Raw genomic sequence first — 57,174 nt, forward strand, 5'->3', positions numbered from 1 at the left:
GCTGCACACCTACAATCACCACCGCGGACACACCGCGCTGAACGGCCAACCACCCGCCAGCCGCGTCCCCAACCTCACGGGTCAACACACCTAGGACACCACGTCCTTGCGGGCGAAACCCCGGAAGGCCAGGGCGAACAGCACGAGGGCGTACGTCACCGACACCGACGCGCCCTGGATCATGTCGGACCACTGCAGCCGTGGCTGGACGGCGTCGAGCCAGGCGTACTGCCAGTGCGAGGGCAGGAAGTCGCGCCAGTCGCCGAGCGCCGTCACCTGGTCGAGCACGTTGCCGACGATGGTCAGGCCGACCGCGCCGCCGACCGCGCCCAGCGGGGCGTCCGTCCGGGTGGACAGCCAGAACGCCAGGGCGGCGGTGACCAGTTGGGACACGAAGATGTACGCCACCGTGATCACCAGGCGCTGGGCGGCCGTGCCGGCGGGCAGCGAGCCGCCGGTCGGCATCTCCAGCGGGCCCCAGCCGTACGCCGCCGTGCCGACGGCGAGGGCGACGAGCGGCAGCAGCACCATCGCCGCGAGGCTGAGGCCCAGCCCGACGACGAGCTTGGACCACAGCAGGCGGGCCCGGGGCACGGGAGCCGCCAGCAGGTAGCGCAGGGAGGACCAGCTGGCCTCCGAGGCGACCGTGTCCCCGCAGAACAGGGCGACGGGGACGACGAGCAGGAAGCCGGCCGAGGCGAACAGGTTCACGGCGGCGAAGTTCGCCCCGGACAGGGTGGCCGTGTCCATGAGGTTGACCCGGTCGTTGCCGCCGCCCGGTCCGCCGCCCACCTGGAAGGCGATGAGCAGGACGAACGGCAGGGCGAACAGGATGCCGCCCATGACGAGCGTGCGGCGCCGCTTGAGCTGGCGGACCAGCTCGACCCGTATGGGCAGCGTGCGGCCCGCGCGGTAGCCGTCGGCCACCTCCGCGCGGTCGGTCAGCGTGCCGCTCATGCGGACTCTCCGATCAGGGTGAGGAAGGCGTCTTCGAGGCGGCGGTGGGGGCCGACCGACTCCACCGGGACTTCCAGCCGGACGAGTTCGGCGATCAGGCGCTGTGCGCTGCCGTCGGCGTCGAGCCGGACCACCAGGCCCTCGTCGGCGCGGACCGCCGAGACCACGCCGGGCAGGGCGGCGACCTTCTCGGCGAGGGGTTCCTCGACGGGCACGGCCGTGCCGACCAGCAGCGTGTCGCCGGAGCCGACGATCTCGGCGACCGGGCCCGCCTGGACCAGCCGGCCGTGGTCCATCACGACCAGGTGGGTGCAGGACTGCTCGACCTCGGACAGGAGGTGGCTGGAGACGATCACCGTGCGGCCGGCCGCCGCGTAGCGGATCATCACCTCGCGCATCTCGCGGATCTGCGGCGGGTCGAGACCGTTCGTCGGCTCGTCGAGGATGAGCAGGTCGGGCATGCCGAGCATGGCCTGGGCGATGGCGAGGCGCTGGCGCATGCCCTGGGAGTACGTGCGGACCGCGCGGGCCAGGGCGTCGCCGAGGCCGGCGATCTCCAGGGCCTCTTCCAGGTGGGCGTCCTCGGGCGGGCGGCCGGTGGCCCGCCAGTACAGCTCCAGGTTCTCCCGGCCGGACAGGTGCGGGAGGAAGCCGGCGCCCTCGACGAAGGCGCCGACGCGGGACAGCACCGGGGCGCCCGGCGCGATGGCGTGACCGAAGACGCGGATCTCGCCGCCGTCCGGCTTGATCAGACCCATCAGCATGCGCAGGGTGGTCGTCTTGCCCGCGCCGTTGGGGCCCAGCAGGCCGAGGACCTGGCCCTTCTCCACGCGGAAGGTCAGGTCCCGGACCGCGTACCGGTCGGCGGACTTGGCGTACCGCTTGCTCAGGTCCGTGATCTGGAGGGGGACGTCGGCCGCCGCCGGGTCGGGGGCCGGGACGGTCGTGCGGCGCCGGGCCGTCAGCAGCAGGAGCAGCGCGGTCACCGCGCCGGCCAGCGGCAGCCACCACACCCATGCGGGCAGCGGTGCCTGCGCGTTCGTGTGGCTGAGGGGCGTCGGCACCTCCAGGTCGCCCTTGAGGGAGACCGTGTACGTGGCCGGGGTGGCCGGGGAGGCGTAGCCGAGGTCCGTGGAGGCGAGGACCAGGCGCAGGCGGTGGCCGTCGTCCACCTCGTGGTCGATCGCCGGGAGCGTGATCGTGACGTCCTGGCCGGCCTTCGTGTTCTCGACCCGCAACGGCTCGACCAGCTGGGAGGGCAGCACCTGCTGACCACCGCCGCCGGGGCCGACGTCGTACACCTTGGCGAAGAGGACGGCGTCCTCGCTCGTCGACTTCACGTGGACCGTGACCGTGGGCGACCCGGTGATCTGGAGGTCGTCCTCGACGGGCGCCGACTCGAAGGCGGCGTACTGGCCGGGGAAGTCGAGGGAGACTCCGACGCCGAGCGTGGAGAGCTGGGCGAGGCCGCCGGAGCCGCCGATGCCGGGCAGCGCCGAGACGGCGGGCGGGTTGGCGCCGGCCGGGTTCTCGAAGCTCTGCTCGCGTCCGGCGAGGGCGACCTCGCGCTGCTCGCCCGCCAGGCCGGGGTAGGTGTCCTCGCTGACGCCGCGCAGCCGGGTCTCGCCGTCACCGGTGCCGGCGCCGAGGGTGCGGGTGACGCGGAAGGCGGGGCCGGGGTCGGCGCTCTTGTCGTCCTTGAGGTAGCGGTCGAACCAGGAGGCGACCCGGGCCTGGACGCGGCTCGTCTCCATGTCGCCGCCGTCGTGCCCGCCCGCGAGCCAGTCGATGCCGACGGGGGCGCCGTTGGCGCGGATCGCCTTCGCCGCCGCGTCGGCCTGGCCGAGCGGGAAGAGGGAGTCGGTCTGGCCCTGGAGGAGGAGCGTGGGCACCTTGATGCGGTCGGCGACGGCCGACGGCGAGCGCTCCTCCAGGAGCTTGACGGCCTGCGCGTCCGGGGTGCCGGACTCGGCGACCCGCTCGTACATCTGGCACAGCCGCGTCTCGAACGTGGCGCAGCCGCCGCCGGAGTTGACGAAGATGCCCGCCCAGAGCTTCTTGAACACGCCGTTGGGGAAGAGGGCGTCGGCGAGGTTCCAGTAGGTGATCGCCGGGGCGACGGCGTCCACCCGGTCGTCGTGTCCGGCGGTCTCCAGCGCGATCGCGCCGCCGTACGAGGCGCCCGCCATGCCGACGCGCGGGTCGCCGGCCTTGTCGAGCTGGACCTGCGGCTGCTTCGCCAGCCAGTCGATGAGCTTCGAGACGTCGGCGACCTCGCCCTTCGGGTCGTTCAGGCCGATCTTGCCGGTCGACTTGCCGAAGCCGCGCGCCGACCAGGTCAGCACCGCGTACCCGTCCCGGGCCAGGTCCTCGGCCTGCTGCCGCAGGTCGGCCTTGCTGCCGCCGAAGCCGTGCGCGAGCAGGACGGCGGGGCGGCGGCCGGTTCCTCCGGAGGTGAAGTAGGAGGTGTCGATGCGCACGCCGTCCATCGGCATCACCCGGTCGGTGCGGTGTACCGGCGGAGCGTCGTCGCCGACGGCCGTCCATGTCCCGGCGCCGGCGAGCACGACGACGGCGGCCGCGGCGGCGCCGAGCCGTCGCGGCCCCCTGAGGAGGCCTTGCAGCCGGGGCAGTCGAAGATCCATGCGTCAACGGTACGGGGTGAAACTGTCGGCGAGTTGTCGACCGGAGGGTGAACCACCCCCCATCCCGTGGGGGTACGGAGGCGCTTTCGTGTACCGCGTCCGTGGTACGGCGGGCGCGGGGAGATTCACCGCCCCGGCCCCGCCCCTGCTCAGCACTCCTGGCCCTGCTTCTCCCTGACGCTGGAGAACTCCACCCGCAAGCTGTCGCTTTTCTCGATCACCCAGAGAGTCCCTGCTCTCGGGGTCCAGTCCGGCCCCACCAGGAACACACGGTCGCCGGACACATGGAAAAGTCTCAGGTCCGCGTAACGGAAGCCGTAGGCGCTGTTCTTTCCCTCGACGCTGTTGAAACAGCTGCCGTCACCACGAATCATCAGGTCCTTTTCACTGAAGACCACGACTGCGGGAAATTCCGTATTGACCGACTGTGCGGCTTCCGCGGCCCTGGAGCGGCCCACGATCCCGGCGTACGCCGACGTGGCCCAGAACAGCGACAACACGCTGATCAGGACCGTCAGTGCCCATAGGCGCAGCTGTCTGCGGCGGTCGGCTTGCGAGCGCGGTGACGCGTCCCCGACAGGGCGCACCGTGCGCGCGTAGGCCGTCAGGTGAGACCGGCACAGATATGCCCATACCTTGCCCTCCAAATCCGCCGAACGGCCACCGAAGCGAGTCGGTGAAGGAGCCCTTACCGCTCCGAACGCTATGGAAGAACAGGCAGAGGGCACCCCAGTAGTCGCCCCAGGGATGCCCCTGGGTCTGCGCTGGGAGACTCCTGGCCTCATCGAGACCTCTCACGGCGGACGGCCCGGAACGACCCTGCGATGCCTACGCCTAGGGGGACACGTAGGGGGTTGGTGTCTCCCTCAGCCGTAGGCAGCCGTCTCTAGGGTGTGCATCACGGAAGTCCACTGATCGTCCCGGAGGCGTCATGCCCTTGCAGATGAAGTTGAGCGCGATAACCCTCGACTGCCCGGATCCGCTGGCTCTGGCGGCGTTCTACCAGCAGGCCACCGGTCTCGAACTTCATCCCAAGTCGAACACTGACTTCGCCGGTCTCGACTGCGAGGACGAAGTCTTCATCGGTTTTCAACGGGTCGATGACTACCGGGCTCCGCGCTGGCCTGCACAGACTGTTCCTCAGCAGCTTCACATGTGCTTCAAGGTCGAGCAGGACTTGGAAGAGGTCGAAGCCCGGTTGCTGGAGCTGGGTGCGGGCAGACCGGAGCATCAACCTCACGGGGCCAGGGCGCGCGTTCTCACCGATCCGGTCGGGCACCCCTTTTGCATCGTTGAGGAGGTTGATGCAAGCAAGGCTCGCTAGTGCAGGAGTTCGAATCCCGCGCGGCCGAGCATCTGCCCAGGGTGACAGCGCGGGCATGCGTGCGGCCTCATGCGTGCGGCCTTCCCGCCGCCGCTGGCCGAGGTCAGTGATGGTCGGGCGACCCCGACCGCGGAAGGCCGCGAACGCGGGCAAGTCAGCCTGGGCGGCGCCCAAGTGGGCTGCGGCCCTGGGAACCTGGCCTCCAGGACGTCCCTCACGTGCCGCGTCCGGGCCCGGATCACCTTCTGCTGCACCCTGATCCGGACCGGCACCGAGTCCTCCCGCTTCGGCATCACCGAGGCGGAACGGCGCAACCCCTGACAGCTGCCACAGCCAGTCCGTTCAGTCCCGGAGGGAGAGGGGGGCCCGCAGTTCCACGCGGAGCCGGACGGATGTGTCAATGGGCAGCCCGAACTTGGCGTGACGCAGGTCCGCCGAACGCTCGGCGATGAGGTCGAGGTCCCGCAGCTGGCGCTGAAGCTCACCGATCAGCGCCTCATCCGGGTCAGGAAGGTCGTCCTCCTCCTGCTCAGCGAGATACTCAAGGCGCTGGTCGACGGCATCCACGGCCCGGCCGCTCGCCCAGACTGCGAAATCGGTACACCCATAGAGGTAGGCATGCGCCGCATACAGCACCGCGGCTGCGGCCGGCTCGTCAGCGTCGTCGGGTCCGTCCTGGCCGTCGTTGTGGCAGTAGTCGCTGAGCATGTACGTCGCCACGGCGCGGTTGATCGCGGTGAACGCCGTGGAATCGCCGAGGACGCCTTCCCAGACCGAGTCGAGGAGCGGGCGCATGCTCAAGGTGAAGGGCGCCTGTTCGTCCTCGGGCAGAGCCTCGTGCCAGCTCAGCAGCCGCTCAGCGACCCCGGCGGCGAACACCGCCCGTTCGCTGGATGAGGCGGCCTCCAGACGGTCTTTCACCAGCGTGGAGAAGTCCTGCCAAGTGTCCATCCAAGCCCCCCCGTCGGGATTCCGGCGTGCTCACGCCCGCCTGGTGGGAGATCATCGCATCACCCGCTGACAGCGCTTGAAGCGGTCTCCCAGCAGCCTGGCCTGGTGTCAGAGAGGCGGGCCCGTCCGCACCGCGCCTGTCAGGGACACGGACCGGCAAAGCCCGGACGACCGAACCACTGGCCCACTTGGTCAGACCTCATACGCGAGCGCACTGCGGCCCAGCCCTGCCGGCACCACGTCCGCGGTGTCCGGCCCGTCCGGCATCAGCTGTGCGACGACCCCGTACGGCAGTTGCATCGGACAAGGACATATACCCCTGCCGGGGAGGACGGAGGGCAGGTCCTCGGCTTTGGTCACACTCCGCAGGCGCAGTCTGATAGAGGAGGCGCGGCGCGCGAGGTGCCTTGCCCATCGGTGATCTGGTGGCCTCGGGGAGGGGCCCGGGAGGTGACCTGGGCCATGAGAGGGAGCAGACCGCCGCCGGCGGGGCGGCCCCGGTGTGCGACGGCCGTCCTCGGAGTGAAGCCGTCCGTGGCGCGGACGACTTCACTCACTGGGTGGGACCGTCAGTGGTTGCGCGGGAAGCCCAGGTCGACGCCCGAGGGGGCGTCGGCCGGGTCGGGCCAGCGGGTGGTGACGACCTTGCCGCGGGTGTAGAAGTGCGTGCCGTCGTTGCCGTAGATGTGGTGGTCGCCGAAGAGGGAGTCCTTCCAGCCGCCGAAGCTGTGGTAGCCGACGGGGACCGGGATCGGGACGTTCACGCCGACCATGCCGGCCTCGATCTCCAGCTGGAAGCGGCGGGCGGCGCCGCCGTCCCGGGTGAAGATCGCGGTGCCGTTGCCGAACGGCGAGCTGTTGATGAGGGCCACGCCCTCGTCGTACGTGTCGACACGCAGCACGCACAGCACCGGGCCGAAGATCTCGTCCTGGTAGGCCTTGGCCGTGGTCGGGACCTTGTCGAGCAGGGAGATGCCGATCCAGTGGCCGTCCTCGAAGCCCTCGACGGTGTGGCCGGTGCCGTCCAGGACGACCTCGGCGCCCTCGGCCGCCGCGCCCTCCACGTAGGAGGCCACCTTGTCGCGGTGGACGGCGGTGATCAGCGGGCCCATCTCGGAGGCCGGGTCGTTGCCGGGGCCGATCTTGATCTTCTCGGCGCGCTCGCGGATCTTGGCGACCAGTTCGTCGCCGATCGCGCCGACCGCGACCACGGCCGAGATGGCCATGCAGCGCTCGCCCGCGGAGCCGTAGGCCGCGGAGACGGCCGCGTCGGCCGCCGCGTCCAGGTCGGCGTCCGGCAGGACCAGCATGTGGTTCTTGGCGCCGCCCAGGGCCTGGACGCGCTTGCCGTTCGCCGAGGCGGTGGTGTGGATGTAGCGGGCGATCGGGGTGGAGCCGACGAAGGAGATCGCCTTGACGTCCGGGTGCTCCAGGAGGCGGTCCACGGCCACCTTGTCGCCGTGGACGACGTTGAACACGCCGTCCGGCAGACCGGCTTCCGCCAGCAGCTCGGCGATCTTCAGGGACGCCGACGGGTCCTTCTCGGACGGCTTCAGCACGAACGTGTTGCCGCACGCGATGGCCATCGGGAACATCCACATCGGCACCATCGCCGGGAAGTTGAACGGCGTGATGCCGGCGACGACCCCCAGCGGCTGGCGGATCGAGGCGACGTCCACCCGGCTGGCGACCTGGGTCGACAGCTCGCCCTTCAGCTGCACGTTGATGCCGCAGGCCAGGTCCACGATCTCCAGGCCGCGCGCGACCTCACCGAGCGCGTCGCTGTGCACCTTGCCGTGCTCGGCGGTGATCAGCTCCGCGATGGCGTCCCGGTTGGCGTCCAGCAGGGCGCGGAAGCGGAACAGGATCTCCGTGCGCTTGGCCAGCGAGGACTGGCCCCAGGCGGCGTAGGCGTCCCGGGCGGCGGCAACGGCCGCGTCGACCTCGTCGACGGTGGCGAAGGCGACCTTCGTGGTGACCGCGCCGGTCGCGGGGTCGGTGACCGGCCCGTACGTACCCGACGCGCCTTCGACGGGCTTGCCGCCGATCCAGTGGTTGACGATCTTCGTCATGACTGAGTCACTCCCGTAATCCTTCACAGATGGCGGCGTCGGGTGGAGACGTGCCGTTCGTACAGCTCACGTGCCTTGACCGCGGACGGCCGCGTCGCGGTCTCGGCCACAGGTACATCCCACCAGGCCTGCGCCGGAGGCGCGCCCGACACTGTGTCTGCGGTTTCGGTCTCCACGTAGACACATGTGGGAGTGTCCGCGGCGCGCGCCTCGGCGAGGGCGGCGCGGAGGTCTCGTACGGTCTTCGCGCGCAGCACCCGCATGCCGAGGCTGGCCGCGTTCGCGGCGAGGTCCACCGGGAGCGGCGCCCCCGTGTACGTGCCGTCGTCGGACCGGTAGCGGTAGGCGGTACCGAACCGCTCGCCGCCCACCGACTCCGACAGGCCGCCGATGGACGCGTACCCGTGGTTCTGCAGGAGCAGGACCTTGATCGCGATGCCCTCCTGCACGGCTGTCACGATCTCCGTCGGCATCATCAGGTACGTGCCGTCGCCGACCAGCGCCCAGACGTTGCGCTCGGGCGCGGCCAGCTTCACGCCGATCGCCGCCGGGATCTCGTAGCCCATGCAGGAGTAGCCGTACTCCAGGTGGTACTGGTCCCGGGAGCGCGCCCGCCACAGCTTGTGCAGGTCGCCGGGGAGGGAGCCGGCCGCATTGATGATCACGTCCGACTCGTCGACGAGGGCGTCCAGGGCGCCGAGCACCTGCGGCTGCGTGGGGCGTACGTCGAGCTCGTCGGCCTCGTAGCAGGCGTCGACGCGCTGTTCCCAGCGCTCCTTGTCGAGGAGGTACTCGCTGACGTAGAGGTCCGCGACCCGGTGTTCGTGCATGCCCAGGGACTGGGTCAGCTCCGTCAGGCCGCTGCGGGCGTCCGCGACCAGCGGCAGACCGCCGAGCTTGTGGCCGTCGTACGGCGCGATGTTGAGGTTGAGGAAGCGGACGCCCTCAGCCGTGAACAGGGTGCCGGAGGCGGTGGTGAAGTCGGTGTAGCGCGTGCCGACGCCGATCACCAGGTCGGCCTGGCGGGCGAGTTCGTTGGCGGTGGCCGTGCCGGTGTGGCCGACGGCGCCCACGTCCTGGGGGTGGTCGTGGCGCAGGGAGCCCTTGCCGGCCTGGGTGGAGGCGACCGGTATGCCGGTGGCCGCGGCGAACTCGGCGAGGGCCTCCTCGGCGCGGCTGTGGTGGACGCCGCCGCCGGCGATCAGCAGGGGCTTGGCCGCGGCCCTGATCGCCTGGACGGCCTCGGCCAGCTCGGTCGGGTCGGCGCCCGGACGGCGCACCACCCAGGTGCGCTCGGCGAAGAACTCGTCGGGCCAGTCGTACGCCTCGGCCTGCACGTCCTGCGGGAGCGCGAGGGTGACCGCGCCCGTCTCGACCGGGTCGGTGAGCACCCGCATCGCCTGCAGGGCGGCCGGGATCAGTGCCTCGGGGCGCGTGACGCGGTCGAAGTACCGGGACACCGGGCGCAGACAGTCGTTGACGGACACGTCGCCGGCGTACGGCACTTCGAGCTGCTGGAGGACCGGGTCGGCGACGCGGGTGGCGAACGTGTCGCCGGGCAGGAGCAGCACCGGGAGGTGGTTGACGGTCGCCAGGGCGGCACCGGTGACCAGGTTGGTGGCGCCGGGGCCGATGGAGGTGGTCACCGCGTGCGTGGACAGGCGGTTGGACTGGCGGGCGTACCCGACGGCCGCGTGCACCATCGACTGTTCGTTGCGGCCCTGGTGGTAGGGCATCTCGTCGGCGTACTCGACGAGCGCCTGGCCGATCCCGGCGACGTTCCCGTGGCCGAAGATGCCCCAGGTCGCGCCGATCAGCCGCTGCCGCACGCCGTCGCGCTCCGTGTACTGGGCGGCCAGGAACCGCACCAGCGCCTGTGCGACCGTCAGCCTCGTCGTCGAGGTCATCGATAACCCCCTGTGCTTTCTACGTGGTCCGGGTGGAAGCAGATCCGCCACTCCCGTGTCTCGCCCGGGCCCGCCATGACGTTCAGGTAGTACATGTCGTGGCCGGGCTGGGCGATCGACGGGCCGTGCCATCCGTCGGGGACGAGCACGGTGTCGCCGGAGCGGACCTCCGCGAGGACGTCCGCTCCGCCCTCACGGGAGGGGGACACGCGCTGGTAGCCGAATCCGTTCGGGCCGTCGATCTCGAAGTAGTAGATCTCCTCCAGCTCCGCCTCCTCGCCCGGCCGGTGCTCGTCGTGCTTGTGCGGCGGGTACGAGGACCAGTTGCCGCCGGGCGTGATCACCTCGACGGCGATCAGCTTGTCGCAGTCGAAGGCGTCGGCGGAGGCGAAGTTCCGTACGTGGCGCGCGCAGGTCCCGCTGCCGCGCTGCTCCACAGGGACCTCCGGCGCGGGGCCGTAGCGGGCGGGGAGTTGTCGCTCGCACTTCGCTCCTGCCAAAGCAAAGCGGCCGCCCGCGCCGGAGGCGATCTGTGCCCGGGCGTCACGGGGTACGTACGCGAAGTCGGAGACTCCCGCGAACACGCTTTCCCGGCCCAGGAGTTGGAACTCTTCGGTATCTGTTTGCACGGTACATCCGCCGTGCAGCGGAAGCACGATCCACTCGCTGTCCCCGGTGGTGAAGGTGTGCGTGCCGCCCGGCTCCAGCTCGACGATCCGCAGGCTGCTGTGGCTCCAGCCGGCCCGCTCGGGGTCGATGTCGACGACGTACTGGGCGTTGGCGGCGGTGCCCCTGGGGACGTACAGCCCGTTGCTGGTCATGCGGCCCTCACAGCAGTCCTACGGCGGTGTCCACGGCGGCGGCCACGTCGCCGTCCGCCGGGTACAGCAGCGAGCGGCCGACCACCAGGCCGCGCACGGTGGGGAGTTGCAGGGCGCCACGCCACTTCTCGTACGCCCCGTCCTGGTCCTCCCCGACCTCGCCGCCCAGCAGGACGGCGGGCAGCGTGGAGGTCGCCATGACCTCGGCCATGTCGTCGGGGTTCTCGGTGACCGGGACCTTCAGCCAGGTGTAGGCCGACGTGCCGCCGAGGCCGGAGGCGATGGCGATCGACTTGGTGACGGCCTCGGCGGAGAGGTCGTTGCGCAGCCTGCCCTCCGCCGTGCGCTCGCTGATGAACGGCTCGACGAAGACGGGGAGCCGGCGTGCGGCCATGTCGTCGACGGCGCGGGCCGTGGACTCCAGGGTGGTGAGGGAGCCCGGGTCGGCGTAGTCGATGCGCAGCAGCAGCTTGCCGGCGTCGAACCCGAGGCGCTCGATGTCCTCGGGGCGGTGGCCGGTGAAGCGGTCGTCGAGTTCGAAGCTGGCGCCCTGGAGACCGCCGCGGTTCATCGAGCCCAGCACGACCTTGCCGTCGAGGGCGCCGAGCAGCAGCAGGTCGTCGAGGATGTCGGCGGTGGCGAGCACGCCGTCGACGCCGGGGCGGCTGAGCGCCAGGCAGAGACGTTCGAGGAGGCCGACGCGGTTGGCCATGGCGAACTTGCGGTCGCCGACGCCGAGGGCGCCGCGGGCCGGGTGGTCGGCGGCGACGATCATCAGGCGGCCCGCGTCGTTGAGCAGCGGCCGGCGGGGGCGGCGGGCGGCGGCCTCGGCCACGGCCTCGGGGTGCAGGGTGCGGACGCGGACGAGTTCCGCGATGTCGACGCTCACCTGACGGCTCCCGCCGCGAGCGCCGCCGTCACTTCGTCCGCGGTGGGCATCGCGGAGGAGCACTCCAGCCGGGAGGCGACGATGGCGCCGGCCGCGTTGGCGTGCCGCATGATCTTCTCCAGGTCCCAGCCCGCGAGCAGGCCGTGGCAGAGGGAGCCGCCGAAGGCGTCGCCGGCGCCGAGTCCGTTGAGGACGTCGACCGGCAGCGGCGGCACCTCGGCCGACTCGCCCGCGCTGTTGACGGCGAGGACGCCCTTGGGGCCCTGCTTGACGACGGCGAGTTCCACGCCGGCGTCCAGCAGGGCGCGGGCGGCGGCGTGCGGCTCGCGCACCCCGGTCGCCACCTCGACCTCGTCGAGGTTTCCGACCGCGACGGTGGTGTGCTTCAGGGCCTCGGCGTAGAAGGGGCGGGCCGCGTCCGGATCGGTCCAGAACATCGGGCGCCAGTCGAGGTCGAACACCGTCGTGCCGGCCTTGGCGCGGTGGGCGAGCGCCGCCAGCGTCGCCGTACGGCTGGGCTCCTCGCTCAGGCCGGTGCCGGTGACCCAGAGGATCCGGGTCTCGCGGACGGCGTCCAGGTCGAGTTCGTGGGCGTCGATCTCCAGGTCGGGCGCCTTGGGGCGGCGGTAGAAGTAGAGCGGGAAGTCGTCCGGCGGGAAGACCTCGCAGAAGGTGACCGGGGTGGGCAGTCCGGGGACCGGGGTGACCCAGCGGTCGTCGACGCCGAAGCCCTGGAGCGCCTCGTGCAGGTACGTCCCGAACGGGTCGTCCCCGGTGCGGGTGATCACCGCGGTCCGTCGTCCCAGGCGGGCCGCGGCGACGGCGACGTTCGCGGCCGAACCGCCGAGGAACTTGCCGAAGGACTCCACCTGCGGCAACGGGACGCCCGTCTGCAGCGGATAGAGGTCCACTCCGATCCGCCCCATGGTGATCAGGTCGTACGCCATCGAGTTCCCTTCCGTGCCGCCGTGTCGGCTCGTATCGGCTCACCCCGGTTTCTAGCCCCGCGCACGTGGCCCTGTCAATGTTTTGTCCAGACATTCGGACGAGGCCTTGACACTCCGCGCCCGGGAACCTCACGCTGGCCGCCATGACGCTGTTGTCACCTCACTCCTCACTGTCCCGCATCCGGATCGGATCGGCGCCCGACTCCTGGGGCGTCTGGTTCCCGGACGATCCCCGGCAGGTCCCCTGGCAGCGCTTCCTCGACGAGGTCGCCGCGTCCGGCTACGAGTGGATCGAGCTGGGCCCGTACGGGTACCTGCCGACCGATCCCGCCGTCCTCGCCGAGGAGACGGCCAGGCGCGGCCTGAAGGTGTCCGCCGGCACGGTGTTCACCGGCCTGCACCACGGCGAGTCGGTCTGGGAGAAGACCTGGGCGCACGTCGCGGACAACGCGGTGCTGGCCCAGGCGATGGGCGCGTCCCACCTGGTGGTCATCCCGTCCTTCTGGCGGGACGACAAGACCGGTGAGGTGCTGGAGCCGGACACTCTCACGCCCGCACAATGGCGCGATCTCACCTCCCTGACCGAGCGGCTCGGCAAGGAGGTGCGGGAGCGCTACGGCCTCCAGATCGTCGTCCACCCGCACGCCGACACCCACATCGACAGCGAGGAGAACGTCGTCCGCTTCCTCGACGGCACGGACTCCGACCTGGTGTCGCTGTGCCTGGACACCGGGCACTACGCGTACTGCGGCGGCGACAGCGTCAAGCTCATCGAGACCTACGGCGAGCGGATCGGTTACCTGCACCTCAAGCAGGTGGACCCGGAGATCCTCGCGGACGTGCGGGCGAACGGGGTCCCGTTCGGGCCGGCCGTCGCGCGCGGTGTGATGTGCGAGCCGCCCGCCGGGGTGCCGGCGCTCGGGCCCGTACTGGAGGCCGCGCAGAAACTGGACGTCGACCTGTTCGCGATCGTCGAGCAGGACATGTACCCGTGCGAGCCGGACAAGCCCCTGCCGATCGCCCAGCGGACCCGGGCCTTCCTGAGGTCGTGCGGGGCCTAGGCACACGCCGCCTCGCGTCCCTCCCCGCGTCCTGGCGGGGGAGGGACGCGGGGCCGTCAGCACGACTGCGGACCGTCTCCGCATCGGCGGCCGGCCGCCGTGGGCACGGGCATCGAAGCCCCGAGTCAATACGCCGCGCCCTTGGACCGGCGTACGCCTTTGTGCCACTCCTGTCACAAACGCCCCCTTCGTGTCACACATGTCGCGTGTACGCGGCTCTTCCGTCACGCCCGGTGCACAGCCCCTGCCCTGCCTTCACTCTGCGTCGTTCACCGGGCACAGGCTTTGTGATCGCCAGCGCAGTGCCCGGTACCCCCGACGGCCGCCCCCGGCCGCCGCCGCGGCACGCGCGGGGAGGTGCACCTCATGACCGACCGAAGGCTCTGGTCCTACAAGGAGATCGCGGCACACATCCGGGTACAGCCGGACACCGTGCGCTCCTACCGCAAGCACGGGCTGCTGCCTCCGCCCGACCACGTCGAGGGCGGCAAGCCGTTCTGGTACGCCGACACCGTCCGGGCGTGGGTGGCGTCCCGGCCCGGCAACCGGGGCCGAAGAGAGGCCTGAACCGCGGAACGAGAACCTGGGCCCCGCCGCCGCGCGGGGCACCGCCGGTTCCACGGCCCCGTCAGGCCCACGGTTCGATGACCGTGACGCCCGCCCCCGGGGCCGTGCCCATCGCCGCCAGCGCGGCCGGGGCCGCGTCCAGGGTGATCGTGGACGTGACGAGGAGGCCGGGGCGGAGCACACCGGCCCGGACCAGTTCCAGCATCGGCGGGTAGGCGTGGGCGGCCATGCCGTGACTGCCGAGGAGTTCGAGCTCCAGGGCGATGGCGCGGGCCATGGGGACCGGGGTGGTGCCGGCCGGGGAGGGCAGCAGGCCGACCTGGACGTGACGGCCCCTGCGGCGCAGGCCGTTCACGGAGGCGGCGCAGGTGGCGGGCGAGCCCAGGGCGTCGAGGGAGAGGTGGGCACCGCCGCCGGTGAGGTCGAGGACGGCCCGCGCCGTGTCCTCGGTGCGGGAGGCGTCCACGCACTGCGCCGCGCCGAACGTCCGTGCCAGGTCCAGGGCGTGCGGGGACACGTCCACGGCCACCACCCGCGCGCCCGACGCCGCCGCGATCATCACCGCGGACAGGCCGACGCCTCCGCAGCCGTGCACCGCGACCCACTCGCCCGCCGCCACCCGGCCCTGCCGCACCACCGCGCGGAACGCGGTGGCGAACCGGCAGCCGAGCGAGGCAGCGGTGGCGAAGGACAGCTCGCCGGGCAGGGCGATCAGGTTCACGTCGGCGTGGTCCAGCGCCACGTACTGGGCGAAGGAGCCCCAGTGGGTGAAGCCGGGCTGGGTCTGCCGCTCGCACACCTGCTGGTCGCCCGCCGCGCAGGAGGGACAGGCGCCGCAGGCGCAGACGAACGGGACGGTGACCCGGTCGCCGGGACGCCACCCGGCCACCCGGGCGCCCACCGCCTCGACGACGCCGGCCAGCTCGTGTCCCGGCACGTGCGGCAGCGTGATGCCCGGGTCGTGGCCCTGCCAGCCGTGCCAGTCACTGCGGCACAGCCCCGTGGCCTCGACCCGCACCACGGCCCCGTGCTCCGCGGGCTCCGGGTCCGCCACTTCCCGCACCTCGGCCGGCTCCCCGTACCGCTCGACCACCACAGCCCGCATCGACCGCCCCCGCCTTGTGCAGTTCACCCCGTCCAGCGGCACGCCAGGCCCTGCCCGCCGAGCCGGGCAGCCCTTCCTCCCCCGGCCCGGGGCCGACCCCCGTTCCCCCGTGTTCACCGAACTAGGGACCAGGGCCCCTCTGGAGTCCTGCGCCACCCTCACATAAGCTCTTCACAAGGCTCGCGCATCTTCCTTACGCTTGGGTCTCGCTCGCCGTATCCATGCTCTTGCGCGCTTAACGGACATATGCAAGAGACGCAGATCACAGTGACGCGAACGTAACCATCGAAGGGGTTCGAAGGTCTAAGTTGACGATGTCAGGCAGCGTCTTGGGGGGCGTTTCCTGGCGTCTGAGGATGTCTTGGGGGACGTCCTCGGAGCTGCGTTGCCGGGGCACGTACACCGGGGAGCTTTGAGCGGCCCTCCCAGCGTGCGCTGTCCCGGCAGGCCGCACACGGAGTAGTACGAGCGATTTTGCTCGTTCTGCTCAACGGCAGCACCCAGCAGTACCGCACAACAGCGATTCAGGCGCTGTTTTCTCACAGACGCCCGGCCGGATCCCGTGGGGGGAATCCGCACCGGGACATGGGAAGGCGCCCTGGACGCCGGCCCGTGGGGGGACCGGCGCCAGGGCGCCTTTTCTTCTGCCTACGCCGCTACGGCGCTCAGCGCTCCTCGACCGGGACGAAGTCGCGCTCGACGACGCCCGTGTAGATCTGGCGCGGGCGGCCGATGCGGGAACCCGGCTCCTTGATCATCTCGTGCCACTGGGCGATCCAGCCCGGCAGCCGGCCGAGGGCGAACAGGACCGTGAACATCTCGGTCGGGAAGCCCATGGCCCGGTAGATCAGGCCGGTGTAGAAGTCGACGTTCGGGTAGAGGCTGCGCGAGACGAAGTAGTCGTCGGAGAGCGCGTGCTCCTCCAGCTTGAGCGCGATGTCCAGCAGCTCGTCGGACTTGCCGAGGGCGGACAGCACGTCGTGCGCGGCGGCCTTGATGATCTTGGCGCGCGGGTCGAAGTTCTTGTAGACCCGGTGGCCGAAGCCCATCAGGCGGACGCCGTCCTCCTTGTTCTTCACCTTGCGGATGAAGGAGTCGACGTCGCCGCCGGAGTCGCGGATGCCTTCGAGCATCTCCAGGACGGACTGGTTGGCGCCGCCGTGCAGCGGGCCCCACAGGGCGTTGATGCCGGCCGAGATCGAGGCGAACATGTTCGCCTGCGAGGAGCCCACCAGGCGGACCGTGGAGGTCGAACAGTTCTGCTCGTGGTCCGCGTGCAGGATGAGCAGCTTGTCCAGGGCGGCGACGACGGTCGGGTCGAGGTCGTACTCCTGCGCGGGGACCGAGAAGGTCATGCGGAGGAAGTTCTCGACGTAGCCCAGGTCGTTGCGCGGGTAGACGAACGGGTGGCCGATCGACTTCTTGTACGCGTACGCCGCGATCGTCGGAAGCTTGGCGAGCAGCCGGATCGTGGAGAGGTTGCGCTGCTTCTCGTCGAACGGGTTGTGACTGTCCTGGTAGAAGGTCGACAGCGCCGAGACGACCGACGACAGCATGGCCATCGGGTGGGCGTCGCGCGGGAAGCCCCGGTAGAAGTTCTTGACGTCCTCGTGCAGCAGGGTGTGCTGCGTGATGTCGTTCTTGAACACGGTGAGCTCGTCGACGGTCGGCAGCTCGCCGTTGATCAGCAGGTAGGCGACCTCCAGGAAGGTGGAGCGCTCGGCCAGCTGCTCGATCGGGTAACCGCGGTACCGGAGGATGCCCGCTTCGCCGTCGAGGTAGGTGATGGCGGATTTATACGCGGCGGTGTTCCCGTAGCCGCTGTCCAGAGTCACCAGACCGGTCTGGGCGCGGAGCTTGCCGATGTCGAAGCCCTTGTCACCGACGGTGCTGTCGATCACCGGGTAGGTGTACTCGCCGTCGCCGTACCGCAGTACTACAGAGTTGTCGCTCACGTCATCCCTCACCGACGTTGTGCCTCTTCTTCGAGGTTGCCCTGACTGTCTCTACCATCCCCCATTTGGCGCACGAGAGTGCACTCGGGGTCGACCATTGGGCTTAACGGCGGCACTCAGTGCCGCCAACTCGCTCATCCTGCCCCTCCGCCACCCCTTCCGGAAGAGCTCTGTGACCCATGTGACTCATTTGATCGATCATTTTTTGGGCAGCGGCCCTCCGGCAGCCCCCGAAGGGGGCCGGAGCCGTCGGGTCACCGGCCGGAGAGCCGGAAGTCCAGCGCCGTGCAGCGCCGTCCCGCCGACACCGTGCGCACCGCCTGACCGATCGCCTTGCGGGAACCGACGAGGACGACCAGCTTCTTCGCCCGGGTGACCGCCGTGTACAGCAGGTTCCGCTGGAGCATCATCCAGGCGCTGGTGGTCACCGGGATCACCACCGCCGGATACTCGCTGCCCTGGGAACGGTGGATGGTCACCGCGTACGCGTGGGCCAGCTCGTCCAGTTCGTCGAAGTCGTACGCGACCTCCTCGTCCTCGTCCGTCAGCACCGTCAGGCGCTGGTCGACCGGGTCGAGCGAGGTGACCACGCCCACGGTGCCGTTGAAGACGCCGTTGGCGCCCTTCTCGTAATTGTTGCGAATCTGGGTGACCTTGTCGCCGACCCGGAAGACCCGGCCGCCGAACCGCTTCTCGGGCAGTTCGGGGCGGCCGGGGGTGATGGCCTGCTGGAGCAGGCCGTTGAGGGTGCCGGCCCCGGCGGGGCCCCGGTGCATCGGAGCCAGCACCTGCACGTCCCGGCGCGGGTCGAGGCCGAACTTGGCCGGAATCCGCCGTGCCGCCACGTCCACGACGAGCCGGCCGACCTCCTCCGTGTCGTCCTCGACGAAGAGGAAAAAGTCCTTCATGCCGTCGGTGACCGGGTGCTGTCCGGAGTTGATCCGGTGCGCGTTCGTCACCACGCCCGACTGCTGGGCCTGCCGGAACACCCGGGTGAGGCGCACGGCCGGGATCGGGCTGCCGTCGGCGAGCAGGTCGCGGAGCACCTCGCCGGCGCCGACGCTGGGGAGCTGGTCGACGTCCCCGACGAACAGCACGTGGGCCCCCGGAGGGACCGCCTTGACCAGCTTGTTCGCGAGCAGCAGGTCCAGCATGGACGCCTCGTCGACCACCACCAGGTCGGCGTCGAGGGGACGGTCCTTGTCGTACGCCGCGTCGCCGCCGGGCTTCAGCTCCAGCAGGCGGTGCACGGTGGACGCCTCGGCGCCGGTGAGCTCGGCCAGGCGCTTGGCGGCGCGGCCGGTCGGGGCGGCGAGCACGACCTTGGCCTTCTTGGCGCGGGCCAGCTCCACGATCGAGCGCACCGTGAAGGACTTGCCGCAGCCGGGGCCGCCGGTGAGGACGGCGACCTTCTCGGTGAGCGCGAGCCGGACGGCGGCCTCCTGCTCGGGGGCCAGGTCGGTGCCGGTGCGCGCGGCCAGCCAGCCCAGCGCCTTGTCCCAGGCCACGTCCCGGAAGCCGGGCATCCGGTCCTGGTCGGTGCGCAGCAGGCGCGACAACTGGGCGGACAGGGAGAGTTCGGCGCGGTGGAAGGGGACGAGATAGACGGCGGTGACCGGCTCGGCCCGGTCCGGTCCGGGCACCTTCTCCCGCACGACACCCGGGTCCTCCCCCTCCTCGGGGGGCGCCGCGAGTTCCGCGAGGCATTCGATGACCAGGCCGGTGTCGACCTGGAGGAGTTTGACCGCGTCGGCGATCAGGCGCTCCTCGGGGAGGTAGCAGTGCCCTTGGTCGGTGGACTGCGACAGGGCGTACTGCAGGCCCGCCTTGACGCGCTCCGGGCTGTCGTGCGGGATGCCGACGGACTGGGCGATCTTGTCGGCGGTGAGGAAGCCGATGCCCCAGACGTCGGAGGCCAGGCGGTAAGGCTGGTTCTTCACGACGGAGATCGAGGCGTCGCCGTACTTCTTGTAGATCCGCACCGCGATGGACGTGGACACCTCGACGGTCTGGAGGAAGAGCATGACCTCCTTGATCGCCTTCTGTTCCTCCCAGGCGTCGGCGATCTTCTTCGTCCGCTTGGGGCCGAGGCCGGGGACCTCGACGAGGCGCTTGGGCTCCTCCTCGATGATCTTCAGGGTGTCCAGGCCGAAGTGCTGGGTGATGCGGTCGGCGAAGACCGGGCCGATGCCCTTGACCAGGCCGGAGCCGAGGTAGCGGCGGATGCCCTGGACGGTGGCGGGAAGGAGGGTCGTGTAGTTCTCGACGGTGAACTGCTTGCCGTACTGGGGGTGTGAGCCCCAACGGCCCTCCATCCGCAGGGACTCGCCGACCTGGGCGCCGAGCAGCGCGCCGACGACCGTCAGCAGATCTCCGGCGCCGCGGCCGGTGTCGACACGGGCGACCGTGTAGCCGTTCTCCTCGTTGGCGTAGGTGATCCGCTCCAGGACGCCTTCGAGCACGGCCAGTCGGCGCTCCCCGCTCCCCGTTTCTCGGTCCATGATCCGACGGTACCGCCGAGGTCCGACAGCACGGGTGCCCCGGGGAGGAAGCGCCCCGTCATCCCGCCCGCGCCGTCAGGTGGCCGATCACCTTCCGGAAGTCCTCGGTCGGGGAGAACTCCACGAACTCGCAGTCCTCCAGGGCCACCGGGACATGGCCGGGCGGCCAGTAGTACGCCTGCCCCGCCTCGTACTCCTCCTCGCCGGCGGGCGTGAGCATCTTCAGCCGCCCTTTCAGCATGTAGCCCCAGTGCGGGCACGGGCACGCGTCGTCCTCCAGGCCCTTGAGGGCGGGGCTCAGGTCCGTGCCCTGCGGCAGGGTGACGTAGCCCACCGACATGCCGCCCCCGATCGGCTGGACGCGCAGTTCGACGCCCTCGCCCTCGAGTGCGACGGGCACGTCGTTCCGAGTCGCCGATGTCATGGCTCCTCCGCTCCGGCCCACCGGGCCTCAAGGAAAGAATCCCGTCTCTCCAGCCTGGACCGGCCCGGAGGGACCCGCGACATCACGATCGGGTCTCGGGGTCTTGTGCCGACGCGTGTAATCGATTCCAATCCTCTTGCACAGATCGATGTAATCGATTCCACGAGTTCCACGAGGAGGTGGAGCGCGATGGCGAGCATCAAGGACGTCGCCGCCCAAGCGGGGGTCTCCGTCGCCACGGTGTCACGCGTCCTGAACGGCCATCCGTCGGTCAGCGCCGACGCCAGCACGCGCGTGCTGGCCGCCGTCGAGACGCTGGGCTACCGCCCGAACGCCGTCGCCCGGTCGCTGCGCACCGACCAGACACACACCCTCGGCCTGGTCATCAGCGACGTGCTGAACCCGTACTTCACCGAGCTGGCCCGCTCCGTCGAGGAGGAGGCCCGCGCGCTGGGCTACAGCGTGATCATCGGCAACGCCGACGAGCGGCCGGACCTCCAGGACCACCACGTACGCACCCTGCTGGACCGCCGGATCGACGGCCTGCTCGTCTCCCCGACCGACGGCGGGTCGCCGCTGATCCTCGACGCCGCGCGCGCGGGGACGCCGATGGTCTTCGTGGACCGGTGGATCCCGGGCGTGGACGTGCCGGTCGTCCGGGCGGACGGGCTGGAGGCCGTACGGGATCTCGTGGCCCATCTGTACGGGCTGGGACACCGGCGGCTCGCGATCATCGCGGGACCGGCGGCGACCACGACCGGCCAGGAGCGGGTGACGGCCTTCAGGGAGGCACTGCGCGCCCACGGTCTCGGGCTGCCCGACGTCTACACCGGCCAGGGCGACTTCCAGGCCGCCAGCGGACGGCGGGTGACCGAGGGCTTCCTCGACCTGCCCGAGCCGCCCGAGGTCGTCTTCGCCGCCGACAACCTGATGGCACTGGGCGCCCTGGACGCGATCCGCGCGCGCGGGCTGCGCGTGCCGGACGACATCGCGCTGGCCGCGTTCGACGACATCCGCTGGTTCGTGCACACCGACCCGCCGATCACCGCCATCGCCCAGCCCACGGGCGAGCTGGGACGCGCCGCCGTGCGCGCGCTCGTCGACCGCATCGAGGGACGGCCCCCCGAGTCCGTCACCCTCCCCGCCCGTCTCGTCGTACGCCGCTCGTGCGGCGAGCCGGCCCCCGCGCAGTCCTCCCCCGCGCAGTCCCCCGCTGTGCGGTCCCCCGTACGAAGGAGCCAGTCGTGAGCAACGCGGACGAGTTGCTGCGCATCGAGGGCATACGGAAGACCTTCCCGGGCGTGGTCGCGCTCGACGGCGTCGACTTCGACCTGCGCCGGGGTGAGGTGCACGTGCTCCTCGGTGAGAACGGCGCGGGCAAGAGCACCCTCATCAAGATGCTCTCCGGCGCCTACACGCCCGATGGCGGGCGGATCCTGGCCGGCGGCGAGGAGGTGCGCATCCATGGTGCGCAGGACTCCGAGCGCCTCGGGATCGCCACCATCTACCAGGAGTTCAACCTCGTTCCCGATCTGACGGTCGCCGAGAACATCTTCCTGGGACGGCAGCCGCGCCGCCTGGGGATGATCGACCGCAAGCGGATGGAGGCGGACGCCGCCGTCCTCCTGGAGCGCGTCGGTGTGGACGTGTCCCCCCGCGCGCGGGTGCGGGAACTCGGTATCGCGCGCCTGCAGATGGTCGAGATCGCCAAGGCGCTGAGCCTGGACGCGCGGGTGCTGATCATGGACGAGCCGACCGCGGTGCTCACCTCCGAGGAGGTCGAGAAGCTGTTCGCGATCGTGCGCGCCCTGCGCGAGGACGGTGTCGGCATCGTCTTCATCACGCACCACCTGGAGGAGATCGCCGCGCTGGGAGACCGGGTGACGGTCATCCGCGACGGCCGCAGTGTCGGCCAGGTCCCCGCCACCACGCCCGAGGACGAGCTCGTGCGTCTCATGGTGGGGCGGTCGATCGAGCAGCAGTACCCGCGGGAACGGGCCGACACCGGGGCCGCGTTGCTCTCCGTCCAGGGGCTGACCCGCGACGGGGTGTTCCACGACGTCAGCTTCGAGGTGCGCGCCGGCGAGGTCGTCGGCATCGCGGGACTGGTCGGGGCCGGGCGCACGGAGGTCGTGCGGGCCGTGTTCGGCGCGGATCCCTATGACAGGGGCGCGGTGACGGTCGCGGGCGCGGTGCTGCGGCGGCACGACGTGAACGCCGCCATGGCGGCCGGGATCGGGCTGGTGCCCGAGGACCGCAAGGGCCAGGGGCTGGTCCTGGACGCGTCCGTCGAGGAGAACCTGGGGCTGGTGACCATGCGGTCCGCGACCCGGGCCGGTCTCGTGGACCTCAGGGGCCAGCGCGCCTCGGCCGCGCGGATCGCCGGGCAGCTCGGCGTGCGGATGGCGGGCCTCGGCCAGCATGTGCGGACCCTGTCCGGCGGCAACCAGCAGAAGGTCGTCATCGGCAAGTGGCTGCTCGCCGACACCAAGGTGCTGATCCTCGACGAGCCGACGCGCGGGATCGACGTCGGCGCCAAGGTCGAGATCTACCAGCTGATCAACGAGCTGACGGCCGCCGGTGCCGCCGTCCTGATGATCTCCAGCGATCTGCCCGAGGTGCTCGGCATGAGCGACCGGGTGCTGGTGATGGCCCAGGGCCGGATCGCGGGCGAGCTGTCCGCCGACGAGGCCACGCAGGACGCGGTGATGGCCCTCGCCGTGAGCAACCCCACCACCACTGAACTGGAGGCCGGCCGTGGCCGCTGACACGCTCAAGAACGAGGCGGGCGCCGGTGACGCCGCGGCGGTCCGCCGTCTGCTCCTCGACAACGGCGCGCTGACCGCGCTGATCGTCCTCGTCGTCGCCATGTCGGCGCTCTCCGGGGACTTCCTGACCACCGACAACCTCCTGAACGTCGGCGTCCAGGCGGCCGTGACCGCCATCCTCGCCTTCGGCGTGACCTTCGTGATCGTCTCGGCGGGCATCGACCTGTCGGTCGGCTCGGTGGCGGCCCTGTCGGCCACCGTCCTCGCCTGGAGCGCCACCTCGCACGGGGTGCCGGTGGCCGTGGCGGTCGTCCTCGCCGTCGTCACCGGCATAGCGGCCGGACTGGTCAACGGCTTCCTCATCGCGTACGGCAAGCTGCCCCCGTTCATCGCGACGCTGGCCATGCTGTCGGTGGCCCGCGGTCTGTCGCTGGTGATCTCCGAGGGCTCGCCGATCCCCTTCCCCGACTCCGTCTCGCACCTCGGGGACACGCTCGGCGGCTGGCTGCCGGTGCCGGTGCTCGTGATGGTCGTCATGGGCCTCATCGCCGCGTTCGTGCTCGGCCGGACGTACATCGGCCGGTCCATGTACGCGATCGGCGGCAACGAGGAGGCCGCGCGGCTGTCCGGGCTGCGGGTGAAGAAGCAGAAGCTCGCCATCTACGCCCTGTCCGGCGTGTTCGCCGCCGCCGCGGGTGTCGTGCTCGCCTCCCGGCTGTCCTCCGCGCAGCCGCAGGCCGCCGACGGCTACGAACTGGACGCCATCGCCGCGGTCGTCATCGGCGGCGCCTCCCTCGCGGGCGGTACCGGCAAGGCGTCCGGGACACTGATCGGCGCGCTGATCCTCGCGGTGCTGCGCAACGGGCTGAACCTGCTCAACGTGTCGGCGTTCTGGCAGCAGGTCGTCATCGGTGTCGTGATCGCGCTGGCGGTGCTGCTGGACACCGTGCGCCGCAAGGCCGGGGCGGGTCCGGCGGCGTCCGGGACCGGTGGCGACAAGGGCAGGCAGGCGGTGACGTACGGGCTCGCGGCCGTGGTCACCGTGGCGATCGTCGGCGCGACCTCGTTCCTGCACGACGGTTCCTCGTCGAGCGCGAACCCGAAGATGGGCCTGTCCCTGTCCACCCTCAACAACCCCTTCTTCGTGCAGATCCGGGCGGGCGCCCAGGCCGAGGCGAAGAAGCTCGGCGTGGACCTGACCGTCACCGACGCGCAGAACGACGCCTCCCAGCAGGCCAACCAGCTCCAGAACTTCACCAGTTCGGGTCTGGGCGCGATCATCGTCAACCCGGTGGACTCGGACGCGGCCGGCAACTCGGTGAAGGCCGCCGACCAGGCGAAGATCCCGGTCATCGCCGTCGACCGGGGCGTCAACAAGGCCACGGTGGACGCGCTGGTCGCCTCCGACAACGTCGCCGGCGGTGAGCTCGCCGCCCGGACGATCGCCGAGAAGCTGGGCGGCCAGGGCAAGATCGTGATCCTCCAGGGCCAGGCGGGCACCTCCGCCGCCCGGGAACGCGCCGAGGGCTTCGCCAAGGGCCTGAAGGCCTATCCGGGGATCCGGGTCCTGGCCCAGCAGCCGGCCGACTTCGACCGCACCAAGGGCCTCGACGTGATGTCGAACCTGCTCCAGGCCCACCCGGACGTCCAGGGCGTCGTCGCCGCCAACGACGAGATGGCCCTCGGCGCGGTCAAGGCGCTGGGCTCCAAGGCCGGCACGTCCGTCCAGGTCGTCGGCTTCGACGGCACCCCGGACGGCCTGACCGCGGTGAAGGCGGGCACGCTGTACGCGTCCGTGGCGCAGCAGCCGACCCAGCTGGGCAGGATCGCCGTGGACAACGCGCTCAAGGCGCTCCAGGGCAAGAAGGTCGAGCAGACGGTCAAGGTTCCGGTGAAGGTGGTCACCAAGGAGAACGTGGCCGGCTTCAGCGGCTGACATCGGCGGGCGGGCGGCCGTACCCCTGGGTACGGCCGCCCGCCCCACGTCACGGACGAGACGCACGGACGACACGTCACGCGCGACACGTCACGTACAAGGGGAGCACTGCATGTATGACTACGACCTCCTGGTCGTGGGGTCGGCCAACGCCGACCTGGTGATCGGTGTGGAGCGGCGGCCGGGGGCCGGGGAGACGGTGCTCGGCTCGGACCTGGCCGTCCATCCGGGCGGCAAGGGCGCGAACCAGGCGGTCGCCGCCGCCCGGCTCGGGGCGCGGACGGCCCTGCTGGCCCGGGTCGGTGACGACGCCCACGGCCGGCTGCTGCTCGACGCGCAGCGGGCGGCCGGGGTCGACACGGAGGGCGTGCTGGTGGGCGGGGCGCCGACCGGGGTCGCGCTGATCACGGTGGACCCGTCCGGGGACAACAGCATCGTCGTCTCGCCGGGCGCCAACGGGCGGCTGACACCGCAGGACGTGCGGGCGGCCGAGGGCCTCCTGCGCGCCTCCCGGGTGGTGTCGGCACAGCTGGAGATCCCGCTGGAGACGGTCGTGGAGGTCGTACGGAGTCTGGCGCCGGACAGCCGCTTCGTCCTGAACCCGTCGCCGCCGCGGCCCCTGCCGTCGGAGGTGCTGGCGGCCTGCGACCCGCTGATCGTCAACGAGCACGAGGCGAAGGTGATCCTCGGTGACGCGGCCGTCGGTGACCGGCCCGAGGACTGGGCGCGGGTGTTGCTCGCGAAGGGGCCGAAGTCGGTCGTGGTGACGCTGGGTTCGCAGGGCTCGCTGGTGGCGTCGGCGGAGGGTGCGGAGCGGGTTGCGGCGGTGAAGGTGGATGCCGTGGACACGACCGGGGCGGGCGACTCCTTCACGGCGGCGCTGGCGTGGAAGCTGGGCGCGGGTTCCTCGCTCGCCGAGGCCGCGGGATACGCGGCGCGGGTGGGGGCGGTGGCCGTGACCCGGCGGGGCGCGCAGGAGTCGTTCCCCACGGCGGCGGAGGTCGAGGCCCGGTGAGGAACGGCGGGGTGCTCAACCGTCATCTCGCGGGCGCGCTCGCCGAGTTGGGGCACGGGCACGAGGTGCTGGTGTGCGACGCGGGCATGCCGATACCCGAGGGTCCGCGGGTCGTGGACCTCGCCTTCCGGGCGGGGGTGCCGTCGTTCGCCGAGGTCCTGGAGGGCCTGCTGGCCGAGCTTGTCGTGGAGGGCGCGACGGCGGCCCGCGAGGTACGGGAGGCGAACCCGGCGGCGGCCGCGCTGCTGGACGGGCACTTCCCCGGGCTGGCCCTGGTCCCGCACGAGGAGCTGAAAAGGCGGTCGGCGGGGGCGCGGCTGGTGGTGCGGACCGGGGAGGCGCGGCCGTACGCGAATGTGCTGCTGCGGTGCGGGGTGTTCTTCTGACGGCGCGATGACCCCCGCGCATGCTTCGAGGGGCCCGGTCTCTCGACCAGGCCCCTCTTGCTCGCCCCCTCCGTCGCCAGAACCCCCGCGATCCCCCCGGATCCCCCTCCAGAAGTCCTGACACCGTGTATGACCCGCGGGACGGCGGAACGGTTGCACGGCGGTCGAGGAAATCCCGGAGCCGAACGGACGGCGGAACAGGCGAGCGAAGGAATCTGGCCGACGGCACGTGCCGGACGCACCAAACATACGCGCCGAGGAATCTACCTGTTGTGATGAAGCCGCAGCTCAGGGCGGTGGTCCTCCCGAAAAGCCCGCCATGATGACGAGGTCTCCGCCACCCTCCTCCCGAGGAGTACGACCATGTCCGAAACGACCGAGCCCAACGTCGGTACGTTCACCCTCGCCGACCCGCTGACCACCGCACCCGCCGAACCCGTCGAGGTACCGGACCACGCCGAGTGGCCGCTGCCGAACGGCTTCGCCTGGGTCTTCCCCTCCGACGGCAACACCGCCGGCGATGTCGTCCGGCCCGTGATCATGGCCGACGGCTTCAACCTCGGCCGCAGCGAACTGGACAAGACCTACCAGGGGCTGGAAAGCGGCTACGGGTTCATCAGCGAGCTGCACCGGCGCGGCAGAGACGTGATCCTCCTCGGCTTCGAGGAGCGCAGCGCGTCCATCCTCGACAACGCGCGGGCGGCCGAAGCCGCCATCAGGGAGACCATCGAACACCGGCGGGGCAACGCCCCGCTGGTCGTCGGCGGATTCAGCATGGGCGGCATCGTCACCCGCTACGCGCTGGCCGACATGGAGAGGAAGCGGATGGACCACCAGACCGCGCTGTACTTCTCCTACGACAGCCCGCACCGCGGTGCCTCCATCCCCGTCGGTGTACAGGCGTTCTCGCACTTCATCCCGTTCGCGAACGACTTCGCCAAGCAGATGGACAGCCCGGCCGCGCGCCAGATGCTGTGGCGGCACTACGACAAGGACACCAAGAAGATCGGGGTCGCCCCGGAGCGCACCGAGTTCCTGGACGCCCTGGACCGGCTCGGCGGCTGGCCGCAGATCCCGATGAAGATCGCCGTCGCCAACGGCCGCGCCGACGGGATCGGCCTGCCCGACGTCACGCCCGGCGAGGTCGCGCTGCGGATCGACCGGATCTATCCCGGCACCACTTTCTACACCCAGGCCCAAGGCGACGACGTCACGGCCGCCTACCTGAACCGGCGGTTCCCCAAGGCCGAAGAGACCGTCACGACCAGCGACTTCCCGGAGGTGGACGGCGCGCCCGGCGGCACGCTGCACACGTACAAGATCCTCGCCGACGCGATGCGGAAGCTCGGCGGCACGGTGGATCTGCGGCACGAGGAGATCTGCTTCGTCGCGTCGGTGAGCGCGGTGGCCGTGCGCGACGTCGAGACGCAGGAGGACCTGTACACGCCGATCAACGGACTCCCGCCGGAGGAGAGCGAGTTGGACGACTACTTCTGCTCGCCCACGACCACCGCGCACACGGCGATCACCGAGGAACTCTGCACCTGGCTGATGGACCGCCTGCCCGACTGATCCGACGCCCACGCCAGGCATCACCGGGGGCCGTCCGTCCGCTCACATCCTGCGGAGGGCGGCCCTTTGGGTCATGCCTGGGGGGCGGGTGGCAGGGGGTCGGAGACGAACGACCCTCGGGCGCGTACGGTCACCACCAGCCCTCTGTCCCGAAGGATGTCCAGAGCGCGGCGGACCGTGCCCGGACCGACTTTGTGCTCGTGCGTCATGGTCAGTTCGCCCGGCAGCCGCGTGCCCGGCGGGTACTCGCCGGAACGAATCTTCCGTTCGATGATCGCGGCGAGCTGTTCATAGACGTACTGCGGCGAATCGGGGCTGATCTTGTCCACCCGTCGACCGTATGACGCCACCATCAACCACGCATTACTTAGTACTACTACCAACTACTACCTACCACCACCTATATCGAGGTAGAGTTCGGCGCACAAAAGCGCCCCGGCGGGAAGGTGAAAGCTTCCACGCCGGGGCTGAGCCGACACTAGGAGTCGACCTATGCGCAGCCTACTGGCCGCGATCCTGTGCCTCTTCCTGCCGCCTCGCGGAGCGCACCGCGCCCTCGACCCGTTCCCGCTCCTCCTGCCACCTCCGGCCGCCTCCGCGCTGCGGCCCGCGGACGTGATCCTCGCCGATGCTCTGCCCCTGGTCCGGCCGTACGTCGCCGTCTGGGAACGCGAGCGTGACGCACGGGACCGCAGGCACCTCCAGCGGGAGCGGCGCCGTGCGGCCGTCCTCGCGACCCTGGGTCAGGACTACGTCCCGCCGGTGGTCGCCGCATGAGCGCCCAGAGGTTCCGCAGCCTCGGGGTCGACCCCGCCACCGGCAAGGAGGCGTTCGTGGTCGCAAGCCCCGGCGGTCTCCTCGATGAACTGGCCGACGCGCACGCCCTCAAGGCCGCCGCCGTTCTGGCGACGGTAGTCGGTGCCGTACTGGAGGGAGGCAGGTCGTCGGACACCGAACTCGCCGCCTTCGTACCGTCCCTGCACGCGGCGCTGGAGGAATGCGTGGGCATCATGGCGGCGGACAGGGAGCGGTGACGTAGAGGGCCGCGGGCGCCGGAGGGGCTCCGGCGCCCGCGGCCCTGGCACTGGCTGCCGCTCAGAGGGTCAGGTTCTCCACGAACCTCCGTGCCGTCTCGGCGAGTACTTCCCTGCCGTCTCGGGCCCACAGGGCGTCATTGAAGAGTTCGACCTCGATCGCGCCCGTGTAACCGGCCGCCTCCACGTACCCCTGCCACTCCCGCATGTCGATCGCGCCGTCGCCGATCTGGCCGCGGCCGTTGAGGACGCCCTCGGGCAACGGGGTGGTCCAGTCGGCCAGTTGGAAGGTGTGGATGCGGCCGGAGGCGCCCGCTCGGGCGATCTGGGCGGGGGCCTGGTCGTCCCACCAGATGTGGTACGTGTCGACCGTGACGCCCACCTGGTGGGACGGGAAGCGTTCCGCGATGTCCAGGGCCTGCGTGAGCGTGGAGACCACGCAGCGGTCGGAGGCGTACATGGGGTGCAGGGGCTCGATGGCCAGCTTCACCCCGTGGTCCTCGGCGTAGGGGCCGAGGACCGTGAGCGCGTCCGCGATGCGTTCGCGGGCTCCGTGCAGGTCCCTCGAGCCCGCCGGGAGACCGCCGGAGACGAGGACCAGGACCTCGGTGCCCAGGGTCGCCGCCTCGTCGACCGCCCGGCGGTTGTCGGCCAGGGCCGCCGCGCGCTCGTCCGGGTCGACGGCCGTGAAGAAGCCCCCGCGGCACAACGTCGTCACCGTCAGGCCCGCGTCACGGACCAGTTTCGCCGTCTCCTCGACGCCGTACGTCTGGACCGGGTCACGCCAGAGGCCGACGTTGCCGATGCCCAGGTCGCGGCAGGCCGCCACCAGTTCGGGCATCGACAGTTGCTTCACCGTCATCTGGTTGATGCTGAAACGCTCGAGACCGGTCACTGGTTCACTCCGTACAGGGCGAGCAGGTTCTTCATCCGCTCCTCCGCCAGCTTCGGGTCCGGGAACAGGCCCAGACCGTCGGCCAGTTCGTACGCCTTCGCGAAGTGCGGGAGGGAACGGGCCGACTGGAGGCCGCCGACCATCGTGAAGTGTGACTGGTGGCCGGCCAGCCAGGCCAGGAACACCACGCCCGTCTTGTAGAAGCGGGTGGGGGGCTGGAAGAGGTGGCGGGAGAGTCCGACGGTCGGGTCCAGCAGCTCCCGGAAGCCCGTGACGTTCCCGGTGTCCAGGACCCGGACCGCCTCCGCCGCCAGCGGGCCCAGCGGGTCGAAGATGCCGAGCAGGGCGTGGCTGAAGCCCCGCTCGTCGCCCGCGATCAGCTCCGGGTAGTTGAAGTCGTCGCCCGTGTAGCAGCGGACGCCGCCGGGGAGCCTGCGGCGCAGGTCGATCTCGCGCTGGGCGTCCAGGAGGGAGACCTTGATGCCGTCGACCTTGTCGGGGTGCGCGGCGATGACCTCCAGGAAGGTGTCCGTGGCCGCGTCCAGGTCGGTGGAGCCCCAGTAGCCCTCCAGCGCCGGGTCGAACATCGGGCCCAGCCAGTGCAGGATCACCGGCTCGGCGGACTGGCGCAGCAGGTGGCCGTAGATCTCCAGGTAGTCCTCGGGGCTCTTGGCCACGGCGGCCAGGGCCCGGGAGGCCATGAGGATGGCCGGGGAGCCCGCCTCCTCGACCAGCGCGAGCTGCTCCTCGTAGGCGGCCCGGATCTCGTCGAGGCTGTAGGGGTAGCCGATCTCGGTGGCGGCCAGCTGGTCCGTCCCCACGCCGCAGGCGATACGGCCGCCCGCGCTGCGCGCCTCCGCCGCCGACCGGCGGATCAGCTCGGCCGCGCCCGCCCACTCCAGGCCCATGCCCCGCTGGGCGGTGTCCATCGCCTCGGCGACGCCGAGCCCGTGGGACCACAGGTGGCGGCGGAAGGCGAGGGTGGCGTCCCAGTCGACGGCGGCGGGCGCGCCGGGCGACACGTCCGCGTACGGGTCGGCCACCACATGCGCCGCCGAGAAGACCGTGCGGGAGGTGAAGGGGGCGCCGGGGGTGACGGCGAGGGGTTCCGTGCGGGGCTCGTAGGCCCTCAGGGCGCCGCCGGTGTCGGGCAGGTGGAGGGTCACAGGGAGACCTCCGGCACGTCGAGCCGGCGGCCCTCGGCCGAGGACCGCAGGCCCAGTTCGGCGAGCTGGACGCCGCGGGCGCCGGCCAGCAGGTCCCAGTGGTAGGGGGCGTCGGCGTAGACGTGCCGCAGGAACAGCTCCCACTGGGCCTTGAAGCCGTTGTCGAAGTCCGCGTTGTCGGGCACGTCCTGCCACTGGTCGCGGAACACCTCGGTGGCGGGGATGTCGGGGTTCCAGACCGGCTTGGGCGTCGCACTGCGGTGCTGCACACGGCAGTTGCGCAGACCGGCGACCGCCGAGCCCTCGGTGCCGTCGACCTGGAACTCGACGAGCTCGTCGCGGTTGACGCGGACGGCCCAGGAGGAGTTGATCTGGGCGATGGCGCCGCCGTCGAGCTCGAAGATGCCGTAGGCGGCGTCGTCGGCGGTGGCGCCGTAGGGCTTGCCGTTCTCGTCCCAGCGCTGCGGGATGTGGGTGGTGGCGATGGCCTGGACGGACTTCACCCGGCCGAACAGCTCGTGGAGCACGTACTCCCAGTGCGGGAACATGTCGACGACGATGCCGCCGCCGTCCTCGGCGCGGTAGTTCCAGGAGGGGCGCTGCGCGGCCTGCCAGTCGCCCTCGAAGACCCAGTAGCCGAACTCGCCGCGGATGGACAGGATCCGGCCGAAGAAGCCGCCGTCGATGAGGCGCTTGAGCTTGAGCAGGCCCGGGAGGAAGAGCTTGTCCTGGACGACGCCGTGCTTGATGCCGGCGCCGGCGGCGAGCCGGGCCAGCTCCAGGGCGCCGTCGAGACCGGTGGCCGTCGGCTTCTCGGTGTAGATGTGCTTGCCCGCGGCGATGGCCTTCCTGAGCGCCTCCTCGCGGGCGGAGGTGACCTGGGCGTCGAAGTAGATGTCGACGCTGTCGTCGGCGAGGACCGCGTCCAGGTCCGTCGAGACGTGCTCCAGGCCGTGCTGCTCGGCGAGCGCCCTGAGGGCGTGCTCGCGGCGGCCGAGCAGGATCGGCTCCGGCCACAGCACGGTGCCGTCGCCGAGGTCGAGGCCGCCCTGCTCGCGGAGGGCCAGGATGGAGCGGACCAGGTGCTGGCGATAGCCCATGCGCCCGGTCACGCCGTTCATGGCGATACGCACCGTCTTGCGTGTCACGTCATTCCCTTCGCAGGCGTCGTACGCAGCGTTCATGCGCGTTTCGTACGCGGTTGTGCGCGCCGCGTACGCCTCTACTGATGAGCGGTACAGCAAGCGCTTTCTATCTGAGGAGAAGCTAGCCTCTGAGCGGCGGTCGGACAAGACCGTGACGGGGTCGAGTTGTTCGAGGTGGCGAACAACCCGGGGGCGGGGCTTTAGGGTCTGCTCGACACGATCGGAACCGTGGCCGCGGGCGGCCTGTCTTCGCAGACGGCGGCCCGTCCGGGAGGCCCCGGCCGGGTGACGAGGACGGCGGCCCGCTCCCGGGGCGGCGGCCGTCCGAGAGGACATACGACGAGATGCGCGACCGGAGGACGACGAGATGACGGTGACCCTGGCGGACGTGGCGGCCCGCGCGCAGGTCTCGCCCGCGACGGTGTCGCGCGTGCTGAACGGGAACTATCCCGTGGCGGCCACCACCCGCGAGCGGGTGCTGCGGGCGGTGGACGAACTGGACTACGTGCTCAACGGCCCGGCGAGCGCGCTGGCGGCGGCCACGTCCGACCTGGTCGGAATCCTGGTGAACGACATCGCCGACCCGTTCTTCGGGATCATGGCGAGCGCGATCCAGTCGGAGATCGGGGGGCCGGGCGGCCGGGCCGGCGGGGAGAGACTCGCGGTGGTGTGCAACACCGGGGGCTCGCCGGAGCGTGAGCTGACCTACCTCACGCTGTTGCAGCGGCAGCGGGCGGCGGCGGTCGTGCTGACCGGCGGGGCCGTGGAGGACGTACCGCACGCGGCGGCGATGTCGGCGAAGCTGCGCAAGCTGGCGGAGGCGGGCACGCGGGTGGTGCTGTGCGGACGGCCGCCGGCGCCGGAGACCCGCGCCATCGCGCTGACCTTCGACAACCGTGGCGGCGGGCGGGAGCTGACCGAGCATCTGATCGGGCTCGGGCACCGGCGGCTGGGGTACATCGCGGGACCCGAGGAGCGGACGACGACCCGGCACCGGCTGGAGGGGCACCGGGCGGCGCTCGCGGCCCACGGCATCGCGGAGGACCCCCGCTGGACCGTCCACGGGCGGTACGACCGGCGTTCGGGGTACGAGGCCACGCTGGAACTGCTGCGCCGGGACCCGTCGTTGACGGCCGTGGTCGCCGCGAACGACTCCGTCGCGCTCGGGGCGTGCGCGGCGCTGCGGGAGTCCGGGCGGCGGATCCCGGAGGACGTCTCGGTGGCCGGGTTCGACGACCTTCCGTTCAGCGTCGACACGGTGCCGTCGCTGACGACGGTGCGGCTGCCGCTCGCGGAGGCTGGGGCGCGGGCCGGACGGATCGCGATGGGGCGCGAGGAGCCGCCGCCGGGGGGCATCACGATGATCCGGGGGGAGTTGATGGTGCGGGGCTCCTCCGGGGGGCCGCGCGGCTGAGGGAGCCGGTCCCGGTGCGGGGGTCCTCCGGAGGGCCGCGCGGCTGAGGGAGCCGGTCCCGGTGCGGGGGTCCTCCGGAGGGCCGCGCGGCTGAGGGAGCCAGTGCCGGTGCGGGGGTCCTCCGGAGGGCCGCGCGGCTGAGGGAGCCAGTGCCGGTGCGGGGGTCCTCCGGGGGGCCGCGCGGTTGAGGGAGCCGGTGCCGGTGCGGTCGTGCGGCCTTGGTGCCGGCGTCTGCCGGGGAGCGGCGGACGTGCGTCACGACGGCAGTCGGGAACCTGACGAGCCGGAAGAGCACCGGGATGCCGAGGATCACGGGATTCCGAGGAGCACCGGGATACCGAGGAGCACGCTCCAGGTGGCTGCCCGGCGCCTCGATGCCCATGGCGACCCGATCGGTGGAGGACCTGGACTGCACGGCGTGGACCACCGACATCCCGGCCGGCGCCCGCCGGATCCGCCGGCGCCACGGCTCCGTCCTGACCGCCGCCAGACCCCACCGCTCCTTCGGCAAGGACCTCACCGGGCACGAAGGGCGGCTGGATCTCCAGGGCGGGGAGGAGTCGGGGGAGTGACGGACGGATCCGCAGGGCACGGGTGAGGGACGGACAGGCGCCGACACGGACCGGCCCCGTCTGGACCCGAACAGCCCCGCGAGTGACAGTAGGGACCATGAAACTGGCGTTCTCCACCCTCGGCGTTCCCGGCCTCCCCCTCCCCGACGTGCTGCGGCTCGCGAGCACGTACGGCTATCACGGCGTGGAACTGCGCGCCCACCCGGAGGAGCCGGTGCACCCCGGCCTCGACCACACCCGGCGCGCCGAGGTGGCGGCCGGGTTCAAGGCGGCGGGGGTGGAGCTGCTCGGCCTCGCCGGCTACGCGCGCGTGGCCGCGCCCGGGGACGACGAGGCCGTGATCGAGGAGATCCGCCGGCTCCTCGACCTCGCCCGTGACCTCGGCGCGCCCTACGTCCGGGTCTTCCCCGGCGGCGGTACCGAGCAGAGCCGGGAGGAGGCGGACGCGACCGCCGCGCGGCGGCTCGGCACGGCCGCGGAGTACGCCGCCGACGTCGGCGTCCGCATCCTGCTGGAAACCCACGACTCGCACCGCACCGGCGCCGACGCGATCCGGATCCTCGGCCCGGTCGGCCACCGCCAGGTGGGCGCGCTGTGGGACGTCATGCACACCTGGCTGGGCGGCGAGCAGCCCTCGGAGTCCTACGCGGCCCTGGCGCCGTTCCTTGGCTACGTGCAGGTCAAGGACGTCGCCTCCGCCGACGACACGACCCCGGTGACGCTCGGCACCGGCGTGCTGCCGCTCGCGGAGTGCGTGGAGGTCCTGTCCCGGCACGGCTGGGACGGCTGGCTGTGCTGGGAGTACGAGAAGCGGTGGTACGAGGCGGCGGCACCGCTGCCCGACCTGCTGGAGGCCGGCCGGGAACACCTCGCCCGGCTGCTCAACGACTCCGCCTGACACCGCGGCGGCGGAAGTCCCCGCACCGGCGGACGCAGGCAAGGGCCTCCCAGGCGGGCTTTCGCCGGAGCGGGAACCTCCGCGTGCCGCCCGTGCCGGCGGCGGCGCCTGCCGCCCCGGCGACGGTGCCCTGCGGTCCGCCGGGAGCCGGGGCTCGTGGTACGCGTCCGCCGCCGTGCCGTGGCTCGCGGTACGCGTCCGCCGCCGTGCCGTGGAACGCCTCGTCGTGGGCCGCCGTCGCCCCGGGCAGCGCCCCGCCCGCGCTCCCCCGGCGGCGGACGCGCACGGCCGGCCCGGTGAACAGGCCGAGGACGAGGGTGAGGGCGAGGGCACCGAGCACGGTCAGGAGCGGCAGTGCGGTGGCACGCAGCAGCTGGTCCACGCGCCGGCCCCACGCCGTACGGCGGCCGTTGCGGAGGGCCCGGGACGAGTCCGTCCGGGCGCCGGCCCGCCCGCCCCGTGCGCCTCTGCCGACCCGTGCTCCCCGACTTCGGAGAATCGGGCCCCGGCCGGGAACCCCGGTCCCCTCCCGCTCGTCCAACCCGCAAGCTGTCGGAGAGTCACCGTGGTGCGGTGTCGGCCTCGCTGCTGGCTGCGAACGCTGACCCACCCTCTCCGCCGGACCGCGGCCGGCAGCACACCGCCATCGGCGCGCCCCCCTCCCACAGCGCCGATGGCGGCCCTCCGCCGGTTACCGTGCATCCCCTTGACTGGCAGAAACTTCCCGGATATTCGTGACTCCTCGGAAGTTTCCTTCAGAGGGAAGGAGCGCTCGTGCGCGACTCCGGCACCGGAAGCACGGGAAACACCGCACAGCCGTCCAGACGCACCCTCCTGGCCGCCGCCGCCACCGCCGGCGTCACCGCCGCACTGACCGCCGGCGGGACCGCGTACGCGGGCACCCCGGACGACCGCGGGCTCCGCGCCCTGATCTCCCGGATGACCCTGGAGGAGAAGGCCGGCCAGCTCTTCGTGACACGGGTGTACGGCCACTCGGCCACCGCCCCCGACCAGGCCGACATCGACGCCAACCTCAAGGAGCTGGGCGTCCGCACGGCCGCCGAGCTGATCGCGAAGTACCGGGTCGGCGGGATCATCTACTTCACCTGGGCGCACAACACCCGCGACCCGCACCAGATCGCCGACCTGTCGAACGGCATCCAGCGGGCGTCCCTGGAGCAGCCGCGCGGACTGCCCGTGCTCATCTCCACCGACCAGGAACACGGCGCGGTGTGCCGGATCGGCGAGCCCGCCACCCTCTTCCCGGGCGCGATGGCCGTCGGCGCCGGCCGGTCGCGGTCCGACGCCCGCACCCTCGGCCGGATCGCCGGGCGGGAGCTGCGGGCGATGGGCGTGCGGCAGAACTACTCCCCGGTCGCCGACGTGAACGTCAATGCGGCCAACCCGGTCATCGGCGTGCGCTCCTTCGGCTCCGCACCGGACGCGGTGGCCGCCCTGGTGGCCGCCGAGGTCGCCGGGTACCAGGGGGCGAGGGTCGCCGCGACCGCCAAGCACTTCCCCGGGCACGGTGACACCGCCGTCGACAGCCACTACGGCTTCCCGGTCATCACGCACAGCCGCGCGCAGTGGGAGGAGCTGGACGCCGTGCCCTTCCGGGCGGCGATCCGGGCCGGCATCGACTCGGTCATGACCGCGCACATCCAGTTCCCGGCCCTCGACGACTCCGGCGACCCGGCCACCCTCTCCCACCCGGTCCTCACCGGCATCCTGCGCGGCGAACTCGGCTACGACGGGGTCGTGGTGACCGACTCCCTCGGCATGGAGGGCGTCCGCACCAAGTACGGCGACGACCGGGTGCCCGTGCTCGCGCTCAAGGCCGGCGTGGACCAGCTCCTCAACCCGCCCTCCCTGGACGTCGCGTGGAACGCCGTCCTGAAGGCCCTGCGGGACGGAGAGCTGACCGAGGAGCGGCTCGACGCGTCGGTCCTGCGCATTCTGCGGCTGAAGGCGAAACTGCGGCTGTTCGAGGAGCCGTACGTCAGCCGGGCCGGGGTCACCCGCACGGTCGGCACCCCGGCGCACCTGGCGGCGGCCGACCGGATCGCCGAGCGGACGACCACGCTGCTGGTGAACGAGGGGGGCCTGCTGCCGCTCTCCCGCCGCCGGCACCCCCGCCTCCTCGTCGTCGGCGCGGATCCCGCCTCGCCGTCGGGGACGACCGGGCCGCCCACCGGGGTCCTCGCGGGCGCGCTCACCGAGCTGGGCTTCACGGCCACCGCCCTGCCGACCGGCACGGCGCCCTCCGCCGCCACCGTCGCCCGGGCCGTCGCGGCGGCGCGGGACGTGGACGCGGTGGTGGTGGGGACGTACAACGTCACGGCGGCCGGCTCGCAGAAGACGCTGGTCGAGCAACTGGTGGCGACCGGGAGGCCGGTGGTGGCGGTCGCGCTCCGCAATCCGTACGACGTGGCCCAGTTGCCGTCCGTGCCGGCCTGCCTGGCGGCGTACTGCTGGACCGACGTCGAACTGCGGGCGGCGGCCCGGGTGATCGCGGGACGGGTCGGGCCGCGCGGGAGACTGCCGGTGCCGGTGCAGCACGCGGACGATCCGGCGCGGGTGCTGTACCCGGTCGGACACGGGCTGTCGTACCAGACGTAGACCTCATACGCCACGCAAACGGCGCACCGTCACCAAAAGGCGCAAAGCGCCCCGCATATCTGGCGTGGCCCCGTCCCGGCGGGTCACGCTGGGCGGGGGTGTCGGGGGATGGCGATGCGGAAGAGACGTTCCGTGGGGGCGGTGTGCGCGCTGTCGGCGCTGCTCGCCGCCCTGCTGACGGGATGCCAGGGACCCGGTTCCGGGGGCGGCGGGGAGGAGAGCCGGCTGGGGGGCGCGACGTCGGCGTCGGCGTCGGCGGCGCCGGCCCGGCCCTCCGGGTACGGGGCGGTGTTCCTCGGGATCGACGAGTGCAGTTCCTTCGGGACGACCAGTTTCACGGAGGTCGCCTGTGCCGGCGAGCGGGCGGCGGCCCGGGTGGTGGCGCGGCACGACGGCACGGTGGGCGACGGTCCGCCGTGCCCGGCGACCACGGACTTCGTCCTGCACATCAGCGAGCAGAGCCCGGCGTCGGACGAGGACGGCGACGGGGCCGTGCCGCGGGGCTACGCCTGCATGCGCAGCCTGGCGCCGCCGCATCCCGGCGACCCGGGCGGCGGAGGCGGTCCCCGCACCATCGTCGGCGACTGCGTCTACGGCCTGGGCGACGGACAGGTCCGCGAGACCGCGTGCGACGGCACGGGCGCGAAGAAGCCGCAGCACAAGGTGACGAAGGCCGTCGACAGCCGGGCGGAGTGCCCGTTGTCGACGGCCCTGTACGTCCAGCTCGGCGGCGGTCAGCCGGTGGGCTGCGCCCGGCCGGTGTGACCCGCCGGGCCGTCAACGGCCGGGCGCGGCGGGCGGCTTACGGCCGCAGCGCGGGCTCGCGCTCCACGTCCCGCCGGTCCAGCTTCGCGTCGAACCTCGCCAGCGGCCTGGCCGCCGACGGGTCCGCCTGGACCGCGGCGGGGGCGACGCCCGCCCACTGCTGGATCCTGGCCGTGGCCAGCGCCCTCTGGTCGGGGACCAGACCGGCCACGTTCGCGCCGTGGTTGAGGCCGGGGGCGGTGAAGACGTACGAGTCCTTCGCGCCCTTGCCCAGGCGGAACGGCTCCGCGCCCCAGGGGTCGTTCTGGCCGTAGACGAAGAGCATCTGCCGGGCGTTGTGCCGGACCCAGGTGTCCACGTCCCGCATGACGAACGGCTGGAACCGCATCGGGATCGAGCGCGGCACGAAGTTCCGGGGCGGCTGGTAGCCGTAGCGGATGTACCGCTTCTCGATGTGCGGGAACCGGATCGTCGGCGCGCCCAGCTGGGTGCCCGCCTGGTAGTAGTACGGCGTGTACGTCGTCAGGCCCTGGTCGGTGTAGGAGGAGAACCCGGAGACCGAGTCGACCGAGTTCCAGATGTCGTCGTCGGTCGCGTTCTTCGCGTCCGCCGGGATGGAGTCGCAGTCGGAGAGCAGGCTGTACTGCCAGAAGCCCCAGACGTAGTCGAGGACGACCGCCTCGTAGACCTTGTCCAGGCTGCCGATGGTGTCGAAGGTGAAGCCGTTGTCGGCCGCGTACGCCGCGTACTTCTTCTCCAGGGGCTCGCGGCGCACCAGCGCCTCGCGCTGGACCGCGTTCAGCCGGTCGCGGCACTCCTTGGTGCCGACGGTGGCGAGGAAGCGGTCGTAGGCCGAGTCCTCGTGGTTGACGACGTCGTTGGGGGCGACGTAGGCGACGACGCCGTCCATGTCACGGGGGTAAAAGCGCTCGTAGTAGGTGGCGGTCATGCCGCCCTTGGAGCCGCCTGTGGAGATCCACTTCTTGGAGTAGAGCGGCTTCAGCGCCGTGAAGATGCGGTGCTGGTCGGCGGCGGCCTGCCAGATGTCCAGCTTGCTCCAGTCGGCCGGGGCGGGACGGGACGGGGGGAAGAAGCGGTACTCCATGGAGACCTGGTTGCCGTCCACGATCTGGGTGGGCTCGCGGCGGCTGGGGTTCGTGGAGACGCTGTAGCCGCCGGTGTGGAAGACCGTCGGGCGCAAGACGTCCTTGTGCAGCACGGTGATCCGCTGCTGGAACGTGCCCTTGGACGGGTTGCGGTGGTCGACCGGCTGGGTGTAGTTGAGGACGAAGAAGCGGTACCCGGGGTACGGCTTCTCCTCGATCAGGCTCATCCCCGGTACGGAGAGCAGCTGGTCCTTGATGTCCGCGGCCTTCGGCTCGGCGGCGGTGGCCGCCCCCGCCGTGCTCAGCGTGCCTATGAGCACGGTGAGCGCCAGCAGCCATCTGAGCGCCTTGCGCATGCACCCTCCCCTGTGACGTACCTCTGTGCGCCGGAAGCTAGCGGAGCAAGTGGCCCCGGCACCAGGGGAGATGGCGGGTCGATGGGGAAAACCCTCTAGGGAGCGGTCACAGGCGCACCCAGCCGGAGTCGACGGACCGTCCGCCCACCGCGCCCTTCACCCGCACCCGCCGCTGGCCGGCGTGCGTCTCCACCGGCCCCGCGCGGCGCGTGTACAGCCCCTCGTCCGTCACCGGGCGGAGACCGCGCGCCTGCACGCTGACCATCATGTACCGCCGCGTGCCCGGCCTCTTGGCGAGAGTGACGGCGCAGACCCAGCCGCTCCGCTTGTAGACGCGCACCGAACCGGTCGAGAACGTGAGGGTCTTGACCTTGCGTCCGGCGCAGGACGAGGCGGCGGCCTGGGCCTCGCCCGGAGTGGCGAGCGCGAGCAGGCCGGACGCGGTCAGCACGGCCATCCCGAGCGCGAGGCGCCGCCGTATCGCACCACAGTCCACTGTCGTCCCTCCCGCACCACACGACCGGCGTACAGGTGTACGGACGCGGCACCTGTGCCGGACGGTTGCACGACCGTCACGGGGACTCGCGGCCCGGGGCGCTCACTGCGCGGCGCCGACCGGCTCCTCCGGCTCGGCCGCGCCCACGAACGTCCGCCACAGCTCGGCGTACCGCCCGCCCCGTGCCAGCAGCTCCTCGTGCGTGCCGTCCTCGGCGACCCGGCCCCGGTCCATCAGGACCACCCGGTCCGCGCGGGCGGCGGTGGTGAGCCGGTGGGCGACCACGAGGGTCGTACGGCGGCCCGCGATGCGGTCGGTGGCCTGGTTGACCTGGGCCTCCGTGGCCAGGTCCAGGGCCGCCGTGGCCTCGTCGAGCAGCAGGACGTCCGGGTCGACGAGTTCGGCGCGGGCCAGGGCGATCAGCTGGCGCTGGCCGGCCGAGAGGTTGCGGCCGCGTTCGGCGACCTCGTGCAGGTAGCCGCCCTCCAGCGTGGCGATCATCTCGTGCGCGCCGACCGTGCGGGCCGCCGCCTCCACCTCCGCGTCGGTGGCGTCCGGGCGGCCGTAGGCGATGGCGTCGCGGACGGTGCCCTGGAAGAGGTACGCCTCCTGCGGGACGACCCCGAGGCGGTGGCGGTACGCGGTGAGGTCGAGGGCGCGCAGGTCCGTGCCGTCGACGGTCACCCGGCCGCTCGTCGGGTCGTAGAAGCGGGCGACCAGCTTCACCAGGGTCGACTTGCCGGCGCCCGTCTCGCCGACGAAGGCGACCGTCTGCCCGGCGGGGATGCGCAGGTCGATGCCGCCGAGGGCCTCCTCGTCGTCGCCGTACGCGAAGCGCACGTCCTCGAAGGCGATCTCGCCGCGCAGGGACAGGACGTCGAGCGGCTCGTCCGGGGCCTTCGTGGAGGTGGGTTCCTGGAGCAGCTCCTGGATGCGGCCCAGCGAGACGGTCGCCTGCTGGTAGCCGTCGAAGACCTGGGAGAGCTGCTGGACGGGGGCGAAGAACAGGTCGATGTAGAGCAGGTACGCGACCAGCGCGCCGGTGGTGAGCGTCGCGTCGTCCACCCGGCCCGCGCCCGCGATCAGGACGGCCGCCGCGGCCACCGACGACAGGAACTGCACGAAGGGGAAGTAGACCGAGATCAGCCACTGGCCCCGGATACGGGCCTGGCGGTAACTGTCACTGCGCTTCGCGAACCGCGCCGCGCCGTCCCGCTCCCGCCGGAAGGCCTGCACGATCCGCAGCCCGGACACCGACTCCTGGAGGTCGGCGTTGACCAGCGACACCCGCTCACGGGCGAGTTCGTACGCCTTCACGCTCGCCCGGCGGAAGAAGAACGTGGCGACGATCAGCGGGGGCAGGGTCGCGAACACGACGAGCGCGAGTTCGACGTCGATCACCAGCAGGGCGCCCATGATGCCGAAGAACGTGACGACCGAGACGAACGCGGTGACCAGGCCGGTCTGCAGGAAGGTGGAGAGCGCGTCGACGTCCGTCGTCATCCGCGTCATGATCCGGCCGGTCAGCTCGCGCTCGTAGTAGTCCAGTCCGAGCCGCTGGAGCTGGGCGAAGATCTTCAGCCGCAGCGCGTACAGGACCCGTTCACCGGTCCGGCCGGTCATCCGCATCTCGCCGACCTGCGCGGCCCACTGGATCCCGACGGCGGCCAGGGCGAGCAGGGAGGCGGCCCAGACCGCGCCCAGCGCCATCCGGGTGACGCCGTCGTCGATGCCGTGCCGGATCATCACCGGGAGCAGGAGTCCGGTCCCGGCGTCCACGGCGACCAGGGCCAGGCTGACCAGCAGCGGGAGACGGAAGCCCGCCAGCAGCCGGCGCAGGCCGTACGACTCCTCGGGCCTGACCGCCCGCGCCTCGTCGATGTCCGGGGTGTCGGCCGCCGGGGGCAGCGCCTCGACCTGGGCGAGGAGTTCGGGGGTGGCCGGGGTGCCGGCCAGGGCGAGGTCCTTCGGCTCGCGGTCACCGGTCCACAGCCGGGGGGTCACCCCGCGCTCGGCGTCGAACTCGGCGTCCAGTTCCTCCCGTACGGAGGTGTCCTCGGCCGGGGGAACGGGCCGGGCGTGGCCCGGGGAGACGCCGCCCAGCTCGTCCGGGTCGGTGAGGAGGCGGCGGTAGAGGGCGGAGCGCTGCTGGAGCTCCTCGTGCGTACCGACGTCGGCGAGCCGGCCGGCGTCCAGGACGGCGATGCGGTCGGCGAGGTTGAGGGTGGAGCGGCGGTGGGCGATCAGCAGGGTGGTCCGGCCCCGCATCACCTGCTGGAGGACCTGGTGGATCTCGTGCTCGACGCGGGCGTCCACGGCGGAGGTGGCGTCGTCGAGCACCAGCAGGCGCGGGTCGGTGAGCAGGGCGCGGGCGAGCGCGACGCGCTGGCGCTGGCCGCCGGACAGGGTGAGGCCGTGCTCGCCGACCTTGGTGTCGTAGCCGTCGGGCAGCTCGGCGATGAAACGGTCCGCCTGGGCGGCGCGGGCGGCGTTCTCGATCTCCTCCTGGGTGGCGTCCGGGCGGCCGTACGCGATGTTCGCGCGGACCGTGTCCGAGAAGAGGAACGAGTCCTCGGGGACCAGGCCGATCGCGGACCGCAGCGAGTCGAGGGTGAGCTCACGGACGTCGTGGCCGCCGATGAGGACGGCGCCGTGCGTCACGTCGTACAAGCGGGGCAGCAGCAGGGAGACCGTGGACTTGCCGGAGCCGGAGGAGCCGACGACGGCGAGGGTCTCGCCGGGGCGGATCTCGAAGGAGAGTCCTCGCAGCACCGGAGTGGTTCTGCCGGGGGCGGCGTCGTAGCCGAAGCAGACGTCGTCGAACTCGACGCTGGCGGGGGCGTCGGCGGGCAGTTCCTTCGTGCCGTCCTTCATCGACGGCTCGGTGTCGATCAGCTCCAGGACGCGCTCGGTGCCCGCGCGGGCCTGCTGGCCGACCGTGAGGACCATGGCGAGCATCCGGACCGGGCCGACGAGCTGGGCGAGGTAGGTGGAGAAGGCGACGAACGTGCCGAGCGTGATGTGCCCGCGGACCGCGAGCCAGCCGCCGAGGGCGAGCATCGCGACCTGGCCGAGGGCCGGGACCGCCTGGAGGGCCGGGGTGTACCGGGAGTTGAAGCGGATGGTGCGCAGGCGTCCCGCGAACAGCCGGCGGCCGACCTCGCGGAGCTTCCCGGTCTCCTGGTCCTCCTGCCCGAACCCCTTGACCACGCGGACGCCGCTGACGGCGCCGTCGACCACGCCCGCGACGGCGGCGGCCTGGGCCTGGGCGTACCAGGTGGCGGGGTGCAGTTTCGTGCGGCTGCGCCGGGCGATCCACCACAGGGCGGGCGCGACGGCCACGGCGACCAGGGTGAGCGGCGGGGACAGCCACGCCATGATCACCAGGGAGATCAGGAAGAGCAGGATGTTCCCGATGGTCATCGGGAGCATGAAGAGCAGGCCCTGGATGAGCTGGAGGTCGCTGGTGGCGCGGCCGACGACCTGGCCGGTCGACAGCTCGTCCTGACGGCGGCCGTCGAGGCGGGTGATCGTCTCGAACATCTCCGTGCGCAGGTCGTGCTGGACGTCGAGGGCGAGGCGGCCGCCGTAGTAGCGGCGGACGTAGGTGAAGACGTACACCAGCAGGGCCGCGACGATCAGGGCGCCCGCCCAGGGGGCCATGGACCGGCTGTGGTCGCCGATCACGTCGTCGATGATCACCTTGGTGACCAGGGGGACCAGCGCCATGACGGCCATGCCGGCGAGGCTGGCGCCGAGGGCGAGGACGACGTTCCTGGGATGGCGCCACGCGTAGCCGGCCAGCCTGCGCGCCCAGCTCTGTGTGTCCCCCGGTTGCGCTGCCACGCGGTGCCCTCCTCGATACCTGATCTTCCAGAAGGCACCAACGCGGCGGGAAGCGGATTTCATCCCTCCGCAACAGTCGGAGGGAGTCGGGGCAGTCAATCGGAGGGAGTCGGAGGGAGTCGGGGGGAGTCAAAGGGAGCGGGTTCAGACACGTACCCGCAAGAAGAGGAACCGGGTCGTCTGCACGGCGTTCTGGTTGTCGTCGCTCACCAGCAGCACCTTCAGGCGGTCGCCCGCGCGGCCGGTGACGGCCATGCCCTCGATGTTGTCGAGCAGCGGGTTGGGCTGGGGCTGCTTCGCCGTGGCGCCGAGGGACGGGCAGTCCGCGAGGTCGGCGAGGAGGGTCTTTTGGACCGGGCGGACGCCGGCCTGGCCCGTCAGGTTCCCGACGCCGCTGGTGTCCGTGGCGCGCCGGGGGTCGGCCAGGTAGAGGCGGACGGTGTTGCCGACGCCGGAGGTGAAGCCGCGTTCCAGGACGAGCAGGCGGCCGTCGGGGAGGGCCTGCACCTCGGGGACGCCCAGGCCGGTGTCGACCGGGTAGGCGTACTGGGCGGCGAGCGCGAAGCGGCCGTTCCCCGTCCGCCGCCAGGTCTGGAAGCGGACGGTGCCCGTGCTGTCGCCGGACAGGGCGTACTCCATGGACGCGAGCACGGTGCGTGCGCCGGGGAGCAGGGTCAACCCCTCGAAGGTGCCGTTGGGGACGGCCCGGCCGGCCGGGGCGACCTGGAGGGCGGGCGGGACCGGGAGACGGTCGAGGATCGCGCCGTCGCGGCCGTACCGGCGGATCGACGGCTCGGTCTCCGAGGTGATGAGCCGGGTGCCGTCCCGGTCGGTCACCAGCCCCTCGGCGTCGAGCGCGGTGCCGTTCTCGTCGGCGAGCGGGACGACCCGACGGGGCTGGAGGGTCTTCAGGTCCAGGCCGAACAGGGACGACCGGTCGGAGAGGGCGGCGAGCGAGCCGTCCCTGTCCACCGCGAGCGCGGACAGGTTGCCGACGAAGGTGCCGTCGTACGCCGTCTTGTCGAGCGCGTCCGAGAAGCGGTCGAGGGAGACGGCGGACGAACAGGCGTGGCCCGCCCCGGCACGGGCGGGTGTGGCGGCGGACAGACAGGTGGCCGCCGCCAGGGCCGCGGTGGTGGTCGCGAGGACGGTTCTCAGTCGCATGGACGCCACCGTAGGAGGGGCGGGTGACCTACGGGAGACCGGCTCGTGAAGCATCAGGCGTCAACTCGCGGCGAGGTCCCGGTGGATGGCCTTGGCCACGCCCTGGATGGTCGTGATGCCGTAGTTCATGGTGCTGTTCCCGTGGGTCAGCACCGTGATCACGTAGTCGTGGCCGTTGCCCTTGAACGCGCCGACGCTGTGCACCCGCCAGCCGTTGGTGGCCCGCTGGAGCCAGCCGTTCTTGACGGCCACGGAGACTCCGGACGGCACTCCGTACGGTGTGCCCCAGCGCTGGGAGGAGACGACCTGGCCCATCAGCTTGACGATGTAGGCGCGGGAGTTGTCGCTCAGGACCGTGTTCTTCGCGGTGATCAGCTTGAGCAGCTTCTGCTGGTCGGTGACGGTGATCTGGGTCAGGCCCCAGTAGCCGTTCGCGCCGGGCTTGGTCTGGGTCATGCCGGCCGCGGTGAGGAAGCCCTTGATCTTGGTCAGGCCCAGCTGCTTCCACAGCGTGCTGGTCGCGGCGTTGTCCGACTTGGTGATCATGGCCTTGGCGAGGGTGGTCTCGCGGTCGGTGAGATAGCGGTTGTGCTTCTTCGCGTCCCACAGGAGCGTGGCGAGGACGGTGACCTTGACGACGCTGGCGGAGTCGAAGGCGGTCGAGGGGCGCAGGGTGCAGGTCGTGTTGGTGGTGCGGTCGTGGACGCCGACGGCGACCGTGCCCTTGCGGGTCGCGAGAGCCGCGGTGATGTCCTTCTTCAGCTTGTCGGCGAGGCCCGCCCTGGCGGACGTGCAGCTGACGGTCGGTGTGGCGGCGGCGGCCGGCGCGGCGGCGGCCACGAGGGGCAGGAGGACGCCGGCTCCCACGCCGGCCGCCACCACTCTCGCGCGTCTGGGTATCCCGTGAGTCATGCCCCTGTTGACTCATGAGTTCGAGGGAAAGGTTGTACGAGTCCGTGCCCGCGTTGGGCAAAGGCTGTACGAGCCCGTCCCCGAGTTGGGCGAAGGCTGTACGAGTGCGTGCCCTGTTGGGCAGAGGCTGACCGAGGCGTGACCGTGTCCTGTGCGTATTCACAGGCGGGGACAAGGTCCGGCACAGCGCGCACCCACCCCCGCTTCAGATCATGCGCGGGTGACCTCAGCCACCGATCCACACCCCGACACCACCGTGACCCCCGACCCGGCGCCGCCGGCCCCGCCCGCGGCGCCCCCGGACCCGGCACCCCGCTGGTCGCTCCCCGCACTGGTCGCGATCCTGATCCTGGCGGCGGTGCTGTACGCCTGGAACCTGTCCGGCTCCGGCCTCAACAGCTTCTACAGCGCCGCCGTGCTGAGCGGCACGCAGAGCTGGAAGGCCTGGTTCTTCGGCTCGCTGGACGCCGGCAACTTCATCACCGTCGACAAGCCGCCCTTCGCGCTGATGGTCATGGGCCTGTCGTGCCGGATCCTCGGGTACGGCACCTGGCAGATGATGGCGCCGGTGATCGCCGCCGCGCTCGGCACGATCTGGGTCCTGCACGCGTCCGTGAAGCGGGTGTTCGGGCACGCGGCGGCGGCCGTCGCCGCGCTGGTCCTCGCCCTCACCCCGATCACGGTCGCCATCAACCGCGACAACAACCCCGACACACTGCTCGTGCTGCTGATGGTGGGCGGCGCGGCGCTGGCGCTGCGGGCCGTCCGCACCGACAGGCTGCTGCCGCTGATCGGCTCGGCCGTCTGCTTCGGGCTCGCCTTCAACACCAAGATGCTCCAGGGCTACATCGCCCTGCCGGCCGTCTTCGCCGTGTACGTGTACGCGTCGGGGCTCGGCTGGAAGAAGAAGGCCGTCAACCTGGCCCTGGCGGCCGTGGCGCTCGCGGTCTCCAGCTTCTGGTGGGCGGCGGCCGTGTCCCTGGTGCCCACCTCGGAACGGCCTTACATCGGCGGCTCGACCGACGGCAGCGCCTGGAACCTGATCATGGGCTACAACGGCCTGGGCCGGATCTTCGGCGGCGAGGGCAACGGCGGGGGCGGCGGCGGAGGAGGCGGCGGCTTCTCCGGTACGGCGGGCCTCGGACGCCTCTTCAACGACATCCTCGGCGGCCAGATCTCCTGGCTGATCCCCTTCGCGGCGATCGCCTGCGCCGGCGGCCTGGTCCTGTGCGGCCGCGCCCCGCGCACCGACCCGACGCGGGCCGCGCTGGTGCTGTGGGGCGGCTGGACCGCCCTGCACTACCTCACCTTCGCGATGGCCGAGGGCACGATGCACCCGTACTACACGACCGCGCTCGCTCCGGGCATCGCGGCGCTGTGCGGTGGCGGCGGCGTCATGCTGCTGCGCGCCTTCCGCGCCGACAAGCGCTGGGCGTGGGTGCTGCCGGCGGCGCTGGCGGTCACGGCGATCTGGTCCGTCGTCCTCCTGCGCCGGGCCGCCGGCTGGAACACCTGGCTGTGGCCGACGATCGCGGTGGTCATGGCCCTGGCGATCACCGGCCTGCTTCTCTTCCGCTCCGGCGACCGGGTACGGCTGCTGGCGGCCTCGGTGGCCGCGGCGGTCGTCGCCGCGGTGGCGGGCCCGGCCGCGTACACCTGGTCGGTGCCGTCCGGGTCGGGCGGCGCGGGCGGCATGGGCGGCGGTACGAATCCGACGGCCGGGCCTTCTACGGGCAGCGGCTTCGGCGGCGGAGGCGGCGGGGGCGCCGGCCGGGGCGGCTTCGCCGGGGGTGAGCTGCCGGGCGGTACCCGGCAGGGCGACGCGCAGGCCGACGGGCAGGCCGGACAGGAGGGCGGCGGTCCCGGCGGCGGGCAGATGGTGCCCGGCGGCGCCGGGGAACTGCCCGGCGGCCCGAGCGGGGACCAGGCTCCCGGCGGCACCGGCGAGACGGGCGGTACGCCCCCCGGCGGCACCGGCGGCCAGCCCGGCGGCGCGGGCGGCGGCATGGGCGGAGGCGGCATGGGCGGCGGCGCGAGCAGCGAGCTCGTCTCGTACCTGAAGCAGCACCAGGACGGCGCCACGTGGCTGCTGGCCGTGTCGAGTTCGCAGAGTGCCGCGCAGCTCATCGTGAGCAGCGGGGAACCCGTCATCTCCATGTGGGGCTGGTCCGGCAGCGACAAGGCGATGACCCTGGCCAGGCTCAAGGAGCTGGTGAGGAAGGGCGAGCTGCACTACCTCCAGATCGGTGGCGGCGGCACGGGCGGTGGCATGGGCGGCGACTCCGGCGTCAGCACCGAGGTGACGGAGTGGGTGCAGAAGAACGGCACGGCGGTGGAGGAGAGCGAGTACGGCTCCACCACCGACTCCGCCACCGACGCGACCTCGGGCACGTCCTCGGGTACGACCTCGGGCACGTCCTCGGACACCTCGTCCGCGCAGAACCAGTCGACCCTCTACCGCCTGGACCCGGCGGACGTCGGCTGATCGGCCGACGCGGCACCAAGGCCCCCGGCGCCATGGCCGGGGGCCGTTTTGGTATGTCAACTCGCGTGGAGAAAGGGCAGATTGCCGGACCCGGTCATCTGATGGACACGTCCGGTTCATGGACAGGAATGCATGTTCATGTCACGCTCCCGATTGCCCGCTCAATCAACCCGCGTAGAACGGACACCCCCGATGCCCGTCAGCCCCATACGCACACGCCGCTGGAAGCCCCTGGCGCTCGCCGTCTCCGCCGTCCTGGTCGGCCTCACCGCCCCCGCGCTGACCGCGACCCCGGCCGCCGCCACGACGACCGCGTACGACACGACGTACTACAAGAACGCGGTCGGCAAGACCGGGACGAGCCTCAAGTCCTCGCTGCACACGATCATCAGCCCGCAGACGAAGCTCTCGTACTCGGCCGTCTGGGAGGCGCTGAAGGTCACCGACCAGGACCCGAACAACAGCGGCAACGTCAAGCTGCTCTACTCCGGGATCTCCCGCAGCAAGACCCTGAACGGCGGCAGCACCGGCAACTGGAACCGTGAGCACGTGTGGGCCCAGTCCCACGGCGACTTCGGCACCTCGGCCGGCCCCGGCACCGACCTGCACCATCTGCGCCCCGAGGACGTGCAGGTCAACAGCATCCGGGGCAACAAGGACTTCGACAACGGCGGCAGCGGCTTCACCAACTCCGGCGGCAGCCTCACCGACTCGAACTCCTTCGAGCCCCGCGACGCCGTCAAGGGCGACGTCGCCCGCATGATCCTCTACATGGCCGTCCGCTACGAGGGCGACGACAGCTGGCCCGACCTGGAGGCCAACGACGCCGTCACGAACAGCAGCGTCCCCCTGCACGGCCGCCTGTCGGTCCTGAAGCAGTGGAACGTCGAGGACCCGCCGGACACCTTCGAGGAGCGCCGCAACCAGGTCATCTACGACACGTACCAGAAGAACCGCAACCCGTTCATCGACCACCCGGAGTGGGTCGAGGCGATCTGGTGACGGACGGTGGTGTGCCCCCGGTCGACGCGCGGGGCGCGCCCTCAGCCGAGGTGCGTGGCCGCGAACATGCGCAGCACCGCCGGGAGCACCACCACTGACGGCCCCGGCGACGCCAGCGCCTTCGCGAGGTCGCCCTCCAGCGTCTCCGGGGTCGTCCGGACCCCGGGGACGCCGAAGGACTGCGCCAGCGCCACGTAGTCGGGACGGCTCAGCTCCGTCGCTGACGCCGTCGTCTCGCCGAAGGTGTCCGTCATGTACGCGCGCAGGATGCCGTAGCCGCCGTCGTCGACGATCAGCCAGGTGACGTTCAGGTCGTACTGGCGGGCGGTGGCCAGTTCGGCGATCGAGTACAGGGCGCCGCCGTCGCCGGAGACCGCGAGGACCGGGCGGGTCGGGTCGGCGACCGCCGCGCCGAGCGCCGCCGGGAAGGCGTAGCCGAGGCCGCCGGCGCCCTGGGCCGAGTGCATCGTGTTCGGGCCCTTCGCGTCGAAGGCCGACCAGGCCCAGTACGCCAGGATCGTCATGTCCCAGAAGGACGGGGAGCCGGCCGGCAGGGCCGCGCGGACGGACGCCAGCACGTCCTGTTCCAGGGTGAGTTCCTGGGCGTCGATGCGCTCGCGGACGCGGGCCAGCAGGTCGCGTACGCGCTCCGGGGCGGACGGGTCCTCGCGCTCGGTCACCGTCTCCAGCAGCGCCTGCAGCGCGAGGCGCGCGTCCGCGTGGATGCCGAGGGCGGGGTGGTTGGCCTCCAGTTTGCCGAGGTCCGCCTCGATCTGGATGACCCGGCCGCGGGGCTTGAACGTGTGGTAGTTCGAGGAGAGTTCACCGAGGCCCGAGCCGACGACCAGGAGGACGTCCGCGTCCTCCAGGAAGTCCGTGGTGTGCCGGTCCTCCAGCCAGGACTGGAGGGACAGCGGGTGCGTCCAGGGGAACGCGCCCTTGCCGCCGAAGGTGGTCACCACCGGTGCCCGGAGCGTCTCCGCCAGCTGCCGCAGCTTCTTCGACGCGTCCGCCCGGACCACTCCCCCGCCGGCGATGATCGCGGGCCGGGCGGCACGGGACAGCAGGTCGGCCGCCAGCGCCGTCAGTTCGGGGCGCGGGGGCAGTTCGCCGGGGAACGCGTCGCCGCCCGTCACCACCGGGATCGCCGTCGGGGCCAGCAGCACGTCCTGCGGGATCTCCACCCACACCGGGCCGTGCGGAGCGGTCAGCGCCGACGTCCAGGCGTCCGCGAGCGCGGAGGGGATCTGGGACTGGGCGCGGACCGTGTGGACCGACTTCACCACGCCCCGGAACGAGGCCGCCTGGTCGGGCAGTTCGTGCAGATAGCCGTGGCGTCCGCCGCCGAGGCCCGCCGTCGGGATCTGGCTGCTGATCGCCAGCACGGGGGCGCTGGCGGCGGCGGCCTCCTGGAGCGCCGCCAGGGACGTCAGCGCGCCGGGGCCCGTCGACAGCAGCAGCGGGGCCGCCTCGCCGGTGATCCGGCCGTACGCGTCCGCCGCGAACCCCGCGTTGTTCTCCACCCGCAGGCCGATGTACCGCAGGTCCGAGCGGCGCAGCGCGTCGAACACGCCGAGGGCGTGCTGGCCGGGCAGGCCGAACACCGTCGTCGCGCCGAGCCCGGCCAGCGTCTCCACGACCAGGTCCCCGCCGTTGCGGCCGGGCGGCGGGTTCAGCGCGGCCTCCGTCTGGGCCGGCGTGGGACGGAGCACCAGGTCGTGGTCGTGGGTCACTTGCCCTCGTTCTCCTTGCGCGTTTCGGCGATCTGGCGGGACATGATCGTGGTCAGTTCGTACGCCGTGTGGGAGGCGGCCACCGACGTGATCTCCGCGTGATCGTACGCGGGGGCCACCTCGACGACGTCCGCCGAGACCAGGTGGCAGGACGCCAGCCCGCGCAGGATCTCCAGCAGCTCGCGGGAGGTCATGCCGCCCGCCTCCGGGGTGCCGGTGCCGGGCGCGTGCGCCGGGTCCAGGCAGTCGATGTCGATGGAGATGTACAGCGGGCGGTCGCCGATGCGCTGGCGGAGCTGGTCGGCGACCTCGTCGGCGCCGCGCCGGTACACGTCCGCCGAGGTGACGATGCCGAAGCCCATCTTCTCGTCGTCGGTGAGGTCCTGCTTGCCGTACAGCGGGCCGCGGGTGCCGACGTGCGAGAGCGCGGAGGTGTCGAGGATGCCCTCCTGCACCGCCCGGCGGAACGGGGTGCCGTGGGTGTACTCCGCGCCGAAGTAGGTGTCCCAGGTGTCCAGGTGGGCGTCGAAGTGCAGCAGGGCCACCGGGCCGTGCTTCTTCGCCACGGAGCGCAGCAGGGGCAGCGCGATGGTGTGGTCGCCGCCGAGGGTCATCAGCCGCGCGCCCGTGCCGAGCAACTCGTCGGCCGCCGCCTCGACGGTCTCCACGGCCTCGTGGATGTCGAACGGGTTCACGGCGATGTCGCCGCCGTCCGCGACCTGCGCCAGCGCGAAGGGGGACGCGTCCTGCGCCGGGTTGTACGGCCGCAGCAGCCGGGACGCCTCGCGGATCGCGTTGCCGCCGAAGCGGGCGCCCGGCCGGTACGAGACTCCCGAGTCGAACGGCACACCGACCACGGCGACATCGGCGCGGCCGACCTCGTCCAGGCGCGGCAGCCGGGCGAAGGTCGCGGGACCGGCGTACCGCGGGATGCGGGAGGAGTCGACGGGGCCGCGGGGGGTCTGGTTGCCGCTCATGGAACTGCCTTCTTTCCTGCTCTTCGTCGCGTGTGACCGCCGGTTGCCCCTGACCTCGTCCCGAGCGTCCTGCGGGCATGGCCTGTCAAGTCCGACACTAGGTGGCCGGAAAGCGACTGCGAAGTGTACGTTTCCTCCATTCGAGCCGAGCACGATGGAGGAAACGTCCACCATGCCGGACCCCGCCGTCCCGCCCACCCCGCCGGTGCCGCTCGCCGCCCTCCTGGCCCGCGAGGACCTGGCCCTGCGGCAGATCGCCGGGCCGTGCGACCCCGGCGTCGTCGTGCACTGGGCGCACACCTCCGAGATGGCGGACCCCTACCCGTATCTGCTGGGCGGCGAGCTGCTGCTGACGGCGGGCGTGCACATCCCGGAGGCGGCGGGATCGGGCACGTACTTCGACGACTACGTCTCACGGATCGTGGCGGCGGGCGGCGCCGCTCTCGGCTTCGGGGTGGCACCGGTGCACGACACGGTCCCGCGGGCGCTGGTCGCGGCCTGCGAGGCGTACGGGCTGCCGCTCGTGGAGGTTCCGCCGCAGACCACGTTCTCGGGCGTGGCCCGCGCGCTCTGGCAGCTGATGGCCGAGGCCCGGCACACCGAGCTGCGCCGCGTCACGGAGGCCCAGCAGAGTCTCGCCGCCGCGGCCTCCCGCCCCGACCCGGTCCCGTCGGTGCTGCGGCAGCTCGCCCGGCGGGTGGGCGGCCGGGCGGTGCTGTTCGGGCCGGACGGGGCGCAGACCGCGGCGGCGGGCAGGGAGCCGGCGGGTGAGGTGCGGGAGGCGCTGGCGGAGCTCACGCGGGTGCTGGCCGGGCGCGCTTCCGCCACGGCCACCGCGACCGACACCGTCGCCGGCACCCGTCTCGCCGCCTACGCCCTGGGCGCCGGGCGGGGATTCGTGCTCGGCGTCGCCACCCCGCACGGCGCACCCGGGGACCACACCATCGCCTCCGTCGCCGCCGTGCTGCTGTCCCTGCTCACCGGCGAGCAGCAGAGCGGTACGGGCGCGGCCCGCTCCTCCGCGCTCGTCCGGCTGCTGCTGGGGGCCGCGCCGGAGGCGGTCGCGCCGCTGCTCGGCGGTGAGCGGTGGGTCGTCGTGCACGCCCGGCCGGACGGCCACGCGCCCGACGCGGTGGCCGCCTCCGCGCTGGGCACGGCCCTCGGCTCCCCGCTGGTCGACCTCGCCCCGGACGTCGTACGGGTCCTCGTGCCGGCCGGCCGGGAAGCCGCCCCGCAGCCCGGCTGGACGCTCGGCGTCAGCGCCGCCGTCGGCCCGCACGAGTGGACCTTCGCCGACGCCCAGGCGGCCCGTGCCCTGGCCCGGGCCCGCGCCGTGCGCGCCCCGCTGGTCCGGCACGGCGCCCGCCCGGCCCTCGCCGACCTGGTCCCCGGGGACGAGGCCGAGGCACACGCCCGTACGCTGCTCGCGCCGATCGGCGCCGCCCCGGCGCTCACCGAGACCCTGCGCACCTGGCTGTCGCTGCACGGCAGCTGGGACCGTACGGCGGTGGCGCTGTCCGTGCACCGCAACACCGTGCGGCAGCGGATCGCGCGGTGCGCGGCCCTGCTGGCGGCGGACCTGGACGACCCCGACGTACGGATGGAGCTGTGGTTCGCGCTGCGGCGGCTCTGACGAGGGCGTGACCCCGTCCCAGGGGGCGGGATGCCGGGTGAGCCGACCGGCGCCTGCTTCACAATGGGGGGCATGCCGATACCCGGGACACCCAGCCGCGCCGAGCTCGTCGACCACCTTGTGAAGACCCGTATCGCGGGCGAAGTCGCCACCCCGCGTGAGAACAACCTCTCCCACTACCGCCAGCTGGCCAACGGCGTCCGCAACTTCTGGCTCGGCCTGGAGCTCGGCGACCGCTGGACCGACGAGCAGGACGTGCTCGCGGTGATGGCGGAACGGGTCGGGGTGAACGACGACCCCGAGTACCGGTACGGCCAGGACACCATCGACCCCGGTCTGACGGTGGCCGCCCTGGACCGCCTCGCGGCCCGGCTGCGCAAGGCGGCCGACGGGCGGCAGCGGGTCCTGTTCGCCACCGGCCACCCGGGCGGCCTGCTCGACGTGCACCACGCCACGGCCGCCGCGCTGCGCGCCGCCGGCTGCGAGATCGTCGTCATCCCGGACGGGCTGCGCACCGACGAGGGCTACGTCATGCAGTTCGCGGACGTGGCGGTGCTGGAGCACGGGGCCACGCTGTGGCACACCCACTCCGGTGAGCCGATGAAGGCCATCCTCACCACCCTGGAGCAGGAGGGCCGCCCGCTGCCCGACCTGGTCGTCGCCGACCACGGCTGGGCGGGCTACGCGGGGCAGCACGGCGTCGACTCCGTCGGCTACGCGGACTGCAACGACCCGGCGCTCTTCCTCGCCGAGGCGGAAGGCACCGTACAGGTGGCGGTCCCCCTCGACGACCACGTGGTCAGCCCCCGCTACTACGACCCGATGACGGCGTATCTGCTGGCGGAGGCGGGGCTGGCGCAGACGGATCGGGCGTAGGTGTGGGGTCCGGCGTAGGTGTGGGGTCCGGCGTAGGCGTCGGGTCCGGCGTAGGTGTGGGGTCCGGCGTAGGCGTCGGGTCCAGGTAGACCCGGCCGACCGCCGGGAACGCCGCCCGCAGCCGCTGTTCGGCCTGTTCGCAGGCCCACTCGACCTGGGCGGCCGTCGACACGTCCCGGAAGTCGACCTTCGCGGCGACCAGGGCCTCCCGCGGGCCCTGCACGAGCGTCGTCAGCTCCAGTACGGCCTCGATGTGCTCGACGGCCAGCAGCTCGGCCCGGATCCGCTCCCGCACCGGCGCGGGCAGCGGGCGGCCGATGAGCAGTTCGGCGTTGGAGCGGCCCAGCACCCAGGCGACGTACAGCAGCAGCACGCCGATGAGCAGGGACGCGAGGCCGTCCCAGACGCCGGACCCGGTGAGCTGCCCGCCGAGCAGGCCGCCGGCCGCGAGGACCAGGCCGGCCAGTGCGGCCGAGTCCTCCAGGACCACGGCCTTCACGGCGGTGTCGGGGGTGTGGCGCAGGTAGCGCCGGAAGGGCGCCTTGAAGCGGGCGGCCTCGCCGCGCGCCTGGCGCACCCCCGTGCGCAGGGAGTAGCCCTCCAGCAGGAAGGCCGCGGCGAGGACGACGTACGACACGAGCGGGTCGCCGAGCTCCTCGCCCCGGACCAGGGTGTGGATGCCGTCGTAGAGCGAGAAGACCGCGCCGCCGACGAAGGTGGCGACCGCGGCGAGCAGGGCCCAGATGTAACGCTCGGGGCCGTGGCCGAGGGGATGGTCCTCGTCGGCGGGTTTCTCGCTGCGTCTGAGGGCGGTGAGCAGCAGCACCTCGGTGACCGTGTCGGCCACCGAGTGCGCGGCCTCGGAGAGCATCGCGCTGGAGCCGCTGATGACGCCGGCGACCGCCTTGGCGAGGGCGATCCCGAGATTGGCGACGGCGGCGACGATCACCGTGAAGGTGCTCTCGCCGCCGCCCTGCTGTGCGGAAGTCATGCCCTTCAGTGTTCCCGGGGGGCGCGGACCACGCCTTCCTGGATCACCGAGATGGCGAGCCGGCCGTCCTGCGTGTAGATGCGGGCCTGGCCCAGGCCCCGGCCGCCGTGGGCCGACGGCGACTCCTGGTCGTAGAGCAGCCACTCGTCGGCGCGGAACGGGCGGTGGAACCACATCGCGTGGTCCAGGGACGCGCCGACGACGTCACCGACCGCCCAGCCGCCGCGGCCGTGCGCGAGGAGCACCGAGTCGAGGAGCGTCATGTCGGAGACGTAGGTGGCGAGGACGACGTGCAGGAGCGGGTCGTCCGCGAGTTTGCCGTTGGTGCGGAACCAGACCTGGGAGTGCGGTTCGCGCGGCTCGCCGAACGCGCCGTACGGCGGCTCGTCCACGTAGCGCACGTCGATCGCCTCGCGCGCCTTAAGGAACCGCGCCACGACCGACGGGTCGAGGTGGTCGTAGCCGCGCAGCCGCTCCTCGGAGGTGGGCAGCGTGGCCGGGTCCGGGGCGGACGGCATGGCGGCCTGGTGCTCGAAGCCCTCCTCGTGGCGCTGGAAGGAGGCGGACAGGGCGAAGATCGGCTGTCCGTGCTGGATCGCGAGGACGCGGCGCGCGGTGAAGGAGCGGCCGTCGTTCATGCGCTCGACGGTGTAGACGATGGGCGCGCCGGGGTCGCCGGGGCGCAGGAAGTACGCGTGCAGCGAGTGGGCGAGGCGGTCCTCGGGGACCGTGCGCCCGGCGGCGACGAGCGCCTGGGCCGCGACCTGCCCGCCGAAGACACGGGGGACGACGGCGTACCGGGAGTGGCCGCGGAAGATGTCCTCCTCGATCTGCTCCAGGTCGAGCAGATCGAGGAGATCCTGTAGTGCCTGACTCATGGGGTCAGTTCTGCCTGCGGGTTGTTTCGCCTGCCTTACAGACCCATGTCCTTCGCGATGATCGTCTTCATGATCTCGCTGGTGCCGCCGTAGATGCGGTTGACGCGGTTGTCCGCGTACAGGCGGGCGATCGGGTACTCGTTCATGAAGCCGTAGCCGCCGTGCAGCTGGAGGCAGCGGTCGATGACGCGGTGGGCGACCTCGGTGCAGAACAGCTTGGCGCTGGCGGCCTCGGCGGGGGTCAGCTCGCCGGCGTCCAGGGCTTCGAGCGCGCGGTCGGCGACGGCCTCGGCGGCGTCCACCTCGGCCTGGCAGGCGGCCAGCTCGAACTTGGTGTTCTGGAAGGAGGCGACCGGCTTGCCGAAGACGGTGCGCTCCTGGACGTACTCCTTGGCGAACCGGACGGCG

At 72.0% G+C, this 57,174-nt stretch carries 48 protein-coding genes (1 of these 48 only partly in view); 20 read left to right on the plus strand and 28 right to left on the minus strand.

Going from position 1 to position 57,174, the window contains the following annotated elements:
* Nucleotides 1–90: 90 nt before the first annotated feature.
* From ACWD0J_RS09310 to ACWD0J_RS09320, 3 genes are all read right to left on the minus strand, one after another.
* Nucleotides 91–957, minus strand: coding sequence for an ABC transporter permease (locus ACWD0J_RS09310; protein ID WP_451495154.1), 867 nt, complete (start codon nt 955–957; stop codon nt 91–93).
* On the minus strand, nt 954–3,602 hold the full coding sequence (locus ACWD0J_RS09315) for a CocE/NonD family hydrolase (RefSeq protein WP_451495155.1): 2,649 nt from the start codon (nt 3,600–3,602) through the stop codon (nt 954–956). The genes ACWD0J_RS09310 and ACWD0J_RS09315 overlap by 4 nt, the downstream gene beginning before the upstream one ends.
* Before the next feature lie 149 nt (nt 3,603–3,751).
* Complete coding sequence (locus ACWD0J_RS09320; RefSeq protein ID WP_451495156.1) at nt 3,752–4,102, minus strand: hypothetical protein; 351 nt, start codon at nt 4,100–4,102, stop codon at nt 3,752–3,754.
* Nucleotides 4,103–4,533: 431 nt separating this feature from the next.
* Between ACWD0J_RS09320 and ACWD0J_RS09325 the strand changes: the two genes are divergently transcribed.
* Entirely contained in the window at nt 4,534–4,926 is a 393-nt protein-coding gene (locus ACWD0J_RS09325; RefSeq protein ID WP_451495157.1) for a VOC family protein, read from the plus strand.
* Between the two features lie 342 nt (nt 4,927–5,268).
* On the opposite strand, the gene ACWD0J_RS09330 is transcribed toward ACWD0J_RS09325, so the two are convergent.
* The 6 genes from ACWD0J_RS09330 to iolC all read right to left on the minus strand — a co-directional run bounded on the left by ACWD0J_RS09330 (nt 5,269) and on the right by iolC (nt 12,513).
* Entirely contained in the window at nt 5,269–5,847 is a 579-nt protein-coding gene (locus ACWD0J_RS09330) for a hypothetical protein (protein ID WP_451495158.1), read from the minus strand.
* A gap of 599 nt (nt 5,848–6,446) precedes the next feature.
* Entirely contained in the window at nt 6,447–7,949 is a 1,503-nt protein-coding gene (mmsA, locus tag ACWD0J_RS09335) for a CoA-acylating methylmalonate-semialdehyde dehydrogenase (RefSeq protein ID WP_451495159.1), read from the minus strand.
* A 23-nt stretch (nt 7,950–7,972) separates the two neighbouring features.
* The gene (gene iolD / locus ACWD0J_RS09340) at nt 7,973–9,856 is read right to left on the minus strand and encodes a 3D-(3,5/4)-trihydroxycyclohexane-1,2-dione acylhydrolase (decyclizing) (RefSeq protein ID WP_451495160.1); all 1,884 of its coding nucleotides are present in this window, start codon (nt 9,854–9,856) and stop codon (nt 7,973–7,975) included.
* Nucleotides 9,853–10,677, minus strand: a complete 825-nt coding sequence (gene iolB, locus ACWD0J_RS09345) for a 5-deoxy-glucuronate isomerase (protein WP_451495161.1) — start codon at nt 10,675–10,677, stop codon at nt 9,853–9,855. Before iolB ends, iolD begins: the two co-directional genes overlap by 4 nt.
* Before the next feature lie 7 nt (nt 10,678–10,684).
* Entirely contained in the window at nt 10,685–11,566 is an 882-nt protein-coding gene (locus ACWD0J_RS09350) for a Cgl0159 family (beta/alpha)8-fold protein (RefSeq protein ID WP_451495162.1), read from the minus strand.
* Nucleotides 11,563–12,513, minus strand: a complete 951-nt coding sequence (gene iolC / locus ACWD0J_RS09355) for a 5-dehydro-2-deoxygluconokinase (protein ID WP_451495163.1) — start codon at nt 12,511–12,513, stop codon at nt 11,563–11,565. The genes ACWD0J_RS09350 and iolC overlap by 4 nt, the downstream gene beginning before the upstream one ends.
* Before the next feature lie 143 nt (nt 12,514–12,656).
* Between iolC and ACWD0J_RS09360 the strand changes: the two genes are divergently transcribed.
* Together ACWD0J_RS09360 and ACWD0J_RS09365 are read left to right on the plus strand one after the other, a co-directional pair.
* Nucleotides 12,657–13,574, plus strand: coding sequence for a sugar phosphate isomerase/epimerase family protein (locus ACWD0J_RS09360; protein WP_451495164.1), 918 nt, complete (start codon nt 12,657–12,659; stop codon nt 13,572–13,574).
* 366 nt (nt 13,575–13,940) lie between these two features.
* Nucleotides 13,941–14,141, plus strand: a complete 201-nt coding sequence (locus tag ACWD0J_RS09365; protein ID WP_389810796.1) for a helix-turn-helix transcriptional regulator — start codon at nt 13,941–13,943, stop codon at nt 14,139–14,141.
* Nucleotides 14,142–14,202: 61 nt separating this feature from the next.
* Here ACWD0J_RS09365 and ACWD0J_RS09370 read toward each other — a convergent pair whose 3' ends face one another.
* The 4 genes from ACWD0J_RS09370 to ACWD0J_RS09385 form a co-directional block, all read right to left on the minus strand.
* Nucleotides 14,203–15,246, minus strand: coding sequence for a zinc-dependent alcohol dehydrogenase family protein (locus ACWD0J_RS09370; RefSeq protein ID WP_451495165.1), 1,044 nt, complete (start codon nt 15,244–15,246; stop codon nt 14,203–14,205).
* Nucleotides 15,247–15,911: 665 nt separating this feature from the next.
* Entirely contained in the window at nt 15,912–17,201 is a 1,290-nt protein-coding gene (locus tag ACWD0J_RS09375; protein ID WP_451495166.1) for a citrate synthase, read from the minus strand.
* Between the two features lie 254 nt (nt 17,202–17,455).
* Nucleotides 17,456–19,702: an SF1B family DNA helicase RecD2 gene (recD2, locus tag ACWD0J_RS09380; protein WP_451495167.1), complete on the minus strand. Its 2,247-nt coding sequence runs from the start codon at nt 19,700–19,702 to the stop codon at nt 17,456–17,458.
* A gap of 58 nt (nt 19,703–19,760) precedes the next feature.
* A complete protein-coding gene (locus ACWD0J_RS09385; protein WP_451495168.1) occupies nt 19,761–20,126 on the minus strand; it encodes a hypothetical protein in 366 nt (121 codons plus the stop codon).
* A gap of 189 nt (nt 20,127–20,315) precedes the next feature.
* Between ACWD0J_RS09385 and ACWD0J_RS09390 the strand changes: the two genes are divergently transcribed.
* From ACWD0J_RS09390 to ACWD0J_RS09415, 6 genes are all read left to right on the plus strand, one after another.
* Nucleotides 20,316–21,374, plus strand: coding sequence for a LacI family DNA-binding transcriptional regulator (locus ACWD0J_RS09390; RefSeq protein WP_451495169.1), 1,059 nt, complete (start codon nt 20,316–20,318; stop codon nt 21,372–21,374).
* Complete coding sequence (locus tag ACWD0J_RS09395; protein WP_451495170.1) at nt 21,371–22,894, plus strand: sugar ABC transporter ATP-binding protein; 1,524 nt, start codon at nt 21,371–21,373, stop codon at nt 22,892–22,894. The genes ACWD0J_RS09390 and ACWD0J_RS09395 overlap by 4 nt, the downstream gene beginning before the upstream one ends.
* Nucleotides 22,884–24,830 (plus strand): ABC transporter permease/substrate-binding protein, encoded by a 1,947-nt coding sequence (locus ACWD0J_RS09400; RefSeq protein WP_451495171.1) that lies wholly within the window; start codon nt 22,884–22,886, stop codon nt 24,828–24,830. Before ACWD0J_RS09395 ends, ACWD0J_RS09400 begins: the two co-directional genes overlap by 11 nt.
* Nucleotides 24,831–24,942: 112 nt before the next feature.
* The gene (locus ACWD0J_RS09405) at nt 24,943–25,845 is read left to right on the plus strand and encodes a ribokinase (RefSeq protein WP_451495172.1); all 903 of its coding nucleotides are present in this window, start codon (nt 24,943–24,945) and stop codon (nt 25,843–25,845) included.
* Entirely contained in the window at nt 25,842–26,231 is a 390-nt protein-coding gene (gene rbsD, locus ACWD0J_RS09410) for a D-ribose pyranase (protein ID WP_451495173.1), read from the plus strand. The genes ACWD0J_RS09405 and rbsD overlap by 4 nt, the downstream gene beginning before the upstream one ends.
* 363 nt (nt 26,232–26,594) lie before the next feature.
* Nucleotides 26,595–27,803, plus strand: a complete 1,209-nt coding sequence (locus ACWD0J_RS09415; RefSeq protein ID WP_451495174.1) for a hypothetical protein — start codon at nt 26,595–26,597, stop codon at nt 27,801–27,803.
* 71 nt (nt 27,804–27,874) lie between these two features.
* On the opposite strand, the gene ACWD0J_RS09420 is transcribed toward ACWD0J_RS09415, so the two are convergent.
* On the minus strand, nt 27,875–28,132 hold the full coding sequence (locus ACWD0J_RS09420; protein WP_383242322.1) for a GntR family transcriptional regulator: 258 nt from the start codon (nt 28,130–28,132) through the stop codon (nt 27,875–27,877).
* A 163-nt stretch (nt 28,133–28,295) separates the two neighbouring features.
* On the opposite strand from ACWD0J_RS09420, the gene ACWD0J_RS09425 reads away from it, so the two are divergent.
* Together ACWD0J_RS09425 and ACWD0J_RS09430 are read left to right on the plus strand one after the other, a co-directional pair.
* The gene (locus ACWD0J_RS09425; RefSeq protein ID WP_451495175.1) at nt 28,296–28,580 is read left to right on the plus strand and encodes a hypothetical protein; all 285 of its coding nucleotides are present in this window, start codon (nt 28,296–28,298) and stop codon (nt 28,578–28,580) included.
* Nucleotides 28,577–28,837 carry a hypothetical protein gene (locus tag ACWD0J_RS09430; protein WP_451495176.1) on the plus strand — a complete coding sequence of 87 codons (261 nt, stop codon included), beginning with the start codon at nt 28,577–28,579 and terminating at the stop codon, nt 28,835–28,837. The genes ACWD0J_RS09425 and ACWD0J_RS09430 overlap by 4 nt, the downstream gene beginning before the upstream one ends.
* Nucleotides 28,838–28,898: 61 nt before the next feature.
* On the opposite strand, the gene ACWD0J_RS09435 is transcribed toward ACWD0J_RS09430, so the two are convergent.
* Genes ACWD0J_RS09435 through ACWD0J_RS09445 form a run of 3 tightly spaced genes read right to left on the minus strand, consistent with a single transcriptional unit; the run spans nt 28,899 to nt 32,046 of the window.
* Complete coding sequence (locus tag ACWD0J_RS09435) at nt 28,899–29,732, minus strand: sugar phosphate isomerase/epimerase family protein (RefSeq protein ID WP_451495177.1); 834 nt, start codon at nt 29,730–29,732, stop codon at nt 28,899–28,901.
* On the minus strand, nt 29,729–30,898 hold the full coding sequence (locus tag ACWD0J_RS09440) for a dihydrodipicolinate synthase family protein (protein WP_451495178.1): 1,170 nt from the start codon (nt 30,896–30,898) through the stop codon (nt 29,729–29,731). Before ACWD0J_RS09440 ends, ACWD0J_RS09435 begins: the two co-directional genes overlap by 4 nt.
* Nucleotides 30,895–32,046, minus strand: a complete 1,152-nt coding sequence (locus ACWD0J_RS09445; protein ID WP_451495179.1) for a Gfo/Idh/MocA family protein — start codon at nt 32,044–32,046, stop codon at nt 30,895–30,897. The genes ACWD0J_RS09440 and ACWD0J_RS09445 overlap by 4 nt, the downstream gene beginning before the upstream one ends.
* Before the next feature lie 364 nt (nt 32,047–32,410).
* Here ACWD0J_RS09445 and ACWD0J_RS09450 point away from each other — a divergent pair, with 364 nt between their 5' ends.
* The 3 genes from ACWD0J_RS09450 to ACWD0J_RS09460 all read left to right on the plus strand — a co-directional run bounded on the left by ACWD0J_RS09450 (nt 32,411) and on the right by ACWD0J_RS09460 (nt 34,927).
* Nucleotides 32,411–33,457 (plus strand): LacI family DNA-binding transcriptional regulator, encoded by a 1,047-nt coding sequence (locus ACWD0J_RS09450; protein WP_451495180.1) that lies wholly within the window; start codon nt 32,411–32,413, stop codon nt 33,455–33,457.
* Between the two features lie 380 nt (nt 33,458–33,837).
* The gene (locus ACWD0J_RS09455) at nt 33,838–34,029 is read left to right on the plus strand and encodes a hypothetical protein (RefSeq protein WP_451495181.1); all 192 of its coding nucleotides are present in this window, start codon (nt 33,838–33,840) and stop codon (nt 34,027–34,029) included.
* A 97-nt stretch (nt 34,030–34,126) separates the two neighbouring features.
* Entirely contained in the window at nt 34,127–34,927 is an 801-nt protein-coding gene (locus ACWD0J_RS09460) for a sugar phosphate isomerase/epimerase family protein (RefSeq protein WP_451495182.1), read from the plus strand.
* Here ACWD0J_RS09460 and ACWD0J_RS09465 read toward each other — a convergent pair.
* Complete coding sequence (locus ACWD0J_RS09465) at nt 34,911–35,309, minus strand: hypothetical protein (protein WP_451495183.1); 399 nt, start codon at nt 35,307–35,309, stop codon at nt 34,911–34,913. The genes ACWD0J_RS09460 and ACWD0J_RS09465 overlap by 17 nt on opposite strands.
* Before the next feature lie 392 nt (nt 35,310–35,701).
* Here ACWD0J_RS09465 and ACWD0J_RS09470 point away from each other — a divergent pair, with 392 nt between their 5' ends.
* Nucleotides 35,702–37,546, plus strand: a complete 1,845-nt coding sequence (locus tag ACWD0J_RS09470) for a glycoside hydrolase family 3 protein (RefSeq protein ID WP_451495184.1) — start codon at nt 35,702–35,704, stop codon at nt 37,544–37,546.
* 114 nt (nt 37,547–37,660) lie between these two features.
* Nucleotides 37,661–38,311, plus strand: coding sequence for a hypothetical protein (locus ACWD0J_RS09475; protein ID WP_451495185.1), 651 nt, complete (start codon nt 37,661–37,663; stop codon nt 38,309–38,311).
* 37 nt (nt 38,312–38,348) lie between these two features.
* Here the strand turns inward: ACWD0J_RS09475 and ACWD0J_RS09480 are convergent, their stop codons facing one another.
* The 5 genes from ACWD0J_RS09480 to ACWD0J_RS09500 all read right to left on the minus strand — a co-directional run bounded on the left by ACWD0J_RS09480 (nt 38,349) and on the right by ACWD0J_RS09500 (nt 46,191).
* A complete protein-coding gene (locus ACWD0J_RS09480; protein ID WP_451495186.1) occupies nt 38,349–39,773 on the minus strand; it encodes a S28 family serine protease in 1,425 nt (474 codons plus the stop codon).
* A 106-nt stretch (nt 39,774–39,879) separates the two neighbouring features.
* The gene (locus ACWD0J_RS09485; RefSeq protein ID WP_451495187.1) at nt 39,880–40,269 is read right to left on the minus strand and encodes a hypothetical protein; all 390 of its coding nucleotides are present in this window, start codon (nt 40,267–40,269) and stop codon (nt 39,880–39,882) included.
* A gap of 102 nt (nt 40,270–40,371) precedes the next feature.
* The gene (locus tag ACWD0J_RS09490; protein WP_451495188.1) at nt 40,372–44,115 is read right to left on the minus strand and encodes an ABC transporter ATP-binding protein; all 3,744 of its coding nucleotides are present in this window, start codon (nt 44,113–44,115) and stop codon (nt 40,372–40,374) included.
* A 144-nt stretch (nt 44,116–44,259) separates the two neighbouring features.
* Nucleotides 44,260–45,279 (minus strand): esterase-like activity of phytase family protein, encoded by a 1,020-nt coding sequence (locus ACWD0J_RS09495; RefSeq protein WP_451495189.1) that lies wholly within the window; start codon nt 45,277–45,279, stop codon nt 44,260–44,262.
* Between the two features lie 60 nt (nt 45,280–45,339).
* Nucleotides 45,340–46,191, minus strand: a complete 852-nt coding sequence (locus ACWD0J_RS09500) for a serine hydrolase (protein ID WP_451495190.1) — start codon at nt 46,189–46,191, stop codon at nt 45,340–45,342.
* 220 nt (nt 46,192–46,411) lie between these two features.
* Here ACWD0J_RS09500 and ACWD0J_RS09505 point away from each other — a divergent pair, with 220 nt between their 5' ends.
* Both ACWD0J_RS09505 and ACWD0J_RS09510 read left to right on the plus strand, forming a co-directional pair.
* Entirely contained in the window at nt 46,412–48,676 is a 2,265-nt protein-coding gene (locus ACWD0J_RS09505) for an ArnT family glycosyltransferase (RefSeq protein WP_451495191.1), read from the plus strand.
* Nucleotides 48,677–48,868: 192 nt separating this feature from the next.
* Entirely contained in the window at nt 48,869–49,678 is an 810-nt protein-coding gene (locus ACWD0J_RS09510) for an endonuclease I family protein (RefSeq protein WP_451495192.1), read from the plus strand.
* A gap of 41 nt (nt 49,679–49,719) precedes the next feature.
* Here the strand turns inward: ACWD0J_RS09510 and ACWD0J_RS09515 are convergent, their stop codons facing one another.
* Together ACWD0J_RS09515 and speB are read right to left on the minus strand one after the other, a co-directional pair.
* On the minus strand, nt 49,720–51,411 hold the full coding sequence (locus ACWD0J_RS09515; protein ID WP_451495193.1) for a thiamine pyrophosphate-binding protein: 1,692 nt from the start codon (nt 51,409–51,411) through the stop codon (nt 49,720–49,722).
* Nucleotides 51,408–52,388 (minus strand): agmatinase, encoded by a 981-nt coding sequence (gene speB, locus ACWD0J_RS09520; protein WP_451495194.1) that lies wholly within the window; start codon nt 52,386–52,388, stop codon nt 51,408–51,410. Before speB ends, ACWD0J_RS09515 begins: the two co-directional genes overlap by 4 nt.
* Before the next feature lie 172 nt (nt 52,389–52,560).
* Here speB and ACWD0J_RS09525 point away from each other — a divergent pair, with 172 nt between their 5' ends.
* The gene (locus ACWD0J_RS09525) at nt 52,561–54,021 is read left to right on the plus strand and encodes a helix-turn-helix domain-containing protein (protein WP_451495195.1); all 1,461 of its coding nucleotides are present in this window, start codon (nt 52,561–52,563) and stop codon (nt 54,019–54,021) included.
* Nucleotides 54,022–54,093: 72 nt separating this feature from the next.
* Nucleotides 54,094–54,897, plus strand: coding sequence for a phosphatase (locus tag ACWD0J_RS09530; protein ID WP_451495196.1), 804 nt, complete (start codon nt 54,094–54,096; stop codon nt 54,895–54,897).
* Here the strand turns inward: ACWD0J_RS09530 and ACWD0J_RS09535 are convergent.
* The 3 genes in view from ACWD0J_RS09535 to ACWD0J_RS09545 are tightly spaced (at most 35 nt apart) and all read right to left on the minus strand, a layout consistent with a single transcriptional unit that may run on beyond the window.
* Complete coding sequence (locus tag ACWD0J_RS09535) at nt 54,821–55,888, minus strand: cation diffusion facilitator family transporter (RefSeq protein WP_451495197.1); 1,068 nt, start codon at nt 55,886–55,888, stop codon at nt 54,821–54,823. The two genes, ACWD0J_RS09530 and ACWD0J_RS09535, sit on opposite strands and share 77 nt — an antisense overlap.
* Nucleotides 55,889–55,893: 5 nt before the next feature.
* Nucleotides 55,894–56,766 (minus strand): acyl-CoA thioesterase, encoded by an 873-nt coding sequence (locus ACWD0J_RS09540; RefSeq protein WP_451495198.1) that lies wholly within the window; start codon nt 56,764–56,766, stop codon nt 55,894–55,896.
* A 35-nt stretch (nt 56,767–56,801) separates the two neighbouring features.
* Nucleotides 56,802–57,174: the end of an acyl-CoA dehydrogenase family protein gene (locus ACWD0J_RS09545; RefSeq protein ID WP_451495199.1), read on the minus strand. The gene runs 785 nt beyond the window's last position; only the last 373 of its 1,158 coding nucleotides appear in the window; the start codon falls outside the window, past its right edge; its stop codon occupies nt 56,802–56,804.

The sequence above is a fragment of the Streptomyces sp. NPDC003011 genome (assembly GCF_053591515.1).

Excerpts from the sequence above, each read along its gene's own strand:
- ACWD0J_RS09310 (WP_451495154.1), bottom strand. The coding sequence starts at position 957 with ATGAGCGGCACGCTGACCGACCGCGCGGAGGTGGCCGACGGCTACCGC.
- ACWD0J_RS09460 (WP_451495182.1), top strand. The coding sequence starts at position 34,127 with ATGAAACTGGCGTTCTCCACCCTCGGCGTTCCCGGCCTCCCCCTCCCC.
- ACWD0J_RS09525 (WP_451495195.1), top strand. The coding sequence starts at position 52,561 with ATGCCGGACCCCGCCGTCCCGCCCACCCCGCCGGTGCCGCTCGCCGCC.
- ACWD0J_RS09500 (WP_451495190.1), bottom strand. The coding sequence starts at position 46,191 with ATGACTCACGGGATACCCAGACGCGCGAGAGTGGTGGCGGCCGGCGTG.
- ACWD0J_RS09530 (WP_451495196.1), top strand. The coding sequence starts at position 54,094 with ATGCCGATACCCGGGACACCCAGCCGCGCCGAGCTCGTCGACCACCTT.
- ACWD0J_RS09425 (WP_451495175.1), top strand. The coding sequence starts at position 28,296 with ATGCGCAGCCTACTGGCCGCGATCCTGTGCCTCTTCCTGCCGCCTCGC.
- ACWD0J_RS09325 (WP_451495157.1), top strand. The coding sequence starts at position 4,534 with ATGCCCTTGCAGATGAAGTTGAGCGCGATAACCCTCGACTGCCCGGAT.
- mmsA (WP_451495159.1), bottom strand. The coding sequence starts at position 7,949 with ATGACGAAGATCGTCAACCACTGGATCGGCGGCAAGCCCGTCGAAGGC.
- ACWD0J_RS09365 (WP_389810796.1), top strand. The coding sequence starts at position 13,941 with ATGACCGACCGAAGGCTCTGGTCCTACAAGGAGATCGCGGCACACATC.
- ACWD0J_RS09455 (WP_451495181.1), top strand. The coding sequence starts at position 33,838 with ATGGCGACCCGATCGGTGGAGGACCTGGACTGCACGGCGTGGACCACC.
- ACWD0J_RS09415 (WP_451495174.1), top strand. The coding sequence starts at position 26,595 with ATGTCCGAAACGACCGAGCCCAACGTCGGTACGTTCACCCTCGCCGAC.
- speB (WP_451495194.1), bottom strand. The coding sequence starts at position 52,388 with ATGAGCGGCAACCAGACCCCCCGCGGCCCCGTCGACTCCTCCCGCATC.
- ACWD0J_RS09405 (WP_451495172.1), top strand. The coding sequence starts at position 24,943 with ATGTATGACTACGACCTCCTGGTCGTGGGGTCGGCCAACGCCGACCTG.
- ACWD0J_RS09450 (WP_451495180.1), top strand. The coding sequence starts at position 32,411 with ATGACGGTGACCCTGGCGGACGTGGCGGCCCGCGCGCAGGTCTCGCCC.
- ACWD0J_RS09390 (WP_451495169.1), top strand. The coding sequence starts at position 20,316 with ATGGCGAGCATCAAGGACGTCGCCGCCCAAGCGGGGGTCTCCGTCGCC.
- ACWD0J_RS09430 (WP_451495176.1), top strand. The coding sequence starts at position 28,577 with ATGAGCGCCCAGAGGTTCCGCAGCCTCGGGGTCGACCCCGCCACCGGC.
- recD2 (WP_451495167.1), bottom strand. The coding sequence starts at position 19,702 with ATGGACCGAGAAACGGGGAGCGGGGAGCGCCGACTGGCCGTGCTCGAA.
- ACWD0J_RS09495 (WP_451495189.1), bottom strand. The coding sequence starts at position 45,279 with ATGCGACTGAGAACCGTCCTCGCGACCACCACCGCGGCCCTGGCGGCG.
- ACWD0J_RS09510 (WP_451495192.1), top strand. The coding sequence starts at position 48,869 with ATGCCCGTCAGCCCCATACGCACACGCCGCTGGAAGCCCCTGGCGCTC.
- ACWD0J_RS09475 (WP_451495185.1), top strand. The coding sequence starts at position 37,661 with ATGCGGAAGAGACGTTCCGTGGGGGCGGTGTGCGCGCTGTCGGCGCTG.
- ACWD0J_RS09370 (WP_451495165.1), bottom strand. The coding sequence starts at position 15,246 with ATGCGGGCTGTGGTGGTCGAGCGGTACGGGGAGCCGGCCGAGGTGCGG.
- ACWD0J_RS09360 (WP_451495164.1), top strand. The coding sequence starts at position 12,657 with ATGACGCTGTTGTCACCTCACTCCTCACTGTCCCGCATCCGGATCGGA.
- iolB (WP_451495161.1), bottom strand. The coding sequence starts at position 10,677 with ATGACCAGCAACGGGCTGTACGTCCCCAGGGGCACCGCCGCCAACGCC.
- iolD (WP_451495160.1), bottom strand. The coding sequence starts at position 9,856 with ATGACCTCGACGACGAGGCTGACGGTCGCACAGGCGCTGGTGCGGTTC.
- iolC (WP_451495163.1), bottom strand. The coding sequence starts at position 12,513 with ATGGCGTACGACCTGATCACCATGGGGCGGATCGGAGTGGACCTCTAT.
- ACWD0J_RS09480 (WP_451495186.1), bottom strand. The coding sequence starts at position 39,773 with ATGCGCAAGGCGCTCAGATGGCTGCTGGCGCTCACCGTGCTCATAGGC.
- ACWD0J_RS09540 (WP_451495198.1), bottom strand. The coding sequence starts at position 56,766 with ATGAGTCAGGCACTACAGGATCTCCTCGATCTGCTCGACCTGGAGCAG.
- ACWD0J_RS09385 (WP_451495168.1), bottom strand. The coding sequence starts at position 20,126 with ATGACATCGGCGACTCGGAACGACGTGCCCGTCGCACTCGAGGGCGAG.
- ACWD0J_RS09535 (WP_451495197.1), bottom strand. The coding sequence starts at position 55,888 with ATGACTTCCGCACAGCAGGGCGGCGGCGAGAGCACCTTCACGGTGATC.
- ACWD0J_RS09315 (WP_451495155.1), bottom strand. The coding sequence starts at position 3,602 with ATGGATCTTCGACTGCCCCGGCTGCAAGGCCTCCTCAGGGGGCCGCGA.